At 52.8% G+C, this 56,945-nt stretch carries 60 protein-coding genes and 1 pseudogene (2 of these 61 running past the window's edge); 22 read left to right on the forward strand and 39 right to left on the reverse strand.

Annotated features, from left to right (window positions below; all coding sequences use genetic code 11):
• From U9M73_RS15975 to U9M73_RS15995, 5 genes are all read right to left on the reverse strand, one after another.
• Positions 1-498 carry the beginning of a GerAB/ArcD/ProY family transporter gene (locus tag U9M73_RS15975; RefSeq protein WP_260071042.1) on the reverse strand. It extends 579 nt beyond the left edge of the window, so only the first 498 of its 1,077 coding nucleotides appear in the window; the start codon lies at positions 496-498; the stop codon falls past the left edge of the window.
• 33 nt (positions 499-531) lie between these two features.
• The gene (locus U9M73_RS15980) at positions 532-759 is read right to left on the reverse strand and encodes a hypothetical protein (RefSeq protein WP_009223691.1); all 228 of its coding nucleotides are present in this window, start codon (positions 757-759) and stop codon (positions 532-534) included.
• A complete protein-coding gene (locus U9M73_RS15985; protein WP_260071043.1) occupies positions 752-1,957 on the reverse strand; it encodes a Ger(x)C family spore germination protein in 1,206 nt (401 codons plus the stop codon). The genes U9M73_RS15980 and U9M73_RS15985 overlap by 8 nt, the downstream gene beginning before the upstream one ends.
• A 6-nt stretch (positions 1,958-1,963) precedes the next feature.
• Entirely contained in the window at positions 1,964-3,487 is a 1,524-nt protein-coding gene (locus tag U9M73_RS15990) for a spore germination protein (RefSeq protein WP_260071044.1), read from the reverse strand.
• Between the two features lie 123 nt (positions 3,488-3,610).
• Positions 3,611-4,864, reverse strand: a complete 1,254-nt coding sequence (locus tag U9M73_RS15995; RefSeq protein ID WP_260071045.1) for a methyl-accepting chemotaxis protein — start codon at positions 4,862-4,864, stop codon at positions 3,611-3,613.
• A 552-nt stretch (positions 4,865-5,416) separates the two neighbouring features.
• Between U9M73_RS15995 and U9M73_RS16000 the strand changes: the two genes are divergently transcribed.
• Positions 5,417-6,316, forward strand: coding sequence for an IS1595 family transposase (locus U9M73_RS16000; RefSeq protein WP_323078028.1), 900 nt, complete (start codon positions 5,417-5,419; stop codon positions 6,314-6,316).
• A 562-nt stretch (positions 6,317-6,878) separates the two neighbouring features.
• Here the strand turns inward: U9M73_RS16000 and U9M73_RS16005 are convergent.
• Positions 6,879-7,694, reverse strand: coding sequence for a response regulator transcription factor (locus U9M73_RS16005; protein ID WP_232282228.1), 816 nt, complete (start codon positions 7,692-7,694; stop codon positions 6,879-6,881).
• Positions 7,676-8,065, reverse strand: a complete 390-nt coding sequence (locus U9M73_RS16010) for a Fur family transcriptional regulator (RefSeq protein WP_009223685.1) — start codon at positions 8,063-8,065, stop codon at positions 7,676-7,678. The genes U9M73_RS16005 and U9M73_RS16010 overlap by 19 nt, the downstream gene beginning before the upstream one ends.
• Positions 8,066-8,227: 162 nt before the next feature.
• On the opposite strand from U9M73_RS16010, the gene U9M73_RS16015 reads away from it, so the two are divergent.
• Positions 8,228-8,626 (forward strand): YczF family membrane protein, encoded by a 399-nt coding sequence (locus tag U9M73_RS16015; protein ID WP_009223684.1) that lies wholly within the window; start codon positions 8,228-8,230, stop codon positions 8,624-8,626.
• Here the strand turns inward: U9M73_RS16015 and U9M73_RS16020 are convergent.
• Genes U9M73_RS16020 through U9M73_RS16030 form a run of 3 tightly spaced genes read right to left on the reverse strand, consistent with a single transcriptional unit; the run spans position 8,543 to position 12,529 of the window.
• The gene (locus U9M73_RS16020) at positions 8,543-9,646 is read right to left on the reverse strand and encodes a GerAB/ArcD/ProY family transporter (protein ID WP_260070956.1); all 1,104 of its coding nucleotides are present in this window, start codon (positions 9,644-9,646) and stop codon (positions 8,543-8,545) included. The genes U9M73_RS16015 and U9M73_RS16020 overlap by 84 nt on opposite strands.
• Before the next feature lie 14 nt (positions 9,647-9,660).
• Positions 9,661-10,872 (reverse strand): Ger(x)C family spore germination protein, encoded by a 1,212-nt coding sequence (locus tag U9M73_RS16025; RefSeq protein WP_323078030.1) that lies wholly within the window; start codon positions 10,870-10,872, stop codon positions 9,661-9,663.
• Positions 10,862-12,529 carry a spore germination protein gene (locus tag U9M73_RS16030; RefSeq protein WP_009223681.1) on the reverse strand — a complete coding sequence of 556 codons (1,668 nt, stop codon included), beginning with the start codon at positions 12,527-12,529 and terminating at the stop codon, positions 10,862-10,864. The genes U9M73_RS16025 and U9M73_RS16030 overlap by 11 nt, the downstream gene beginning before the upstream one ends.
• Positions 12,530-12,717: 188 nt before the next feature.
• Here U9M73_RS16030 and U9M73_RS16035 point away from each other — a divergent pair, with 188 nt between their 5' ends.
• The 4 genes from U9M73_RS16035 to U9M73_RS16050 all read left to right on the forward strand — a co-directional run bounded on the left by U9M73_RS16035 (position 12,718) and on the right by U9M73_RS16050 (position 16,435).
• On the forward strand, positions 12,718-14,286 hold the full coding sequence (locus U9M73_RS16035) for an FAD-dependent oxidoreductase (protein ID WP_009223680.1): 1,569 nt from the start codon (positions 12,718-12,720) through the stop codon (positions 14,284-14,286).
• A gap of 240 nt (positions 14,287-14,526) precedes the next feature.
• Positions 14,527-14,853, forward strand: a complete 327-nt coding sequence (locus U9M73_RS16040) for a PadR family transcriptional regulator (protein WP_009223679.1) — start codon at positions 14,527-14,529, stop codon at positions 14,851-14,853.
• Entirely contained in the window at positions 14,850-15,488 is a 639-nt protein-coding gene (locus U9M73_RS16045) for an HAAS signaling domain-containing protein (RefSeq protein ID WP_323078033.1), read from the forward strand. The genes U9M73_RS16040 and U9M73_RS16045 overlap by 4 nt, the downstream gene beginning before the upstream one ends.
• Positions 15,485-16,435 carry a DUF4097 family beta strand repeat-containing protein gene (locus U9M73_RS16050; RefSeq protein WP_323078034.1) on the forward strand — a complete coding sequence of 317 codons (951 nt, stop codon included), beginning with the start codon at positions 15,485-15,487 and terminating at the stop codon, positions 16,433-16,435. Before U9M73_RS16045 ends, U9M73_RS16050 begins: the two co-directional genes overlap by 4 nt.
• 49 nt (positions 16,436-16,484) lie before the next feature.
• On the opposite strand, the gene U9M73_RS16055 is transcribed toward U9M73_RS16050, so the two are convergent.
• The 3 genes from U9M73_RS16055 to U9M73_RS16065 form a co-directional block, all read right to left on the reverse strand.
• Positions 16,485-17,240 carry an amino acid ABC transporter ATP-binding protein gene (locus U9M73_RS16055; RefSeq protein WP_323078035.1) on the reverse strand — a complete coding sequence of 252 codons (756 nt, stop codon included), beginning with the start codon at positions 17,238-17,240 and terminating at the stop codon, positions 16,485-16,487.
• 15 nt (positions 17,241-17,255) lie between these two features.
• Positions 17,256-17,924, reverse strand: coding sequence for an amino acid ABC transporter permease (locus tag U9M73_RS16060; protein WP_009223675.1), 669 nt, complete (start codon positions 17,922-17,924; stop codon positions 17,256-17,258).
• A gap of 63 nt (positions 17,925-17,987) precedes the next feature.
• Positions 17,988-18,842, reverse strand: coding sequence for an amino acid ABC transporter substrate-binding protein (locus U9M73_RS16065; protein WP_323078036.1), 855 nt, complete (start codon positions 18,840-18,842; stop codon positions 17,988-17,990).
• A 161-nt stretch (positions 18,843-19,003) separates the two neighbouring features.
• On the opposite strand from U9M73_RS16065, the gene U9M73_RS16070 reads away from it, so the two are divergent.
• The 7 genes from U9M73_RS16070 (at position 19,004) to U9M73_RS16100 (ending at position 23,181) form a co-directional block, all read left to right on the forward strand.
• The gene (locus tag U9M73_RS16070; RefSeq protein WP_323078037.1) at positions 19,004-19,201 is read left to right on the forward strand and encodes an RAxF-45 family protein; all 198 of its coding nucleotides are present in this window, start codon (positions 19,004-19,006) and stop codon (positions 19,199-19,201) included.
• Positions 19,202-19,347: 146 nt separating this feature from the next.
• A complete protein-coding gene (locus U9M73_RS16075) occupies positions 19,348-19,677 on the forward strand; it encodes a hypothetical protein (protein ID WP_323078039.1) in 330 nt (109 codons plus the stop codon).
• 15 nt (positions 19,678-19,692) lie between these two features.
• Positions 19,693-20,379: a DNA-3-methyladenine glycosylase family protein gene (locus U9M73_RS16080; protein WP_323078041.1), complete on the forward strand. Its 687-nt coding sequence runs from the start codon at positions 19,693-19,695 to the stop codon at positions 20,377-20,379.
• Between the two features lie 96 nt (positions 20,380-20,475).
• Positions 20,476-21,774 (forward strand): ArnT family glycosyltransferase, encoded by a 1,299-nt coding sequence (locus U9M73_RS16085; protein ID WP_009223671.1) that lies wholly within the window; start codon positions 20,476-20,478, stop codon positions 21,772-21,774.
• Positions 21,771-22,496, forward strand: coding sequence for a glycosyltransferase family 2 protein (locus U9M73_RS16090; protein ID WP_009223670.1), 726 nt, complete (start codon positions 21,771-21,773; stop codon positions 22,494-22,496). Before U9M73_RS16085 ends, U9M73_RS16090 begins: the two co-directional genes overlap by 4 nt.
• On the forward strand, positions 22,497-22,850 hold the full coding sequence (locus U9M73_RS16095; protein ID WP_009223669.1) for a DUF2304 domain-containing protein: 354 nt from the start codon (positions 22,497-22,499) through the stop codon (positions 22,848-22,850). It abuts the gene before it with no gap.
• Positions 22,834-23,181: an EamA family transporter gene (locus tag U9M73_RS16100; protein ID WP_036644188.1), complete on the forward strand. Its 348-nt coding sequence runs from the start codon at positions 22,834-22,836 to the stop codon at positions 23,179-23,181. The genes U9M73_RS16095 and U9M73_RS16100 overlap by 17 nt, the downstream gene beginning before the upstream one ends.
• Positions 23,182-23,197: 16 nt before the next feature.
• Here U9M73_RS16100 and U9M73_RS16105 read toward each other — a convergent pair whose 3' ends face one another.
• Positions 23,198-23,650: a V4R domain-containing protein gene (locus U9M73_RS16105; protein WP_036644186.1), complete on the reverse strand. Its 453-nt coding sequence runs from the start codon at positions 23,648-23,650 to the stop codon at positions 23,198-23,200.
• A 195-nt stretch (positions 23,651-23,845) separates the two neighbouring features.
• On the opposite strand from U9M73_RS16105, the gene U9M73_RS16110 reads away from it, so the two are divergent.
• Positions 23,846-24,556 carry a Crp/Fnr family transcriptional regulator gene (locus tag U9M73_RS16110; RefSeq protein ID WP_323078046.1) on the forward strand — a complete coding sequence of 237 codons (711 nt, stop codon included), beginning with the start codon at positions 23,846-23,848 and terminating at the stop codon, positions 24,554-24,556.
• Positions 24,557-24,910: 354 nt separating this feature from the next.
• Here U9M73_RS16110 and U9M73_RS16115 read toward each other — a convergent pair whose 3' ends face one another.
• From U9M73_RS16115 to cidR, 5 genes are all read right to left on the reverse strand, one after another.
• On the reverse strand, positions 24,911-26,806 hold the full coding sequence (locus tag U9M73_RS16115; protein ID WP_323078048.1) for an ABC transporter ATP-binding protein: 1,896 nt from the start codon (positions 26,804-26,806) through the stop codon (positions 24,911-24,913).
• The gene (locus U9M73_RS16120; RefSeq protein ID WP_009223664.1) at positions 26,803-28,530 is read right to left on the reverse strand and encodes an ABC transporter ATP-binding protein; all 1,728 of its coding nucleotides are present in this window, start codon (positions 28,528-28,530) and stop codon (positions 26,803-26,805) included. Before U9M73_RS16120 ends, U9M73_RS16115 begins: the two co-directional genes overlap by 4 nt.
• Positions 28,531-28,560: 30 nt before the next feature.
• On the reverse strand, positions 28,561-29,031 hold the full coding sequence (locus tag U9M73_RS16125; RefSeq protein ID WP_260070946.1) for a MarR family winged helix-turn-helix transcriptional regulator: 471 nt from the start codon (positions 29,029-29,031) through the stop codon (positions 28,561-28,563).
• Positions 29,032-29,210: 179 nt separating this feature from the next.
• Positions 29,211-30,047: a delta-lactam-biosynthetic de-N-acetylase gene (pdaA, locus tag U9M73_RS16130; RefSeq protein ID WP_009223662.1), complete on the reverse strand. Its 837-nt coding sequence runs from the start codon at positions 30,045-30,047 to the stop codon at positions 29,211-29,213.
• 76 nt (positions 30,048-30,123) lie between these two features.
• Positions 30,124-31,017 (reverse strand): cidABC operon transcriptional activator CidR, encoded by an 894-nt coding sequence (gene cidR, locus U9M73_RS16135; RefSeq protein WP_009223661.1) that lies wholly within the window; start codon positions 31,015-31,017, stop codon positions 30,124-30,126.
• A 140-nt stretch (positions 31,018-31,157) separates the two neighbouring features.
• Here cidR and U9M73_RS16140 point away from each other — a divergent pair, with 140 nt between their 5' ends.
• Together U9M73_RS16140 and U9M73_RS16145 are read left to right on the forward strand one after the other, a co-directional pair.
• Positions 31,158-31,529, forward strand: a complete 372-nt coding sequence (locus tag U9M73_RS16140; protein WP_036644313.1) for a CidA/LrgA family protein — start codon at positions 31,158-31,160, stop codon at positions 31,527-31,529.
• Positions 31,526-32,209, forward strand: coding sequence for a CidB/LrgB family autolysis modulator (locus tag U9M73_RS16145; RefSeq protein WP_009223659.1), 684 nt, complete (start codon positions 31,526-31,528; stop codon positions 32,207-32,209). The genes U9M73_RS16140 and U9M73_RS16145 overlap by 4 nt, the downstream gene beginning before the upstream one ends.
• 342 nt (positions 32,210-32,551) lie before the next feature.
• On the opposite strand, the gene U9M73_RS16150 is transcribed toward U9M73_RS16145, so the two are convergent.
• Positions 32,552-33,529: a Gfo/Idh/MocA family protein gene (locus U9M73_RS16150; protein WP_323078051.1), complete on the reverse strand. Its 978-nt coding sequence runs from the start codon at positions 33,527-33,529 to the stop codon at positions 32,552-32,554.
• A gap of 184 nt (positions 33,530-33,713) precedes the next feature.
• Here U9M73_RS16150 and U9M73_RS16155 point away from each other — a divergent pair, with 184 nt between their 5' ends.
• Positions 33,714-34,364 carry a nitroreductase family protein gene (locus tag U9M73_RS16155; protein WP_260070944.1) on the forward strand — a complete coding sequence of 217 codons (651 nt, stop codon included), beginning with the start codon at positions 33,714-33,716 and terminating at the stop codon, positions 34,362-34,364.
• Between the two features lie 272 nt (positions 34,365-34,636).
• Positions 34,637-36,013 (forward strand): NADP-specific glutamate dehydrogenase, encoded by a 1,377-nt coding sequence (gdhA, locus tag U9M73_RS16160; protein ID WP_036644179.1) that lies wholly within the window; start codon positions 34,637-34,639, stop codon positions 36,011-36,013.
• A gap of 72 nt (positions 36,014-36,085) precedes the next feature.
• Here the strand turns inward: gdhA and U9M73_RS16165 are convergent, their stop codons facing one another.
• The 11 genes from U9M73_RS16165 to U9M73_RS16215 all read right to left on the reverse strand — a co-directional run bounded on the left by U9M73_RS16165 (position 36,086) and on the right by U9M73_RS16215 (position 49,914).
• On the reverse strand, positions 36,086-37,264 hold the full coding sequence (locus U9M73_RS16165) for an NAD(P)/FAD-dependent oxidoreductase (RefSeq protein ID WP_009223654.1): 1,179 nt from the start codon (positions 37,262-37,264) through the stop codon (positions 36,086-36,088).
• A gap of 15 nt (positions 37,265-37,279) precedes the next feature.
• On the reverse strand, positions 37,280-37,720 hold the full coding sequence (locus U9M73_RS16170; protein WP_009223653.1) for a DUF1641 domain-containing protein: 441 nt from the start codon (positions 37,718-37,720) through the stop codon (positions 37,280-37,282).
• 219 nt (positions 37,721-37,939) lie between these two features.
• Positions 37,940-38,839, reverse strand: coding sequence for a glutamate biosynthesis transcriptional regulator GltC (gene gltC / locus U9M73_RS16175; RefSeq protein ID WP_009223652.1), 900 nt, complete (start codon positions 38,837-38,839; stop codon positions 37,940-37,942).
• A 756-nt stretch (positions 38,840-39,595) separates the two neighbouring features.
• On the reverse strand, positions 39,596-41,404 hold the full coding sequence (gene cydC / locus U9M73_RS16180) for a thiol reductant ABC exporter subunit CydC (RefSeq protein WP_323078054.1): 1,809 nt from the start codon (positions 41,402-41,404) through the stop codon (positions 39,596-39,598).
• The gene (cydD, locus tag U9M73_RS16185; protein ID WP_323078056.1) at positions 41,401-43,137 is read right to left on the reverse strand and encodes a thiol reductant ABC exporter subunit CydD; all 1,737 of its coding nucleotides are present in this window, start codon (positions 43,135-43,137) and stop codon (positions 41,401-41,403) included. Before cydD ends, cydC begins: the two co-directional genes overlap by 4 nt.
• Complete coding sequence (cydB, locus tag U9M73_RS16190; RefSeq protein WP_028539189.1) at positions 43,137-44,153, reverse strand: cytochrome d ubiquinol oxidase subunit II; 1,017 nt, start codon at positions 44,151-44,153, stop codon at positions 43,137-43,139. The genes cydD and cydB overlap by 1 nt, the downstream gene beginning before the upstream one ends.
• Positions 44,140-45,549: a cytochrome ubiquinol oxidase subunit I gene (locus U9M73_RS16195; RefSeq protein ID WP_407673943.1), complete on the reverse strand. Its 1,410-nt coding sequence runs from the start codon at positions 45,547-45,549 to the stop codon at positions 44,140-44,142. Before U9M73_RS16195 ends, cydB begins: the two co-directional genes overlap by 14 nt.
• Positions 45,550-45,731: 182 nt before the next feature.
• A complete protein-coding gene (locus tag U9M73_RS16200) occupies positions 45,732-45,866 on the reverse strand; it encodes a nitrous oxide-stimulated promoter family protein (RefSeq protein ID WP_323078058.1) in 135 nt (44 codons plus the stop codon).
• Positions 45,853-47,523 carry a hypothetical protein gene (locus tag U9M73_RS16205; protein ID WP_323078060.1) on the reverse strand — a complete coding sequence of 557 codons (1,671 nt, stop codon included), beginning with the start codon at positions 47,521-47,523 and terminating at the stop codon, positions 45,853-45,855. Before U9M73_RS16205 ends, U9M73_RS16200 begins: the two co-directional genes overlap by 14 nt.
• A gap of 3 nt (positions 47,524-47,526) precedes the next feature.
• On the reverse strand, positions 47,527-48,315 hold the full coding sequence (locus U9M73_RS16210) for an ABC transporter ATP-binding protein (protein WP_397376611.1): 789 nt from the start codon (positions 48,313-48,315) through the stop codon (positions 47,527-47,529).
• A gap of 135 nt (positions 48,316-48,450) precedes the next feature.
• Complete coding sequence (locus tag U9M73_RS16215) at positions 48,451-49,914, reverse strand: catalase (RefSeq protein WP_009223644.1); 1,464 nt, start codon at positions 49,912-49,914, stop codon at positions 48,451-48,453.
• 283 nt (positions 49,915-50,197) lie between these two features.
• Between U9M73_RS16215 and U9M73_RS16220 the strand changes: the two genes are divergently transcribed.
• Positions 50,198-51,031 carry an aldo/keto reductase gene (locus tag U9M73_RS16220; protein ID WP_009223643.1) on the forward strand — a complete coding sequence of 278 codons (834 nt, stop codon included), beginning with the start codon at positions 50,198-50,200 and terminating at the stop codon, positions 51,029-51,031.
• An 85-nt stretch (positions 51,032-51,116) separates the two neighbouring features.
• On the opposite strand, the pseudogene U9M73_RS16225 reads toward U9M73_RS16220, so the two are convergent.
• Positions 51,117-51,269 (reverse strand): annotated as a pseudogene (locus U9M73_RS16225) (Gfo/Idh/MocA family oxidoreductase); the annotation flags it as partial.
• 157 nt (positions 51,270-51,426) lie between these two features.
• Between U9M73_RS16225 and U9M73_RS16230 the strand changes: the two are divergent.
• Positions 51,427-51,555, forward strand: coding sequence for a DUF4023 family protein (locus U9M73_RS16230; protein WP_016314269.1), 129 nt, complete (start codon positions 51,427-51,429; stop codon positions 51,553-51,555).
• Between the two features lie 83 nt (positions 51,556-51,638).
• Here the strand turns inward: U9M73_RS16230 and U9M73_RS16235 are convergent, their stop codons facing one another.
• Positions 51,639-51,824, reverse strand: coding sequence for a hypothetical protein (locus tag U9M73_RS16235; protein ID WP_009223642.1), 186 nt, complete (start codon positions 51,822-51,824; stop codon positions 51,639-51,641).
• Positions 51,825-52,033: 209 nt separating this feature from the next.
• Here U9M73_RS16235 and U9M73_RS16240 point away from each other — a divergent pair, with 209 nt between their 5' ends.
• Complete coding sequence (locus tag U9M73_RS16240; protein WP_323078065.1) at positions 52,034-52,543, forward strand: hypothetical protein; 510 nt, start codon at positions 52,034-52,036, stop codon at positions 52,541-52,543.
• 92 nt (positions 52,544-52,635) lie between these two features.
• Here U9M73_RS16240 and U9M73_RS22225 read toward each other — a convergent pair whose 3' ends face one another.
• From U9M73_RS22225 to menA, 6 genes are all read right to left on the reverse strand, one after another.
• Entirely contained in the window at positions 52,636-52,761 is a 126-nt protein-coding gene (locus U9M73_RS22225) for an IS3 family transposase (protein ID WP_407673984.1), read from the reverse strand.
• Between the two features lie 148 nt (positions 52,762-52,909).
• Complete coding sequence (locus U9M73_RS16245; RefSeq protein WP_323079150.1) at positions 52,910-53,245, reverse strand: helix-turn-helix domain-containing protein; 336 nt, start codon at positions 53,243-53,245, stop codon at positions 52,910-52,912.
• 172 nt (positions 53,246-53,417) lie between these two features.
• Complete coding sequence (locus tag U9M73_RS16250; protein ID WP_016314271.1) at positions 53,418-54,092, reverse strand: hypothetical protein; 675 nt, start codon at positions 54,090-54,092, stop codon at positions 53,418-53,420.
• A 34-nt stretch (positions 54,093-54,126) separates the two neighbouring features.
• Positions 54,127-54,279, reverse strand: coding sequence for a DUF7689 domain-containing protein (locus tag U9M73_RS22265; protein ID WP_456094085.1), 153 nt, complete (start codon positions 54,277-54,279; stop codon positions 54,127-54,129).
• A gap of 79 nt (positions 54,280-54,358) precedes the next feature.
• Positions 54,359-55,441 carry a Gfo/Idh/MocA family protein gene (locus U9M73_RS16255; protein ID WP_323078068.1) on the reverse strand — a complete coding sequence of 361 codons (1,083 nt, stop codon included), beginning with the start codon at positions 55,439-55,441 and terminating at the stop codon, positions 54,359-54,361.
• A gap of 82 nt (positions 55,442-55,523) precedes the next feature.
• The gene (menA, locus tag U9M73_RS16260; RefSeq protein WP_260070939.1) at positions 55,524-56,471 is read right to left on the reverse strand and encodes a 1,4-dihydroxy-2-naphthoate polyprenyltransferase; all 948 of its coding nucleotides are present in this window, start codon (positions 56,469-56,471) and stop codon (positions 55,524-55,526) included.
• 283 nt (positions 56,472-56,754) lie between these two features.
• Between menA and U9M73_RS16265 the strand changes: the two genes are divergently transcribed.
• A protein-coding gene (locus tag U9M73_RS16265) for a hypothetical protein (protein ID WP_157273311.1) crosses the window boundary here: on the forward strand, positions 56,755-56,945 show its 5' portion. It continues 22 nt past the right edge of the window; 191 of the gene's 213 nt are visible here — the first part of the coding sequence; the start codon lies at positions 56,755-56,757; its stop codon lies off the right edge, out of view.

Below are 56,945 nucleotides of genomic sequence, written 5' to 3' on the forward strand. Positions count from 1 at the left end.
GTATGTGAAGTTTAGATCACGCATCAATACCAAAACACCAATAAACATGGAGGCGATAAAAATCGGTATGTAAATTTCGCTGAGTCCCAAAAAGGCCCGAATGCCTCCCTGACAGATGTAAACCGCCGTTGCGGTCACCATCAATCCGAGAATCGGGACCGGCGTCCGATTGAGCAGCACGGTATTGGTGAAATCCGAGATAATTCGGATGTCTCTTGCACATATAAACAGCAGAAACAAGAGGTAGATGACCAGCAGGGCCCTGCCGAAAACAGGAAACCTGCCGGCCATCGCCTGCAACAAATTGCGATCAGAGAATCGCTTCAGCGTCGTGGAGACCAACCACAACGACACAAGGCAAATCAGCCCGCTCATTATATAGCTGATGACGGCGTGCTGGTGAGCCGCTTGAGTCGCTAAAGTGTACGTATGCAGATACGATATCGATCCGATGTACAGGACCCCAAGCAGAGTGATTTGCCGTTTGGTAATTTTCATGACAGGCACACTCCTCCATGTTCGGTAGGGTTATCAATGATGATGATCAAACGGTACCAGCGGCTGTAACACCCGTCCCAGCCACTCTGTGGGATAGAAGACTTGGGAGGACCATGTCACATAGATCAGGATCCCGAAGGAAGCGGCCATCACCGAATAAAACGCCCAGCGGCTCAGCGCCCCTCCTTCCCGGAGTGCCTCCCGGTCCCGCCAGCAGTTGAAAGCAATCAACAACAACAATCCAATGTAGGAACTAGTCATTCTTGAGAAGCTCCTCCTTTATTCCCAGCGAGTCGATTAATTCGCCGCTATTCTCCAGATGAACCTTTGTCCGGACACGGACCTCGACTTCCGGCAGCAGGTCATGCCAGCGGTGTTTCATTTTGTTCCATTCGGCAGGGTACTTGCTGTTCAGGGCGGTGCTAAATCCATAAATATCCGATCGATGCTTTTGAAACGTTTCTTTAATGACCGACTGGATCTCCTGATCCAGAAACGTATTGGCATGCTTCTCCAGCGATAACATCATCGTGTGTTCGAAACTTTGCCGGGTCACATTTTCCAAGATCAACCCGGTCGCCTCGATCTCCAAGTCAAACGAGATGCTCCCATCCTCCAGATGAGGATGGATTTTCCTGTGGATTTGATTTAATACGATCGTCGCCGATTCTTGCGGATGATGTTCACCCATCACGACCGTGAATTTGGGATTCAGCGCCTGCCCCATCGCGATCAGCGCCATAGGCGCTTGCTTATCAGTTAAATAACCCGACAGCCTGTCGTCGTGAAATACGCCTAATCCATCCAGCCTGACCAGGCTTTGGCCATTCCCGACCTTCTCGGGAACACTGGGCGTCGTCACCATGACCGGAATTGCGAAATCTCTTCCTTCGGTTAGCAGCGCATTGGCCATGCTTTGGATAGAGATCGGGTCCTGCATGGCCGACTTGGCCAGCTCGCGGATCATTTCCGAAGGGGATTGCTCGATCGGGGCCTCAACGTCCAGCAATTTATATCCTGGCCCGCGGCTAAGCACAACGTAGGTCGTTAGCCGATTTTGCGGAAACCGAGCCAAGACGTCGATAGACCCGGCAATTCCCGATTTGGCGAACTCCTCTCCAATAATCGTCACCCTCCGGTGAGAGAAGTTGATCACCCGCGATAAACTGTCTTGCAACTTTTCATTCGCCTGGAATGGCGTTGGCGCCGTTTGGGAAACCATCAGGTAGGTTTTGCTGCCGGTCGTTCCGCCCCCGCCCCCTTGGGTGCCAGCACCCCCGAGCGAACTGGGCAAGGCGATTTGCGCGGTCGAACGAATTTGGCCTTCATCCAAATCCGTTGAAGTCGCCAGAACAAAGGCAACATCGTTCACTTCGACGCGATCCCAGCAGCCCGTCAGCAGGCAGGGAAGCAGGACGAACACGCTAATCGCCCGAACCCGGGCAAAGCTTGCTTTCACGAACGTTCACCATCCTTCATTGGAATCACTCCCCAATGGACGGGATTTTCCGATTCGACGAACGTTCCCTCGGGTTGCGTCCGAAGGCCGCTCCTTCATCTTCCAGATCGGCACCCTGCTGAAAATATCCTTCATATCTCTTGCCTCATACGGGGCTACCCCCTTCATGTAAGGCACGCCAAACGACTTTAACTGCGTTAGATGGACGACGATCCAAATCGCACCGATCACGATGCCAAATAATCCGAAGGCGCTGGCCAGCAGCATGATCGGAAAACGCAGCATCCGAACCGTCACCGCAAGACTAAAACGGGGAATCGTGAAGGAAGCGATCCCGGTCAGCGAGACGACGATAACCATCGGTGCGGACACGATGCCGGCCTGGACTGCAGCTTGCCCAATCACCAGCGCCCCCAGGATGCTGACCGCTTGCCCAACCGTTTTGGGCAGACGGATGCCGGCCTCCCGCAGCGCTTCAAAGGAGATTTCCATAATAAAGGCCTCCACCAACGCGGGGAAAGGAATCGCTTCCCGGGAAGCAGCGATGCTTAAGATTAAAGTCGAAGGCAGCATATCCTGATGGAAGGTCGTGACCGCGATATACAAGCTGGGCAGAAACAGGGCAAGAAACAAGAAAAAGATGCGAATCCAGCGAATCATATTGCTGATGAAAAAGCGTTCGTAATAATCCTCGCTGGCCTGCAGAAGCTGCCATAACGTCACAGGAGCAATCAGCACAAACGGCGTGCCGTCCACAAAAATGGCGATCCTCCCCTCCAGCAGCTGCGCAGCAACGGAGTCTGGCCGTTCGGAATATTGCATCTGCGGAAACGGCGAGGAAGGATTATCCTCAATCCATTCCTCGATGTATCCGGATTCCAGAATCCCATCGATATCGATGCTCTCGAGCCGGTCCTTTACATCAGCAATCAGCGATTCCTCGGCCACACCTTCGATATAGGCGATCGCGACGTCCGTCTTTGTCATCGAACCGATCACCATATCGATTAATTTCAGCTTTTCCGATTTGATTTTGAACCGGATTAAGGCGGTATTGATCCTTAGCGACTCCGTGAAGCCTTCACGCGGACCGCGGATCACCGCTTCCGTCTGCGGCTCCTGAACGCTCCGGCGCGAACCGCCCTTGACGCTGAACAGCAGCACCTCGTCCATGCCTTCAACAAAAATAGCAACGTTTGCCGTCAATACTCCGTTTATCACCGTCGGCCAGTCGGTAGCAGCCTGCGTTTGGCTTAACGAGATTCTCGTGAACGATAACGGATAGATGTCCCCGTTTGCGTGCGGGTGCTTGGCCAATCCCTCGATCAACGGACGCAGCATATGCTGCTGAACGTCCTCAACTTTAGCTATCCCTTCAATGTATACCAGCAAACCGCGGATATCCTCGGTGAGCTGAATCTCGCGGTAGATGACGTCGGAACAGTCCTGGAATACGTTTTTCACTTGCTTGATATTTTCCGCCAAATCTCGGCTGATTTTGTTCTCTTGTTTTCGTTCCTTGGTCTTCATGGGAACACTCCTTGCCGGTCCGCCGATTCATGGTGATATGATGTAGAATGTACCATTTTGGAAAATCTATGTAGACAAAAAAAGCCCTCCGGCGGCAAACCGGAGAGCAATGCAGTGGATGAATCAGGATTTCCGATCCATCTGGAACTTGTCCACTTTTACTTTTAATTGTTCAGCAATTTGAGCCAGTTGGGCGGCAGAGGAGGCAATTTCCTCAACGGAAGCAAGCTGTTCCTCCGCAGCGGCGGAAATCGTCTGGGTTTTGCTGGCGAGTTCCTCGGATATCTGACGATTCCCTTGAATGGTATCTTTTGCCACTTCCGTGCCGGTGGCCATCTCTTTGACACTCGCAACGAGGCCTTCCATCTTGTCCGCAGCGCTGCGAACCGCTTTGCGAATCCGCGAGAACGAGCGGCCGGAGGTATCAACGGCAAGAATCCCTTCGTGAACCCCCTGCTTGGCCTCCTCCATGGAGACGACCGCGCGTTCGACTTCCGCCTGCACGCTGCCGATCAGCTCCGCAATTTGCTTGGCCGATTGCTCGGACCCTTCCGCCAGCTTACGCACCTCCGAAGCAACTACGGCGAATCCCCGGCCTTCCTCACCGGCTCGCGCCGCTTCGATCGATGCGTTTAGCGCCAGCAAGTTCGTCTGCTGAGCAATACCTGTAATCACTTCGATAATACCACCGATATTGGCCGTATGCTCGCCTAACGTCTGGATGACTTCTCCCAGCTCATCAACGGTTTGCTGAATTCGTTCCATTTTCTCAACTACGCTCAGCACGGATGAGTTCCCTTCCTCTGCAGCTGCAGTCGTCTTCTCCATCGTCTCGGTAAGGTTAACGATTTGCTCCGACATTTGACTCGCCTGACGGGACATCTCTCCCATGCCTTGGGCTCCGCCTTCCAGTTCCGACAACTGCCGTTCGCTACCAGCTGCAATCTCCTGGAGGGCACCATTGACTTGCCCGATCGTGTCCACCGTTTGCTTCGCACCCGCTGACAGCCGTTCGGACGTGGTAACGACCTGGTTCGTCGTATCCCGAATGCTGGTGATGATCCCCCGAAGATGGTCTACCATCCGTTGATATTGGTTTGCCATGGCGCCGATCTCATCTGTCCGGTTCAAATAGTCCAAGCGCCGGGTCAAATCCCCTTCACTAATATGCTTGGCCGTTTCCGTCAAACGTTCCAGCGGGACGGCAATCATTCGAATCAATACGATAGCTGCCAAGACCGCCAGCACAACAGATATGCCCGTAATCAGGTACCAGGTTGGTTCAACCCCGCCGTTTACGACCAACGCTAGAATACAGGGAACCACCGCCAAAAGAATGGGGATCAATAATAGAGCTAACCTAACGCGTTTTTGCATTGACGACCTTCCTTCTCTTACATAATGAATAAGCTTTTATACTAGATTATACTCGTTGCTCCAAGTCTTGAATATAGATGCAAAAAAAGATCAATCCCCCCTGGTTGGTGGTACTCTCCTGCCCCGTATGGTCTTTCGCGCGCCTCTTTTGATGATTATCCCTTTCGTTCAGAAATAGGGAGGTTTAGGAAGGGGCTCTTCTAGCCTCCCCTTTGCACCATTATCCCTTTCAATCAGAATGGGGATCGAGAAAGGGGTCCTCTCGCTGCACCTCTTTGCATGATTATCCCTTTTGCTCAGAATTGGTGGAGCTAGGAAGAGGATCTTCTTGCTACCTCTTTGTACCATTATCCCTTTTGTTCAGAATAGAGGACTCTATGATCGGGATGAGACGAGGTTACCCGGTAGCTGATCATTCCTATTTTTACGAAAATAAGATGGCCCATCTGGAATTTTTTGCTTGCAAAAAGAACATGTGTTTGGTATAATGAAGAAAAAAGAACATATGTTCTCATTTATTGAGTTAGAGGATTTGAATTGGAGGAATCGGACATGGAATTAGGGATGAATACGGATCTTCAACCTATTAGCAGCCGTTTTCAAAGTGAGGCGGACTGCATTGAGGCAATCATCGCTATGAAGTGGCCAAACGGATTTATTTGCCCGCGCTGCGCTTATAGCAAGTGCACACGCCTGTCCTCCCGACGCCTTCCTTTGTTTGAGTGCGGACGATGCGGCTATCAGGCATCGCCTTTGGTCGGCACGATTTTTGAAAGAACCCATCTGCCCCTTGTGAAGTGGTTTCGAGCCCTCGAATTGTTCCTGCTTCCCGACGGCATCTCGGCGCTGCGGTTGAGTCAGGTCATTGAAGTTACCTACAAGACCGCTTGGCTCATGCTGCACAAAATCCGTCATACCCTCGGCGAATGCGATGCCCGGGAACTGCTCTCTGGAGACGTGAAAGTAAACTGCGATCAGTATGCGTATGATTCGTCGCGTTATCATCCGGCTGCTCAGCCATATGCCACCGCGGTTGTAGCCGGCTGCACGGTCACGGAATATGGCGAGCCGGAGCGGGTGAAGATCCAGCTGATATCGCATAAAAGAGGACAACGTGCCGACCGGCATGATCTCGCCGCGTTCATCCATGATCATATCGATGTCCATACCTCCACCGTTCAGTCGTTCCATTTGGCTTATCGGCTGTATTTGCCTTTGCGGAAAGAAGTAAGAGCGGCGTGGAACTCGCTTAAGCGCACGTATATTGCCTTGGGGCTAACACATTTGCAGGCGTATTTGAATGAATACACCGTCCGCCGCCATCTGCGCATGTCCCCTTCCGAGGAAGAAATGCGTCATAATATGCTACAGATGTGCGTATCCATTCCAGCGATCCCTTACCGCCAATTAATCACACGCCATCAGAAGCCATTCTATGCAGCAGCGGCTTAAAATTAAAGTGCTATCGAGATACTAGTGAGATAATAATGAGGTACTAATGAGATACTAGTGAGGTGCTAGCGAGGTGCTAATGTGTACTGTAGCTAATGTGGTGCTAAGGGTGCTAATGAGATACTTATGAGATACTTATGAGATACTAGTGAGTTACTAATGGCACTAATAGAAGTACTGACATGTCTACTTCCTTCTCTTTCTTCACTCCACCAGCTGACTCAACGGGATAATCATCAAAAGAGGGTGGCAAAGAGACTAGCTTCCTCCTGTCGAAACTATCAGCAACTATCGATTTTCTTGTAAAATCTTACTGCTACTTTCTTGCAATATCTTACTTCTACTTTCTTACAGCATCTTACTACCACTTTCTTGCAGCATCTTACTGCTCCTGCGCATGTTGCAACTTTATCTTTCTCCACTGCCTGATGCAACGGGATAATCGTCAAAAGAAGGCGGCGGAGAGACTAGCTCCCCCTATCTCCCTATTAACCAAGAGAAACGGGGACTAGAAAAACCGTCTGTCCGACGACAAACGGTTTTCTTCTGAATTGAGTGTGCTTTAATCCGCCAGCCGATAACCCACGCCGCGGACGGTGGTAATGTAGGTCGGACGCGAGGCATTGTCGCCGAGCTTCTTGCGCAGACTCTTGATATGCACGTCGACGACGTTGCTGCCGCCAAGAAATGTTGTTCCCCATACCTCCGACAGCAGCTCTTCTCGGGACAGCACTGTACCTTCATGTTCCAGCAGCTTGATCAGCAGTTCGAACTCCGTCTTGGTCAGCTCAATTTTGATGCCGCCCCGGTACACTGTCATTTTCTTGCGATCGATCCACAAATCCTTGAAGATCGCCGGGGACGTGCCGGTAAGCAGCCGCGACGACAACGGCCGCGGGCCGCTATTGCGAATAATCCGCTGGGCATGGTACACGATTTCGACCGGGCGGGCTGGCCAAACCAGAAGCTCTTGGTTCCTTAAGGCCGGGTCAAGGTATCCGAGCATCGACTCTCTAACGAGCAACAGCGAGGGGGTGCCGCCGGTTTCCTGTCCCACCAGCGAACGGATCACTGCTGTGTCTATGTTCTCTTGATAGGAGGTCAGATCAAAGATCAGCAGGTCGGCCGCCAAAGCGTTACGAATGCCTTGCTCCAAATGATGGAATACAAGGACATCAAAGCAGCTCTCCGACAACTCGCGCACCAGTTCATGAACCTCGCTCGGAAATGGACTAATCAAAATGACACGCTGTGTAACCGGGCACGCCACTCTGCCTAGTTCCAAGCCCTCTGGCTCGGCAACTTCAACGCCGGAAGGGCGGCGGAAGGGGACCGTATTACCCGAAATTCCGTTTTGCATCACTTCTTCTGCTGACAATTCGGACACACCCCCCCAAATACGACATGTGCATGATGAACATCATATCCCGTTTCCTCAGCCACCGTACGGTTCCATTCCTCCGGCACATGAGACATCACTTCATCCACGCGGCCGCAAACCTCGCACAAGATATGCTGATGATCGTCCAGCTTCGCATCATACCGGCTGGCTGCTTCGCCCAGCTTCAATTCGCGAATCAATTCCTTCTCGGTTAAATACCGCAGTGAGTTGTAAACCGTACCATATGCAAAATTATATCCTTGCTCAACCAGACGGTTCATGACTTCCGCGGCCGTCGGATGGTCCTTGGCGTTGCGAACGACATCATATACCGCTTGGCGTTGGGTCGTTAAATTTAAGGCTTTCATTTATCATCAATCCCTGTAGTTGTTTTTAGATTTAGTATAAGTCTTATTTTATGAAACGTCAATTCCTTTCCCCATGTCCTGTATGTTCCAACGCGCTTTTCCTAATACTATAGGATGAAAGCTAGACTACATTAACCATTTTACCGAGAGGAGCTGCACCTTATGTTGATTCGAAAATACCTGACTACTCTCCTCATAGCGGCTTTTTCAATGGGCTATATCATTTGGACGGACATACTGATTGGACTTCCATGGAATAACTTCTTAATCAACTGGAGCTACTCGCTAACCGATCCTGCCGAACGGATTTGTGCCTATATGCTGTTCCTGTTCCTGATCATCCCGGACATCTATCATTTCGTAAGCCGCAAACGGAATGGAGGCGGACAAACCTCAGGCCATGCGACTAGCTCGCAGCAAAACGAAGAGTCTTCGTCCACCTCGGCGAACAAAGACTCTTCTAACCCATCGGAGGATTTACGTTCCGGAATGCCGCCGGAACCGGAATCGGTAAATCAAGGCGGCTACAATCAGAGCGGCGGGCACAATAACATAAAATAATGGATCCATGATATAGAGGACATCGCCGCCTTTCTTGACGTGCTCACTATACGTTCGAGCGATCGTTATCGAAGTGAACAACACAATCAGGGCCAGCGGATAGAGGACCTTCCGATAGGGAATCTTGAACAAGTCGGAAGCTCCGATAACGGCCGCATAGAAATAGACAGCGATTTTGAAGAAGTCGCCAATGATCAACACCATCACCACTAAAATATCCAGACGTTGAATAAAGTCGGCAATGGAGGCTTTACCAACCATCGTTAGAAGCGGGAATATCGATCGCTCAGCAATGTCCACGCCAAGTATGGAGATCGTAATCACCACCGTCCCCGACAAAATCATCCCCGATAGCAGCACGGACATCAATCCTGCCCGGACCCCTGCTTTTACATTGTTCAAATACGGCAAAACCATGGTGAAACAAATAATCTCACCAAACGGGAACTGGTAATTTTGGCGATAAACGGACTCCAGCACCGGCCCAAACCCATCGCTTAGCACCGGAAGAATCCGGGTGAAATCTATAATTCCCGAGAACAGCAGCAGAAACAAAATGATGATCCCGATCACAAACACAACCCAAAGCAAGATAAACGCCGTGCGGGCCAGCACCTCAATGCCCTTGTGCAGTACATAAATGATCGTTAGCATCATCACCGTATTGATAATGAACAGCGGAGTCTCTTTCAACGTGGAGGCGAAAACCAATAACCCGCCGTCCATCAAATCGCGGCTAGCTTTGTTCATATAAAACAGTATATAGGCAAAACCGATTAGCCCGCCCAAGTATTTGCCTAGCAGCAATCGCATATATTGGGTGGGCAGTTTATCAGGAAAAGCGGTGTACAGAAAGGCATACCCCAGAAAGAGCAGACACCCGACCAACATGCCGCACAATACGGCGATCCAGGCATCCTCGCGGGCTGCCATGCCCAAATTCACAACCAGGGCCGTCCCGAGTTGAAACAAGACAAGCAGGGCGAAAAGTTGCATAGGACTTAGCTTCGTGTCTTCCAAGCGTATCCCGCCTCCTATTCTTTCTTTTTCAAATTATATTGGAAGGAACGATCTCTCATTTGGGAATTGCGGACGATCGAATCAATATGATATTCGACCGCGACCTTTGGAAAGATGTCGGACCATTGTCCCTTCAATTGCTTCCAGACCTTTGGATGCTGGAGCTCGAGCGTCCGTCCGAAGCATAAAACATCGCTGTTCAGGGATTGTGCCGTTTGAACGGCAGCCTTGATGTCCTTTAATATTTCCTGATTCACATCCTTTTCCAATGCATCCAGAGTTGCCAGGTCACGGAAATCGATGGGGCTGTCCATTTCCCGAACCGACAGCTGGGCCATCACCTTCACAACGAAGATAGGGTCCTCCCCATCCTTAAGAATCGCCCGAATCGAAGTTTTACTTCTGCGAACATCCAGCGTGATAGTCCCCTGGTCGTCCGGCGTGATCACAATCGAAGTGTTGTGCAGCTTATCTCTAAGCCAGATTAATCCCCGGCTTTCATTCTCATTAAGCCATCCCTTCAACTGATCTCCTTTAAACACCGCCAAATTGGACATGACCAGAAGCCCGAGGTTATCTGTTTCCTCCAGATTGTTTTTCTTTCGTACTTCTTGGACACTCCCTACAATATCAACGCCGTTGATTACTGGCCCCGAATTGGGCACGAGGACCTCGCGTATCAGATCATCAACCTCAACGGGATAATTGGCACCGTACTCTCGGGAGGTCATTTCGGCTTTTTGAGCAAGCGTATACGCGGTGATTTTCCCCATGGGGGACAGCCCGGCAATAACGTCGAGCGCTCGGATGCCTTTTTTCGCTATAAAAATTTTTGCGGTTAGGCGAATATCTGAATCCCGGTCGAGAAAATCGAGGATATCCGATATTCCCTGCCGGGCCAGCTCCTCCGAGATGACCACGATACGAACATGAGCGGTCGACATCAGCCGTGGTACCTGAAGAGAAGCCTTGCGAACGGCCTCCATAATGGATCGTCCTTCGGCGGTATAAACCGTCGTTGGGGTACCGCCTCTGCCGATTTTTCCGGAAATCTCGTCGGCGATAATCACTTGAAAGGACACCAGATAATCCTTATTTCCGGGGCCGCGATCGATACCAATCCCGGACACCACCGCCCGCCGGTTTAACTCTTCCGCATCCCAGCAACCGGACAGGGGCAGCATGACGCACAGGATCACAAGTAACCACATCGCTCTAATTCTCATTTTGGTCCTCCTGCTTCCTTGATTCCGTTTCTTGTCCGCCTTGCTGCGGGCCGCCCTGACTCGCCTCCTCTCCAGAATTCGCCGACCCGCTGGAGTTGTCGGGAGACATCGGTTTGATTTCCCCTATCTTCTTCATATCTTGCTGGCTTGAGGACATTAACGGTTCCCACCCGTGCATCCAAATCGGCAGCCGCAGGATCGCATCCTTCTGAGCCTGTGGTACAAACGGGCTGAACGGCGTCAGATACGGAACGCCAAACGACCGGATGCTGTTCATATGGGCGATCAGCATAATCAGCCCCAGCGTGATCCCGTAAAACCCAAAAAAGCCGGCCAGCACAAGAAAATAAAACCGGAACAGCCTGCCCGCAATAGATAGGTTATAGGAGGGCAATGCGAAGCTCGCGATCCCCGTCAGCGCTACGACAATAACCATGATCGGCGTGATGATCCCCGCCTCAACGACGGCCTGCCCCAGGATCAACGCACCTACGATCGACACCGTTTGCCCAATCGCCCGCGGCATCCGTACCCCTGCCTCACGTAAAATCTCAAAAACGACCTCCATGATGATGGCCTCTACGAAAGCCGGAAACGGCACTCCCTCGCGCTGAGCCATTAAGCTGACCAGCAGCAGTGTAGGAATCATCTCATAATGGAAGGTCGTCAAGGCAATATAAACCGCCGGACCTAGCAGCAAAATCACAAAGCATATGTAGCGGATGACACGCATCAGAATGCTGATGTCAAAGCGTTGAGCGTAATCCTCCGGCGATTGCATGAACTGGGCAAAGACAGTAGGCAGGATCAGCGTAAACGGCGTACCGTCGACGAGAATAACCACCCGTCCTTCAAGCAAGTTGCCTGCGGCGACATCCGGGCGTTCCGTATTATAAACCGTCGGAAACGCGGTAATGGTCTTATCCTGGATAAACTCCTCGATATAAGCGGATTCCAGGATGCCATCGATGCGAATTTGCTGGAGCCGCCGGCGAATCTCGGCTACTACATTCGGGTCGGCACTGCTTTTCATATACATCATCGCCACGTGGGTGTGGGTCACGGAGCCGATTTTCAACGACTCCAGCCATAGATCCGGTGACTTAATGCGCCGCCGGATCAAGGAGATGTTGGTCGCAATCGATTCCACGAAGCTGTCCTTGGGCCCGCGCACAACCAGCTGCGAGGAAGGCTCATTAACCGCTCTCCATTCCCCGCCCGCCGTGCCGGAAATGATTCCCTGATCACTACCGTCCACCAGCAGCACGGTGTCACCGGATAGAACGGCCAGCATGATGTCGTTCCATTCCTTCACTACCTTGGTCTCTCCCAAGGACAAGGCATCCTCGAGAATGTATTGGATGAGTCGGTCGGCGGGATAAACGTTAACTTTCTCGGGATCCAGCTCCATTAAAGGCTTGATCACGAAATTATTGATCGCTTGCTGGTCGCTGAGGGCGTTCAAATAGACGATCGCCGCCTTCGCGGGTGCCTGAACTGGACCGCCAAGCTTGAGATGACGGATGACAATATCCGGGCTGTTTCCGGATTCCTCCATGATGCGGTCCAGCATTTGCTGCAAATCCCCGGTAATTCGAGGTTGTCTGTTGCTTTTGTTCTGCTGGCCGGAGCGGCCGCGGGATAAGTGGCGCAGCATGATTAGCAACTCCTATTCTGTCTGCATCTCTTCTCTCCATTATTTGCTTTTCATTCCTTTTTCATGCGACAGAGATCGACAGGGCCTTCCGAGAATCTCAAGCGGTTTTTCTGTCCCTAAGCGGGAAATAATGTATCCGAAACGGCTCCCATTTTTAAGGAAAAACCATATGACAGGAGGAAGCCTCAATGGAGGACACCCCATTTATGTCCGGCGGACTTCCGCGATTCCCTGAATCGCTGTGGCGCAAAACAACTCCGTTGCCGGACTTTAGCAAGCTGACCGAGGACATCGATACCGACGTTGCCGTGGTTGGCGCCGGGATCACTGGAATCACCACTGCTTATTTGCTGGTGCAAGCCGGTGTAAAGGTCACCATCCTGGAGGCCGGTAAGGTCCTGGACGGCACAACCGGGTATACAACCGCAAAAATCACGGCGCAGCACGGCCTTATTTACGACAAGCTGATCAACCATTTTGGTGAGGAAGGCGCACGGCTGTATTTTGAAGCGAATGAGGAGGCGCTGCGTTGGATCGGCGAAACCGTGAAGGAGCGGAAGATAGAGTGTAAGTTCCGCCGGGAGGATGCTTATTTGTATGCGGATTCGGACGAGCAGCTCCACAAGCTGGAAGCGGAATGGCGGGCTTATGAACGCTTAGGTCTGCCTGGTGAATGGCGGGATACGATCGAGTTGCCGCTGCAAGCCAGAGGGGCCGTCGTGATGAAAAATCAGGCCCAATTCCATCCGCTTCAATACTTAAACGAATTGCTGGCGTATGTCACCTCCCATGGAGGTGTGGTGTATGAAAATACAACGCTGGAGGATGTCGCCGAACCGCAGTCGGATGGACGGCTTCGCCTGACCACGGAAAACGGCCATCACATCGTTTGCCGCCATGCGGTATCGGCCTCCCATTATCCGTTCTTTGACGGAAAAGGCTGGTACTTCACCCGGCTGCATGCCGAGCGTTCCTATGTCGTGGCCATCGAACCGGAGAAAGCCTACCCTGGCGGCATGTACATTAATTGCGGCTCCCCTACGCGCTCGCTCCGATCCGCAGAGCTGAACGGGAAGCAGGTGGTTCTGGTCGGCGGCGAGTCGCATAAGACTGGCAAAAACGACTGCACGATTCAGTCCTACGAAACCCTGGAGAAATTCGGACGGCAGACGCTCGGGATCAAGTCGATCCCCTTCCGCTGGTCGGCGCAGGATCTGGTGACTCTCGATGGCGTCCCCTACATCGGGCGGATTACATCAAACCATCCGAATATCTACGTCGCCACCGGCTTCTACAAATGGGGAATGACCACCAGCACGCTGTCCGCAATGCTAATCCGCGACCTCATTCTGGAGAAGGAGAACCGCTATGCCGAGCTGTTTACGCCTTCTCGGTTCAAGGCCGACCCCTCGATCAAGCATTTCATCACCCAAAATGCGGACGTAGCCAAAGAGTTCGTCACCGGCAAAATCGAACTCGTCCACCTGAAGCCAGAGGATCTCGTTCCGGGCCAAGGCGGCGTCGTCAAGCACCATGGTAAGCGTGCCGGAGCCTACCGCGACCAAGACGGCCTGCTCTATCTGGTGGATACGACCTGCACCCATATGGGCTGCGAGGTCAAATGGAATGAGGCGGAACGATCCTGGGACTGCCCTTGCCACGGCTCCAGGTTCGATTACAAAGGCGAAGTGATCGAAGGGCCGGCAACAGAGGCGCTCCCTCGCCTTCACCGCCAACCTGAGCAAGCCAAAAGCTGAGTTCCCCCGACACTCCGCAATCTGACTTTGGGGAATAGCACAAATCAAAGCGCATCTGTTCGTCCTATTCCTTTGAAAACAAAGGGCAAAAAGGAACAGATGCCTTTTTTCATTCACTACCTTGCTTTAATCAGTACTGTGTGATATTATACTTTTCGGCGATACTAATCAATGTTCAGTACTGATGAAATTTCAACACGTAACGTACACCCAATTTAGAAGAAACGAGGCGAAGCAGGTTTGGATATCAGCATCCAATTTAAGAAAGGCGCCTTGGAGTTATGCGTGCTGGTATTGATCCAAGGCCGCGACCGGTACGGTTACGAGCTCGCCCAATCGGTATCCAAGCATATCGAGGTAGCCGAAGGGGCCTTGTACCCCCTGCTGCGCAGACTGGTCAATGAAGGTTATTGCACCACCTACCTTAAGGAATCCACAGGCGGTCCCCCGCGCAAATACTACAAACTAACTCCCGAGGGCGAAGCGTACACCCAGAAACTGGTCGTCGAGTGGAAGCAGTTCGTACACAATGTTTCAACCTTAATTGAGAAAGGAAGCCGTTTATGAATAAAAGCGAGTTTTTGGCGAATCTTCGGGCGCATTTATCGGTTCTCCCGCCGGAGGAACAAAACGAATTGCTGGAGGATTATGAGGCCCACTTCGCTTTTGGTTTGGAAAGCGGACGGACGGAGCAAGAGATCGTGCTGGAGCTGGGAGACCCGGCGGAGCTGGCCAAAGAGGCCATTGGCAACCGCTACGTGCCCCAGGAGCATGTGTACTGGTTTGGCGGAGCAGAGCCCGCTGCCACACCGGGCGCAGCAGTCAGCACCACGCCGCCGACAGGAGTTTATGATAACGAAGCCGGTGTTCGGCGCCGCAGCGTTTTTGCCAGCGTAATGGTTTACATCGGACTGGTCTTTATCAATCTCATCGTTGTTCCGCTGCTGATCTCCTGCTGGGCTGTCGTCGTCAGCTTAGCTGCGAGTTCTGCAGCCGGAATTCTAAGTCCCTTGCTCCTTGGTCTGGAGTATCTGTGGCATGGGGAGATTTTTACAGCAAAGATATTTGCATCAGTCGCTTACGTCGGGTTGGGCATGCTGCTCGCCGTTGTCACACGATACGCTTATAAAGGCATGCTCTGGCTCAGCATCGCTTACCTGCGTTGGAATGTTCGGATCGCGAAAGGGGATCACCAAGCATGAATACGAAGAAATGGTCACTCATAGGGTTGTTGCTGATTTTGATCGGGTTGGCCGGCATGGCTTACCAGCATTTCGAATTTGGGGATGAACTGCCGTCCCACCAGCAGAAGTGGACGTTTGATCAGGGCGGCTTACAGACACTGCTCATTGACAGTGATTATGACGTCGAGCTGGAGTTTATCGACAGCCTTGACGGGACGAACTACGTGGAAATCAACGGGAATATGAATCAGAAGACAATCGATGCGGTGAAAGCTGCTCAAATCTCAGAGGGGACACTAAAGCTGGATCTAAAAGATAAGTTCGACTGGACCTTCTTCTCGATCAACTTCCAGTCCACCAAGCAGCGAATTACCGTGGCGCTGGGCGACAAGGGCGAATTGAATCGGATCGGCTTCAAGTCGGACTCCAGCAACGGGACGTTCCGCGGTCTTCGCGCCGATGATATCGATCTGTCGATCGACTCAGGGAATCTCCGTGTGGAGAACATCAAGGCGAATGGGATTCGTCTGGCCTCCTCTTCGGGTAACGTTACAGCCGAAAACATCCAAGGAAATGCGGAAATTCAATTAGACTCGGGGAATATTCGTGTCGATCAGTTTGAAGGTACGCTGACCGCGAAGTCGAGCTCCGGCAACATCACCGCCAACCAGGTAAAAGGGACCGTCAAAGCTACGTCCAACTCCGGGGACATCCGGTTTAATCGATTTACAGGCGATGGCAGCTTTAAGTCCAATTCGGGGAATATTACGTTGTCGGAGCAACGCTCAGACAATTTGGACATCTCCGTAGGCTCAGGCAATGCAACACTGTCCGCCGATGCCGAGTTCAAAGGCTATTATGACCTGCAATCCGGCTCCGGCAACACTACCGCGCCGGATTCACCGCGGCAGACGCAGGACCTGATTAAGGTCCGGGCGAATTCCGGTAATATTCGAATCCGCTAGAAACACAAAAGAGAGGCCAGAGTTCATATCAAACTCCGGCCTCTCTTCTTTATTCGATTTCCCGCTGCGTAATTCGGTTCAGGAAAGAACGGGCTCGATCGCTGGACGGATGATTCAGCACTTGGTCCGGCGTCCCCGATTCGATAATGTTCCCCTCGTCCATCAGTACGACCCGGTCGGCGACCTCGGCGGCGAACTTCATCTCATGGGTAACGACGGCCATCGTCCGCCCCTCAAGGGCCAGCTCCTTCATGACCTTCAGCACCTCGCCAACCAGCTCGGGATCTAGCGCCGAGGTGGGCTCGTCAAAGAGCAGCACGTCCGGGCTCATGGCCATCGCCCGCGCAATCCCCACCCGCTGCTGTTGCCCGCCTGACAGCTGATGCGGATAGAAATCCGCTCGGTCACCGAGCCCTACCTTATTCAGCAGCTCCAAGGCAACCCGGCGGGCTTCCTCTTTGCTCTTTTTCAGCACCTGAACCTGGGCTTCCATCACGTTCTGGAGCGCCGTCATATGCGGGAACAAATAATACGCTTGGAACACCATGCCGGTCTTCTTGCGCAGCGCCAGCACTTCGCTTGTCTTCGGTTTCCGGCCAGCGCCGAATTCCAGCTGAACGTCGCTGATTCGAAGCGTTCCTCGCGTTGGAGTTTCCAGCAGGTTCAGGCAACGCAGCAAGGTTGTCTTCCCCGATCCGGAAGGCCCGATGATGACCAGCACCTTGCCCTGCTCGACCTCGAGATTAACTCCCTTGAGAACTTCCTGGGTACCAAACGACTTGTGTAAATCGCGAATTTCAATCATGAATGGTTGGCCTCCTTACCGGGCGGTGAAGCGGCCCAGCCGCTTCTCCAGTCGATTTTGCAGCGCCGATAGGATGGTGCTGAATATTAAATAGATCAAGCCCGCTTCCGAGTAAACAACCAGCGGTTCATAGGTCGTTGACGTGATTTGTTGGGCGGTACGGAACATCTCAGTGTACGTCACGGTAGCGGCCAACGACGTATCCTTAACCAAGCTGATAAAGGAGTTGGCCAGCGGCGGCACCGAAACCCGTGCAGCTTGCGGCAGGATGATCCGCCGCAGCGCCTGCAGCCGGGTCATCCCCAGCGAATAAGCCGCTTCCCATTGGCCTTCGTGAATCGACAGGATCGCGGCCCGTACAATTTCCGAGCCGTACGCGCCGACGCTAAGCGTAAAGCCGATGACCGCTGCCGGAAACGGATCTAGAACAATCCCGATGGAGGGAAGACCGTAAAAGATGATGAATAACTGCAACAGCAGCGGCGTCCCGCGGATGATCCAAACATAGAATCTGGCGAGCAGCCGCAGCGGTCCGAAACTCGATAACCGCGCAAGCGCGGTCAGGACGGCTACCAGCAGCCCCAGCGCAAACGTGATTAACGTTAGCGGAACCGTAAAGGCTACCCCTGCTTTTAGCAGGGGAAAAAAAGAGTCTACGATAATATTCCAAATGCGTTCATCCATCGTTTAAGCATCCTTTTCCGAAGGAAGCGGCCCTCACGGGCCGCCTCCAATTGTTTAAATAGCTTATTTCGAAACGTCTTCTCCGAAGTATTTCTCCGAGATTTTCAAGTAGGTTCCATCGGATTTCATCGCGGCCAGTGCCTCGTTCACCGCTTGCACCAGCTCCTCGTTGCCCTTGTTAAACAAGGCTGCGCTCTCCGACGCTTCCGGCATTTCGTCAACCACTTTCAGCTTCACGTCCGGTCTTTGCTTCTTCAGATCCAGGAAGGACAAGCCGTCGTTGACCGTCGCGTCGATCCGTTTGGATAGCAACAGGTCGATCGCTTGGTTAAAGCCTTCCGTTGCAACGATTTCCGCTCCGTTCTCTCTGGCGATATCCGTCAGGTTACTCGTCAGCGATTGTCCGGCCTTCTTCCCTTTCAAATCGGCGAAGGTTTTGATGTCCTCGTTGTCTTCCGGCACGATCAGCACGGCACGGGAAACGATGTACGGGTCGGAAAAGTCGTATTTTTCCTTGCGGTCATCACGAATTGTTACTTCGTTGAATACCGCGTCAAACCGTTTTGCATCCAGTCCGGCAAAAATACCGTCCCACGGTGTCTCGATAAATTCAGCTTCCACGCCCAGACGTTTGGCAACCTCTTCTGCGATCTCTACGTCGAAGCCGGTCAGCTTGCCGTCCTTGTCATGGAAGGTGAAAGGCGCATAAGTTCCCTCCGTACCGATCCGCAGCTTACCGCTGGCTTTCACGGCTTCCAGCAAATTTTGCTCCGCCGGCTGCTCGTTGGCCGCATTACCTGCGCTGCCTTGGTTCGCACCTGCGTTGTCTGCCGCTTGATTTTTCGTATTGTTATTACCGCAAGCTGCAACCAGCACGGTCAGCACCAGTGTCAACAGCAGTAAACTCCATTTTTTCATTGAATCCATCCCCCGTCTATCCATGTTTTTAATTTAAATTCCCTATAAAAACACTAGGTTTAATTGAATATTACACACTTCGCCATGAATCGTCAAATGCTTTTTGTTGCCTGATTGTTGCCCTTAGTATGTCCAACTGATTGAACCTTGATTTCCTATAAATGAACGAATATAATGTTCGTAACTATTTTGTGAAGGAGGTGGGTAGAGTGGATCGCAAATTTGCGTGGAATCGAGTGGGCCAACTGCCGGTGGCAATGTTTGGCATTATTCATGCAGCAGCCAACAACGGGAGAAGTCTGTCCATTTTTGGAAACTCGATATCCAAACCAAATTGCGAAATGCCGCTCCTACCTTAACCTCACTTACGCGTGAGCTTTAAAGGCAGCAGGATTTCCTGCTGCCTTCTTTTTTGTAGGATCGGCATGGGATTAAAGGAGAACGAAACCATGATGATCCAAGGCCAAAATATACAGAAGTATTACGGCGCGGGCAAGACCACCTGATGAAGCTTTTGGCCGGCATCGAGCGTCCGGACCAGGGACTGCTGTCGATTCCAAAAGGCGCCCGAATCGGCAGTCTAGCGCAAATTCCTGACTATAACCGGGAAGAAACGGTTTACGACGTCCTGCTGGGCACCTTCGCCGACGTGCGGAGTCTGAAAACGGAGATGCGTCACTTGGAAGCGGAAATGGCGGAAGCTGAGGATTCCAACGCGCTGGATTCGCTGCTTCAGCAATATGTCCGGCTGCAGGAGCGGCGTGACGCCCTGCAGCTCCGCGCCGACGAGCTCCTCCAGCAGTATGTCACCCTGCTGGAGGAGCATCCAAACTAAAGGAGGTTTGTCCCCATGAACCATGGGAAACCGGTATTTGAGCTCCACCCCGATGACCCCCGGGTCAAGGCGCTGGCCAGCGCCGATCCCCGGATGGGCCGGCTGATCGCCCTGATTGGAAGCCTTGCGACCAAACCGCAAGGCCCTTTGTTCACCGAGCTGGCTCGCTCAATCATCAGCCAGCAAATCTCGGTCAAGGCCGCCTCCACCATTCGCGGCCGTGTCATCGAGTTGGCCGGGGAACTGTCCCCGGCCGCCCTCTTGGCCCAAAGCGACGCCGACCTGCGCGCCGCCGGGCTGTCCGCTTCCAAAGTCGCTTACCTCAAAGATTTAAGCGACAAAGTCCAATCCGGTCAGCTTGACCTGGACCGGCTGCAGGAGCTTGATGATGAGGAAGTCATCAAGCAGCTGGTTTCCGTGAAAGGCATCGGCCGTTGGTCGGCCGAGATGTTCCTCATCTTTGCCTTGGGCCGGGATCATGTCGTTTCCTATGGGGATGCCGGTCTGCAGCGGGCGGCAAAATGGGTGTATGACATGGAAGAGCGCCCGGACCGCAAATATTTGCAGCAAGCAGCCGCGCAGTGGCCATCCTACGGCTCCATCGCCTCGCTTTATTTATGGGAAGCCATCAACCGGGGACATGTGGATTCGGGAGAAACCTTCAGCGAGCAGCTGACCAGTTTCGGCATTCAGACAGATTAAGCTTGTCGAAGGAATATTTTGGATATATTATAATATGGAAGGTGATATTTTCTAGTTTTTAGAGATAAATTATAAAAAAAGTGGGGTTGAATCACTGTGTTCTCGTTATCGGAAGTCCGTCGACCGGTCAAGTGGTATTTGTTCGGTCTGATCGCATTTGTGGGCATTGTATCGAGTCTTATCGTCCTGATCTACAACGATTATTTCCTCTTGGGCGACCCGGTTCACCCGAACAATGATGACGTGAAGTATATTCAATCCGCACGCCTTCTCCTGAATGAAGGCGTACTTGCCTATAATACCAAGGAGGCACCTTCCGCCTTCATCATGCCCGGGCTGCCGCTGATGCTGTCCGGGTTTATGGCGGTTTTCGGCCAGGAACAGGGCGGCATCGTCGCCTTTCGCCTGTTCCAGTGCCTTCTGCAAGCGTTGTGCATTTATCTTATCTTTTGGATCGGTCGACGCACTTTCAACACCCGGGCGGCGCTGATCGCCTGCACCGTGTCCGCTTTCTACCCGCCCGATTACTTTTCCTCCGGAGTCATTCTTTCAGAAACGACTTTTCGCACGTTGCTTCTGCTTCTCGTCTGTTGCACCATCCTGGCCATGGACCGAGGCGGATCCGCTTTATACGTCCTCATCGGCGTCCTGACGGCTGCGGCAGCTTACTTAAAGCCACATGCTTCCTTGTACCCCGCCGTTTTTCTGATCATTTGGCTGCGCATGAAGCTTCCTTGGCGGACGATGTTGAAATACACCCTTCTCATAGGGGTTACTTATGCTCTGCTGTTGACCCCTTGGTGGATCCGCAACTGGGTCACGTTTCATGAGTTTATCCTGTTCACCAATTCTGGCGGAAGTCCGTTCTTGCTCGGCACGCGCATCCGTTGGCAACTGCCGCCGGCTGGCTTCTTTGAGGCTTATCCTCAATACGATCCGCAAACGATATTCCAAGGCGCCGATTCCGCGGCGATCCGCAAGGGGCTGGATATCCTCCGGTACGGATTTACGCATGAGCCGATGAAATATTTGTATTGGTATACGTTGGGAAGATGGGTGGAGCTGTATTTCCATCCGTTTTATTCGCGCTCGTTTTGGCCGATCAGCCGCCCGGTAATGGACATTATCCAAGTCGTGATGATGTACGTCAATATGGCCGGCATTTTATGGGCCGTAACGAAGAACCGTCTGAAGCTGGACCGCCTGCTCCCTCTCTTGTTGGCGCTGGCTTATTTCACGGTGATTTATATTCCGTTCGTAGCGTTTAACCGATACGGTTATCCCAATATGACGCTGCTGATCCTGTTCGGGTCTTATCTGATTGGCGACCTGGTCGCCCGAGTTCTGCGCCGCTCCCATCACCGGTCCGCGCGAAAGGGGGCCTGTGACTCATGATGCCAAAACCACCGCGTATACTGATCATCATACCGGCTTATAACGAGGAAGCCAGCATCGGCTCGGTCATTCGGGATATCCGTAAGCACGCGCCGGAGGCTGATATCCTCGTCATTAACGACGGTTCCTCCGACCGGACGGAGAACTGTGCCCGGGAAGCCGGAGCCAAGGTGCTGACGCTGCCTTACAATGTCGGGATCGGCGGGGGAATGCAGACCGGTTATCTCTACGCCAAACAAAAAGGCTATGACATTGCCATACAAATGGACGCCGACGGCCAGCATCCGGCAGAAGAATTGCATAAGCTGATCGCCGGAATCGCAGACCAGGATCTTGTAATCGGCTCCCGGTTCCTAGGGACCGCTTCCTTCCGGTCGTCCACGGCGAGACGGGCAGGAATCGTCTTCTTCTCCAAGCTCGTCTCTTGGGTTACCGGCGAACGCTTCACCGACACGACCAGCGGCTTTCGCGCCGCCAGCCGTAAGGTCATCGAGCTGTACGCCCGGTATTATCCAACCGATTATCCCGAAGTGGAATCGATCGTGTATTTGAAGCGCCATGGCTGCCGGATCGTCGAAATCCCGGTGCAAATGCGCGCCCGCACCACCGGAAGATCGTCGATTACCCCTTGGCGTTCGGTTTACTATATGGTGAAGGTGACATTATCCGTGCTCATGAGCGCATTGCGGCGCCCGCTTCACCAGAAGGCGGTGACAGAATAAATGTCGATTTACATTTTATCCGTGTTAGTTGCCGCGGTGTTCCTCTTATTCGTCCTGGAATTGGTCCGCCGCCAAAAACTAAGAGAACAATACTCCCTGCTCTGGATTTTGTTCAGTGTCGTTCTGCTGATCTGCTCCACGCATATCGGGCTCATCGAATGGATCGCTGATCAGCTGGGCGTCAAGTATGCACCTGCAGTATTGTTTCTGTTTGGTCTGCTCTTCTGCTTCGCATTAATTCTGCACCTGACGATCGTCATTACTCGCCTAACCGCCCAGGTGCTGCGCTTAACCCAAGAAATCGTCATCCTTAAAGAACGGGAGGCGGTCCGTGAAAATGGACAAAACCATTAGTTACCTGCTGCTATTCGGCAATATCCTGCTTCTTGTGACAGGACAAGTTCTGTTTAAAATCGGCCTGGCCCGCACCGGCGGGCTTCACTGGAGCAAGCTGGCGTCCTCACCCGCAGTGATCGGCGGCATCGCTTTGTATGGGATAGCTACCCTGCTATGGTTTGCCGTGTTGTCCCGCCTCCCGCTGAGCGTCGCTTATCCGCTCCAAGCGCTGGCGTACGTCCTGGCGCTTCTTCCGGCCTATTTCCTGTTCCACGAAACGATCACTTGGAACAAGCTGCTTGGCGTGATCGTCATTTTACTCGGCGTTTTTTTGTTGGCGAAATCATAGACACAAGTAGAATCAATTAATTATAGATTCGGACTTCATACTCACAGTGTTCGTCGCCACTTACATTACATTTTGTTTCTCGTACGCTCACTTTTCGACCGAGCAGCTTTCCTAGCGCCCCTTCCAGAATGGCGCCCTCCAGATCGCACACCTTCTTCTCCTCCATCACCGGCAAGCCCTTGCAAAAACAATCCTCTATCGCAATCCGCAGCAATCGCTCACTTTGCTCCACAACCTGTGGCAATCCGATCTGCAGCTCAGTAAATAAATGGAGCAGCTCGTCCAACGTGGTGACGGGCAAGCTTTCGCCGATTTTACGGCCGATGGAGGCGGTGGTTCCTTTCCCCTCCAGAGGCAGCCCCTGCCGCATCCCAATCAGGCGAATCGCCCGGAACAACTCCAGCGGCACCTGATCCCCCAGCTCAGTACGGTCGATTTGTCGCAATTCATCAAACGTGAATTCTTTCATCTGTCTTCCTCTCCTAACCATAGAACTGAACTCTATCCGTTGATAGGTTTAATTTCCCATATTCAGGTCCGGAAAACCTTGATCTTCATCAAGAATTCGACAGATATATTGTGATAATAATCACTAGTCAAACACCTAGCAACGGTTAAGTTAGAAGTAGATGAATACATCTTTCCAAGAAAGGAGAGATCACAGATGAAGTCCTGTGCTTGCCACATTCGAGATACAGCCACAGCTCCTTCCTGTCTGGCACGTGTTCCGGTTTTTGCGCAGCTGCGCCAAACGGAGGTAGAGCTGCTCCATTCCGTCATGCGTACCTCGCAGTTCCATAAAGGCGAGATCATTTTCCGCGAAGGAGATCGTTCCGATTCGCTGTTTGTGGTGAACCGCGGAATCATTAAGCTGACGAAGCTGGAGGATAACGGCAAAGAGCATCTCATCCGGCTGCTGTTTCCAGGGGACTTCTTCGGCCAGTTTTCTCTGTTACAGGAAAAACCCCATTACGCTAGTGCCATCGCGGCGGACACGACCGGCATCTGCCGGATTCACCGCAGCGATTTTCTTGATATTTTGCGGCGCGATCCCGATACGGCGGCCCGGTTTATGACCGCGCTTAGCGCCCAACTGGAGGAGGCCGACGCCTGGGCAGCCGTACTGACCTTGCTTGAGGCCGATCGGCGTCTCGCCAAGATGCTCTTATACTTCCGCCGCAAAGCTGCGCCAAACTCCCGGGAATTCACCTTGCCCGTGTCCAAAAAAGACCTCGCCTCCCTCATCGGCGCCACACCAGAGACGCTCAGCCGCAAGCTGCGTCAGCTTAGCGACGAGGGCGTGTTAACCGTAACGCGTCGGCAGTTGCTCATCCGCGATGAAGCAGCACTGTGCCACCTGGCCGGCGAGGGCTAGGCGGCGATAGGAACAGCCCTGGTCTGGCCCTGGCTGCAAGCCAGGGTGAGCTTTTGATTGTCTGTCCTGACGCTTTGCACGATTATCCCTTTTGACCAGCTCTTTTACACCATTATCCCGTTTGCTCAGTTTTCAGATTATAACGGCTGGAGAGGCTAGTATCCCGTTGACTCAGATTACAGAAGCAGAGAAGAGCGTCTCCGCACAATACCTCACCATCTGAAGGAAAGGGATAATCGTGTAAAGGGCTCCCTCAGAGATACCTCCCCGCCCCCTATCAAAAGAAAAACGCCCCTGACAAACAGGGGCGTACCTACAATGGTAAGTCTATACGAACGCGGGCGCTTCCGCCGCTTACACGGCCTCTGGCTCGAAGCTGCCTTTGGTGAATTGGCTGTTGTACAGGTCGGCGTAGAAGCCGCCCAGCGCCAGCAATTCGTCGTGTGTGCCTTTCTCGATCACGGTGCCGTGGTTCATCACGAGGATGAGATCGGCGTCGCGGATCGTGGAAAGCCGATGGGCGATGACGAAGCTTGTTCTGCCTTTCATCAGCTCTTTCATCGCTTTTTGGATTTGCACCTCGGTCCGGGTATCGACGCTGCTTGTGGCTTCGTCGAGAATGAGGATCGCCGGATCAGCCAGGATGGCCCGGGCGATCGTCAAGAGCTGCTTCTGCCCTTGCGAAATGTTCGATGCTTCCTCGTTCAGCACGGTATTGTAACCGCCGGGCAGCGTGCGGATAAAGTGGTCGGCGTACGCCGTTTTGGCGGCGCGAACCACTTCCTCATCGGTGGCTCCTTCCCGGCCGTAGGCGATATTGTCGCGGATCGTGCCATTAAACAGCCACGTATCCTGCAGGACCATGCCGAACAGGCTGCGCAGGTCACCGCGTCTCATCTCGGCGATATTTACTCCGTCCACGGTGATCGAACCGCCATTGACTTCGTAGAAACGCATCAACAGGTTGATCAGCGTCGTTTTGCCGGCGCCGGTTGGCCCGACGATGGCGATCTTTTGTCCCTGTTTCACGTCGATGTTCATGTCTTCGATGAGCAATTGTTCCGGATCGTAACCGAACTGAACGTGATTGAACGCCACGTCGCCGCGAGGCTTCTCCAAAACCACCGGGTTCGCCACTTCCGGCACCTGCTCTTCTTCATCCAGGATTTCAAACACCCGTTCCGCCGAAGCGACGGTCGATTGAATGATGTTAGCGATGTTCGCCGTTTGTGTAATCGGCATCGTGAATTGACGGGCGTACTGGATAAACGCCTGCACGTCACCGATTTCAATCGATCTCTTGGTCACAAGGATCCCGCCGACCACCGACACCAGCACATATCCGATGTTGCCAATAAAGCTCATGATCGGCATGATCACGCCGGAGATAAATTGTGCCTTCCAACCGGCTTCATACAGCCGTTCGTTAATGGTGTCGAACTGCTCCAGCGATTTCGTTTCGCGGCCAAACGCCTTAATCACCTTGTGGCCGGTGTACATTTCTTCTACATGGCCGTTCAGCTGGCCAAGTTCTTTTTGCTGGCGAACAAACTGCTTCTGCGAGCGCTTGGCAATCGAGGTGATTGCCACAATGCTTAGCGGCAGCGTCAGCACCGCAATCAAGGTCATCAGCGGGCTGATCGACAGCATCATCACGATGACACCGATGATCGTCAGGATCGAGGTAATCAGCTGTGTTAAGCTTTGCTGCAACGTACCGGCAATGTTGTCTACGTCATTGGTGACCCGGCTGAGAATTTCCCCGTGCGTCCGGGCGTCAAAGTATTTTAGCGGCAGCTTGTTGAGCTTGGCATTCACGTCCTTCCGCAGGTCATACACCGTCTTCTGGGCCACGCCAGCCATCAAATACTGCTGGAAATAGCTAAACAACGCACTCAGCACATACAGTCCGATCAAAACCATGATGATGTGCCATATATATTGAAAGTCGATCTCCGCGCCGGGAACCCCTTGAACCTTCGCGACGATTCCTTCAAACAGCTTGGTCGTCGCCTTCCCCATCACCTTCGGGCTAAAGATGCTGAACAGGGTGCTCAGGATGGCCATCACGAATACGGCCACTAATTGATATTTATGCGGTCTTAAGTACCGGATCAACCGTCTTAGGGTTCCTTTGAAATCCTTCGCTTTCTCCACCGGCATCCCCATGCCGGGGCCGCCAGGACCCGGACCATGCCCGGGACGAGGACCGCCGAATCCGCGTTTACCAGATGATTGCTCCCGACTCATGCGATCTCCTCCTCCGAAAGCTGCGAATACACGATTTCTTTATAGACATCGCAAGTTTGCATCAATTCTTGGTGCGTGCCGATGCCCGCGATTTGACTTTCGTTCATGACGATGATTTGGTCAGCGTCAAGCACAGTGCTCACCCGCTGCGCGACGATAATGACTGTGGCATCCTTCGTCTCTTCCTTCAAAGCAGCCCTCAGCTTCGCATCGGTCTTGAAGTCCAGCGCTGAGAAGCTGTCGTCAAAAATATAAATCTCCGCCGGACGAACCAAAGCGCGCGCAATCGACAGCCGTTGCTTTTGTCCGCCGGACACGTTAGTGCCGCCTTGAGCGATCGGGGATTCAAAACCTTGCTCCATCTTGGAAATAAAGTCGGTCGCCTGGGCAATATCCGCGGCGCGCCGCACTTCTTCGTCGCTTGCATCCTCTTTGCCATAACGGATGTTTTCGCTGATCGTTCCGGTGAACAACACCGCTTTTTGCGGGACAAACCCGATTTTGCTGCGCAGCTCCTCCTGGGTCATATCGCGGACATCCACACCGTCCACCCGGACACTTCCCTTCTGCACATCGTAAAACCGCGGGATCAAGCTGATCAACGTTGATTTCCCGGAGCCCGTCCCGCCGATGATCGCCGTGACCTGACCCGGCTTGGCGGTAAACGTAATATCCTGCACCGCCGGTTGCTCCGCGCCTGGATAGCTGAAGGTCACGTTTTGGAATTCGACCAGCCCTTGGGCTTCTGTCGCCGATTTGCCCTTCGCGGAATCCTTGATCACCGGAACCATATCCAGCACTTCATTGATCCGGATGGCCGAAGCCGACGCCCGCGGAATCATCACGAACATCATCGATACCATCACCAGCGAGAACATGATTTGCATCGCGTATTGCAGAAACGCCATCAAATCGCCGACTTGCATATGCTCGGAGTTGATCCGCAGCCCGCCAAACCAGATGATCGCTACGGAAGACAGGTTCATGACCAGCATCATGACCGGCATCATAAAAGCCATGATTTTGTTGACCTTGATCGACGTATCGGTCAAATCAAGGTTCGCCGCGTCGAACCGTTTGCTCTCATAGTCCGTCCGATTAAACGAACGGATGACGCGAATCCCGGTCAGGCTTTCGCGCATGACGAGATTCAGCTTATCGATTTTTTTCTGGATCGCTTTAAATAAAGGCAGCCCTTTCCGTGCGATCAGGAAGATCGCTCCGGCCAAGACCGGCAGAATCACCACCAGCACCAGCGACAGCGTGGCGTCCTTCGAGACGGCCATAATAATGCCGCCCAGACACATCATCGGCGCCATGACCATCATCCGCAGCATCATAATCAGCACTTGCTGAACTTGGGTAATATCGTTGGTCGTACGGGTGATCAGTGAGGCGGTACCGATGCGATCAAACTCCTCCAGTGAAAAGTTCGACACATGCTTGAACACCTTGCCCCGGAGCAGCTTCCCGAACCCCGTTGACGCTTTAGCGGAATAGTAGCTGGCGGCGATGGAACAGGCCATTCCTCCAAGCGCAACCAGCAGCATCAGACCGCCGATTTTCCAAATATACGGTGTGTCTCCATTCACGACCCCATTATCAACGATGTCGGACATCAGCGTCGGCAAATACAGCTCGGATAAGGTCTGAAAGAAGACAAATACAAGCACCGCCACCACAAGCCAGCGGTATGGTTTCAAATTGCGGAAAAGCTTGATCAATTTCCATCATCTCCACATGTTCGATTCGTATCATTGCTCTTGGCTTCTATTCGGATTGGCCCTCATTTCCATATACGTGTAAACCTGCTCCAACAGTTCAATTAACTGCTGGCTCTTCTCCTCGCCTAGGTACTCAACCAATCCCTGGATTTGGGCCGACCTTTTCTTGGCAATCTCCTTGACCTGTGCGATTCCTTGCTCCGTCAGTTTGACGCGAACCGCCCGGCGATCCTCCTTGTCGTTATAACGCAATACCATCCCGCGCTCTTCCAAGCTGCGAACCAGCGGCGTGACCGTCGGGGAAGCGACCTCTAGCATCGCGCTCAGCTCCGAGACCGTTACTCCGCGCTCATCCTTCTCCATGCCATGCAAAATATAAAACATCAATCGGACTTCGCTTGGTTTAAACTCCGATGGTGTTAGTTTGCTAAGATCCATTCTCCGAAAGCGGTGAAACGTCTTCAGCAGTCGATGCGCCTGCGAGTTGTCACCGGTGAACAAATCAATCCCTCCCGTCGATTTATTTTCATAACTTAATAATTAGGTATACTATTAATTCGCAAGCCTAATTATAATAACCTGCCGAAGTGAAGTCAAGCGCCGTCAAATTTCAGACATAGATACAAAAAAAGACCGCACAACCGGACGAAACGCCCGATTGTTACGGTCTAAAATGGGAATCAGAGTGAAGGACGCGATTGCCCCGGTTTCAGCTCATACAGACTCTTGAACTCGTAGCCTTGCCGGCGGGCTTCATCGATGATGGCTCCCAGAGCCGCTGCATTGTCCTTGGAGACGGAGTGCAGGAGGATCACGGCGCCGGGATGCAACTGCGATACCACCTTCTGGTAAGCATAATCCGCTCCGCGTTGATCGTTCACATCCCAGTCCTTATAGGCCACGGACCAGAAAACATTCGTATACCCCAACTCCTTCGTTACACGAAGCGTCCGATCGCTGAATATCCCGCGAGGCGGGCGCAAGAAGTCCATCTTAGCCTGCCCGGTGACCTGTGCCGTGGCTTGTTTTACCTTCTCCAGTTCTTCCCGAATTTGGGCGTCGGAGATCGTCGTCATATCCGGGTGGCTCCAGGAGTGGTTGCCGATCAGATGACCTTCGGCGACCATGCGCTTTAGCAGCTCCGGCTGATCCTTGATGTAGTGGCCAGTGACAAAAAATATCGCCGGCACCTTCTTCGCTTTCAACGTATCCAGGATCAGGGCGGTATAACCGTTCTCGTATCCGTTGTCAAACGTCAGGAATAGTTCTTTGCGCGAGGGATCTCCGAAGAAAATCGCGCCGTGCTTATCGATGATATCTTTGAACCCTTCCTCATTAATGGAGGGGAGCTGACCGCCGACGCTTTTTTTGAATCCGAAATGATGAGCGACGTCCGCTTGAGCATCCGCAACAGGGACCCCTGTCCCGAACAGCAAACCGACCAGCAATGAACAGATTAAAGCAAACTTCACAGCTGTCTCTCCTTCATGCTTTTCAAGGTAATCGAAATTCGACATGCGCCCTTACTATCTGTCAAATTCCCGGGAAATATGCACCTTTTCAAGCAACAGCTCACCACATACTCATTCAAATTTATTCCGGATGGGGCGTCAGGACTTCCTGTGCAAACCGGATCCATTCGCGGGTGGCAAAAGACAAATACCGATCGTCACGCCAAATGATGCCAAGCTTCCACGGAATCACCGGGTTGACGAGCGGGATAATCCGCACGCCCTCGTCGTCGATTTCGCGGCAAATCGTTTCCGGCAGTAAAGTGATGCCGAGGCCGACGGCCACCATTTCACTGATCAGATCCCATTGGGAGCTCTCGTAGATGATATGCGGATGAAACCCGACCTTCGCACACGCCCCGATAATGCGGTCATGCAGCGTAAAGTCCTCACGGAACAACACGAACCCGTCCGGGGCCAGCTCGGCCAATTCCACGCATTCCCGTTCTGCCAGCCGGTGCGAGGGATGGACGACCAAATTCAGCTTCTCCTCAACGAACGGAAAATAGCTCAGCTCCGCCTCCACCGTCGGCAGTACGGCCACGCCCACATCCAGTGATCCCTTGGCAACGTCTTGCTCTACTTTTTTGGCGCCGTCCTCAAATAATTGGATCGTAATGTCGGGATAACGTTGATGAAACTCCCCAATCACCCTCGGAAAAAAGCTCGCCCCCACCATCGGCGGCAGCCCGATCCGAAGATGTCCCTTCTTTAAATTTCGTAAGTCGTCAAGCTCTGCCATCAGATTCTGGAAGGAGGTCACGATCTGTTGGGCTTGCGTAGCGATAATCCGTCCCGCATCGGTCAGCTCGATCTTTTTGCCAACGCGGTCAAACAGCACCACCCCAAGCTCCTCCTCCAACGCCTTGATCGTTTTGCTGATGGTAGGTTGCGTGATATACAGCGCCTCAGCCGCCTTCGTGAAGCTGCGCAGCCGTGCGACTTCGATTAAAACCTGCATTTGTCGGATATCCAACCGCCTGCTCCCCTTTAACTCGATTTTCTATAACAAATTGGAATGGTATTTATTCTGTATATTCATTTTACTCATGAAAATAATCGATGTAAAATTTCATTACTAACCAAAACAAGAAGGGAGCCGCTGAAATGAACAAGATGAAAGAGATCGGCATCGGGATTGTTCAAGTCGCCATCCTGTTCTTCGCCGCGATGGCCTTGAATAAGGTCGCGGAGCTGCTCCATTTACCGATACCGGGTTCCATTATTGGCATTGCCGTGCTGTTTATCTTGTTAAAAACAGGCGTCGTCAAGCTGAAATGGATTGAACGGGGCGCCAATTGGCTGCTGGCCGAGCTGCTGCTGTTCTTCGTTCCTGCTGCCGTCGGCGTCATGCAATACATTCCTTTGCTCGAAAGTGAAGGCGTACGGATCTTGATTGTGGTCATCCTGAGCACCGTCATCGTTATGGTTTGCTCCGGGCTTGTGGCCACACGCATCGAAAAACGAAAGGAGGGCCGAACCTCATGATCATTGGCGCACTATGTTTAGCTTCTACCCTCATTATCTATGCTTTATCTAAACGGCTGTATCGGATACGGCCAAGAGTGTATCTGTCCCCGTTGCTGATTACCCCGTTGATTCTGGTGATCGGCTTACTCTGGGCGCAGATTCCTTATGAAACTTATCATACCGGCGGAAAATGGCTGAGCAGCCTGCTGCAGCCAGCGACGATCGCGTTTGCCGTTCCGCTGTACAAATACTACAACGTCCTGAAAAAACACGCTGTAGAAATTCTCATTAGCGTACTTAGCGGCTCGGTAGTCGCGATGTTCTCTTCGGCTTTTCTGGCGGAATGGCTGCATCTGGACGCCCAATTGATTAACAGCTTGATTCCACGTTCAATTACGACACCTATCGCGATGAATGTATCGCAGGTGATCGGCGGCGTGCCGAATATTACCGCGGTCTTTGTTATTTTGACCGGCTTGCTTGGTGCCATGCTGGGACCGCTCGTGATGAGACTGTTCCGCATTGAAGGCGAGGTTGCCCGAGGCGTATTGTTCGGCACCAGTGCCCATGGCACCGGAACGTCCAAGGCGTTTGAGCTCAGCACTTTGACCGGGACGATCTCCAGCATCTCCATGATCCTGGCCGCCCTGTTTACATTAGGGGTCGCTCCGATGCTGATCGCTGTGTTGCACTTCTAGCCCTACGGCACTTTCAGCCAATCAGGGTACTTCGTTTAGGTTCCTCCAAATTTCATATATTGATGCTTGAAGCCTCGCCGAAGCGGGGCTCTTTTTTTGTCGCTTAAAATCAAAGAACCCCCTTGCCTTACGCCCTTCAGACTGCGGCAATGCGGACAATTTTCTTTGACGCACACCTTTTCCTTCAAGGCCTGAAGATTCCGAATAACGAAGCCTTTGCGGCTGACCTGGACGATGCCTTCCTTGCGGAGGCTGGTCAATTTTGGGCTAGATTTCCCTTCATTCCCTCATCTCTCCTTTCCTCTAGACAGAATCAGGATAAGATGGAGAAAAAATTTTTCCTTACTCCCCAATGCAAACCGGATTCCCCGTCCGGGCCGACTCCAGGGCGGCACAGGTGATCTGCTGCGTTTTCACAGCATCGGCATAATCGGACAAGATCCGCGACGTATCGCCGGTACGCAGGGCATGGATAAACGCCTCCGTTTCAGCTAAGTAGGGGTTGTCCTTCCCCGTGTAGGCCGTCTTGGTCCCCGGCAGATCGATCTCCAGCCGTTCCGGGCTCCAAGACAAAATACCGGCATCGGTATACAATTTCAGCCCTACCTCAGATACGCCGCCGGGCAAGATACAGGTATTGGAGATGGTAGCAACCGCCCCGCTTTGCAGCTTCATCGTGACGGTACCAACATCCGGGACGGTGACGTTATCGAAGCGTTCCTGCACCATGCGATTACCGTAGGCGGCATACACCTCGCGGACCTCGCCGGCGGTATAGCGAAGCAGGTCTACAATATGGGTCGTCTGTTCCACGAACTGTCCGCCGGAACCCTCTTGGCTACGCCACCAGGCCACTTGCGGCATATCGCCCATCCAAGTGCCTAAAGCCATCCCAATCTTCCGGCCTTCCAGCGATTCCTTCAGCTGACGGATCGATTCTTTATAACGAAAATGATAGCCTACCGCATGAACTAACGGCTTTTGCTCCAACCGCGAGAGGATTCGTTGCGGCGTCTCCAAGTCCGCAGCCAGCGGCTTCTCCACGAAAAAGGGAATGCCCCGCTCGATCAGCTCGGTTTCAATCTCCCCGTGCGCCATTGGCGGGATACAGAGGTAAACAGCATCCAGCTTCAACGAGTCCAGCATATCCGTTAGGTTCCCGAAGCCAATCGCCCCTGGGTAGCGGTCCGCCAGGGCCTGTGCTTTTGCGGCCGTCGTTCCGGTAACCCCTGTCACGCGAACGCCGTCCAGACCTGCCAAAATGTCCCCATGCACCTTGCTAAACCAACCTGTTCCAACGATTCCGATCTGCAATGCCATATGTACCCCTCCCTGTATGATCAAACTGTAATCGACCAACTACCTCTTTAAGATACTGTTTATCTTAAGGAACCACAAGTTTTGGGACTCTGCCTTCTCACTTCATTAACTGTACTTGATATTATTACAGTTGCGATTTATACTAGTCACAGGAAAAACAAGAAAATGAAAGGATGGAGAGAAAATGAGCACGTTAAATCAAGTGGACGCAAAAGATTTTTATACCGTACTCAAAGAAAGACATTCTGTTCGGGTTTACGACCCATCTGTAAAAATCCCACGCGAGGAACTGAAAGAGATCATCGAGCTTTCTTTGTCCGCTCCATCCTCGTCCAATCTGCAGCCATGGCGTTTCTTGATCATCGACGAGCCTGAGCTGAAGCAAAAGCTGCTCCCGATCGCCAACAATCAGCAGCAGGTTGTGGATTCCTCGGCTGTCATTGCGGTATTGGGCGATCTTCGTTCGTATGAACGGGCCGAAGAGATTTATTCCGAGTCTGTGCGGCTGGGTGCAATGACGGAGGAGGTCAAAAATAATTTTGTCGAGCGTCTGCAAAAAGGCTATGGCGGCATGGGACCGGAACGTTTGCATCAAGTCAATCTGTTGGACGCTGGACTGGTGTCGATGCAACTGATGCTGATCGCCAAAGCTAAAGGCTACGACACGGTACCTATGGGCGGATACAATGCGGAGCAATTTGCCGAAGCATTTGACGTACCGGAAACGTTGAAACCGATCTTGCTGATCGCGATTGGTAAAGCGGCAAAACCAGCTCATGCAACGGCGCGTTTGTCGGTAGACCAAGTAACTTATTGGAACTCTTTCCAGAAGTAATTTCCTTAAAAATCAGAACGACCGGAACCGCATGGAGGGATCCTGTGGAGCCGGTCTTTTTTGTCTGAACCGCCCATTCCCCGGACATAATACTCCTGTTCCGCCTTGCCACAAAGCCGTTCTTCCGCTCCAGTTCATCTCATTCGATCATCAAGTTGATCTCAAATTAGCTTTGTTAATAGCTGACATCAATATTACAATAGAGGTCATAATTATCGTGAAATGGTGAACGTACTCATCCGATTACGCACATCAGAAAGGTGGAGTGGATCATGGCTTTAACACAGCAACGCGAAGCAGGCCTGGAGGCGGCTCGCAAATATGTAGATCAGGTATACGAGACCGTTCAAAAACGGAATCCAGGGGAATCGGAATTCCATCAGGCCGTCAAGGAAATCCTTGACTCACTGGTTCCTGTATTCGCCAAACATCCGAAATATCAAGAGCATGGGATTCTCGAACGCATCGTCGAGCCGGAACGAATGATCACTTTCCGCGTCCCTTGGGTGGATGACCAAGGCAAAGTGCAAGTGAACCGCGGCTTCCGGGTTCAATTTAACAGTGCGATTGGTCCTTATAAAGGCGGACTTCGTTTTCACCCGTCTGTCAATGCCAGCATCATCAAATTCCTTGGGTTTGAACAAATTTTCAAGAACTCGTTGACCGGCCAGCCAATCGGCGGCGGCAAAGGCGGATCTGACTTCGATCCGAAAGGCAAATCCGATCTCGAAGTGATGCGCTTTACCCAAAGCTTCATGACGGAGCTGTCCAAATACATCGGTCCAGACACCGACGTGCCTGCAGGCGATATTGGCGTTGGCGCTCGGGAAATCGGCTACATGTTCGGTCAATACAAACGGCTGTATGGCAATGAAACCGGCGTATTGACGGGGAAAGGCTTGAACTACGGCGGCAGCTTGACGCGGACTGAAGCTACCGGCTACGGGCTGGTTTACTTCACCAGCGAAATGCTGGCGAGTCGGGGCGATAGCTTCGCCGGGAAAACCGTCGTCGTCTCCGGTTCCGGGAACGTATCGATCTACGCGATTGAGAAGGCACAACAGCTTGGCGCGAAGGTCGTAGCTTGCAGTGACTCGAACGGATATGTCTACGACAAGAACGGCATTAATCTTGCAACAGTGAAGCGTTTGAAAGAAGTAGAACGCAAGCGGATCAAGGAATACGTGAACGAGCATCCTACTGCTGAATATGTAGAAGGCTGCCAAAATATTTGGAGCATCCCTTGCGACATCGCCTTGCCTTGCGCAACGCAAAACGAAATCAACGAAGCTTCGGCGAAACTGCTGGTGGCCAACGGCGTCAAATATGTAGCTGAAGGAGCCAACATGCCGTCCACGCTGGAAGCTATCGAAGTTTATCTGAACAATGACGTATACTTCGGACCAGCTAAGGCTGCAAATGCCGGCGGGGTTGCCGTTTCCGCTCTGGAAATGGCACAAAACAGCGCAAGACTCGCCTGGTCGTTTGAGGAAGTGGATGCTAAGCTGAAGGACATTATGCGCAACATCTACCAAAGCAGCGTAAACGCGGCTAAAGAATACGGTTATGACGACAACCTGGTTGTCGGCTCCAACATTGCCGGCTTCCTGAAAGTCGCTGACGCAATGATCGCTCACGGGGTTGTATAAAGAGCATAACGTAAAAAAAAGAGTCGCCCAGAGGATTCATCCTCTTGGGCGACGCTTTGTATTTAAGGAGCTTTAGTAAGCCAATGCATCCAGCGCTTTGATGTGGGACAGATAGCGGATGTTACTTGCTTCCTTCATCAACGTAGCTGGCAACCCGCGCAACTGGGTATTGCTTGCCCCGATGGTCGCTACAGCGTCTTTGCGTCCGAGCGAAGCCAGCGTACCGGAGTTGATCGGGCTGAATGCGTTCATCGTCTTGCCGTTGAGATACGCAAACAGATTGTAACCGATCAGCTCGCCCATTTGCCAAGCGATTTGCGCTGTCGGCGGGTAAGGACGACCGTCCGGACCCATAAATACGGCGCTGTCACCCGCAACGAATACGTCCGGATGGGAGACGGACTGCAGGAATTCATTCACCGAAGCACGGCCGCGGTTCACTTCCAGTCCCGATTCGCCAACCAGCGGATTGCCTTGCACGCCGCCCGTCCAAACGAAGGTGTTGGCCACGATCTTTTGCCCATCCTTGAGATCGATCGTGTTGCCTTCCACATTGGTCACCGGCAAGCCGGTCAAGAACTTCACGCCGCGTTTCTCGAGGCTGGCTGTGGCGCGCTCGATCAACTCGTCCGGCAGCACCGGCAAGATCTTAGGTCCAGCTTCCACGAGCATGAGCTTGATCTCGCTTTGAGGTACGCCGTATTTCTTCGTCAGTTCCGGCAGCTTATCCGCGATTTCGCCAACCAGCTCGACGCCAGTCAATCCGCCGCCGCCGATCACGATCGTAGCATCGGCTTCGTTGCCGCTTGCCGCATATTCGCGAATACGCGATTCGATATGCGCATAAATCCGTTTGGCATCGTCCGCCGATTTCAGCACCATGCTGTGCTTCTCCAAGCCCGGGATGCCGAAATACGCAGTAATGCTGCCCAGACCAACCACAAGGGCGTCATAAGACAACACAGTACCGTCGGAGAGCTTAACTTCTTTTTTGTCGACAGAAAAACTCTCAACCTTAGCGATACGCAAATCGATGTCTTTGCCTTTAAACAGCTTATCGAGCGGCAAGGACACCGCGCGTTCGGAAATGCTGCCTGCGGCAAGGCGATGCAGCTCCGTAATGATTTGATGCGTCGGATATTGGTTCACCACCGTGATCCGCGCCTGCGATTTATCCATAAACTTACGGGCCGACAATGCGCTGAGTACGCCGCCATAGCCGGCGCCCAAAATTAAAATATGTTTTGACATAATCGTATTCCTCCGTTAGTTTTGTTGGCGGTCCCGTTCACCGGACACTTGAAGATACGCGTTAACGAACCGGAGCAGCTTTTGCGTTTGCGGGTCCTTCAGCATCTTCATCAACCCAAACACGCCAATGACTTCTTGGCTGTCCTCGGCACGATCCTTCGCTTCGATGACGTTAGCCGCCAAATGCTTCACCTTGCCAACAACTGGCCCGGCAATTTCCGAAATTGCGCCTACCGTGTCATTCTTCAGAATTTCATCCGTCGCCACCGCTTTGGCAAAATCATACGTTTTCGTCAAAACTCCAACGAGCTCATTTAATTTGGGAAGCTGCTCAACCAGAGCGGTCAGCGATTGCTGCACCTCCGGCTTCAAGAGCTGCTCCAGGAGCTCCTGCTGCCCACTTGCGGTACCAGCTACGGATTGCTCCGTTTTTGTTTCTGTAACTGTCTCTGACATATTCGATTCTCCTTTGCGATAATCTGAGGATTCGCTAGCCGAACTTCTGTTCAAGCATAGTGTTCCTCCTTTGGATGCCTATAACCCATTTTAAGTTAGTGAAAATTTGCACATCTTAAACCTGAACAATCCGAATAAATTGTAACACATTTTCAAGAAAAAAGGACCGTGCAAGTGACAAAATTCACGGCCCTTATCGATATCATTTTTCGATGAATCCTAATTTCCGCATGACAACGGCAGGTTCTCTTTCAAAAAATCATAAAACAGCTTTTCCGTCGGCGCGAGCTCGCGATTCGCCGGAATGATCACCCCAACGTCCCGGGTGACCTGAGGCTCCATCATCGGCAGCGACACGATCGTGGAAGGAATATGCTCGCCGAGCGCAATCTCCGGAAGCAACGTCAACCCCAGCCCGGCGGACACCAGCCCCTTAATCGCGTCCAGATCATCCCCTTCAAACGACACCTTTGGTTGAAATCCGATTTTGTCGCAGGCGTCCACCACGATTTCCCGCAGAACAAAGCCTTTCGGGAATAATACGAATACATCCTCCCGCAGTTCGTCCAGCCCCACGGATTCACGGTCAGCCAAGCGATGTCCGGCAGGCAACAGCACCTTGAACTTTTCGCGGAATAACATTTCCCCTGTGACTTGGGGTTCCCCTTGGGGCACCGGACCAATCATGGCCAGATTCATCAAGCCGCCGCCGACCCAGTCCAGCAGCTCCCGATACGACCCATGCTGCAGTTGAAAATGCACCTCCGGATACCGGCGCCGAAACGCCGACACCACCGTCGGCACCAGGTTGGCCGCCAGACTGCTCGGGAAACCGATGCGGACCGTCCCGCGCTCCGGATCCAGATACTCGTTAATTTCCTGTCGCGCCTGCTCAAGGACCTTCATCATTTGCTCCATATGCTGCAGGAACTGCCGGCCGATGGGTGTCAGCTTCACCTTCCGGCCTTCATGGACAAACAGATCGACGCCCAGCTCTGCCTCCAGCTTAAAGATTTGCCGACTGACCGCCGACTGCGACACATGCAGCGCATACGACGCTTCCGTCACATGCTCCAGCTTGGCCGCCTCAATAAAGTATTGGATTTGTCTGAGCTCCATCCCCTCACCCCGTTAGCTGCATTTTTCAGGCTATACCCGATTGGGATTGACCAAACCCAAACTCTTATAGCTTACACCTCATGTAAATATATTAAGAACCATTATATCGGCTCCCTTGTGAAAACGGAAGCAGAAAAGGCTATTTATTGAGTAATATAACTAGTCCCTTCCTATAGTGGTTATAGTGGTGCCCGAAACGGGGGCTGATGAGACAAGCGGGGCGACAGACGGGCAAAGTGAAGTTGCAGTTACGCAAAGTGAGGCGCTGACAGTAAAGCGAAGCCGCTGATGAGCAAGGTAGGGCCGCATGAGCTGCAGACGAATAAAGTGCGGTGACAAACAACCTAAGTAAAGGCACCAAAACGACCCATGCGAGACACCACGACGCCCCAAGCCAGACTACAAAAACTCCCCAAACACCTCAGACGTTCCAACCAAGGATGCAGGCGACTGAAGTGAAGCGCAAACGCCCTCTAAACGACCCTCCAAATGTAAAAGTACAGTTCATTTCACCCATTTCGACCGAAAAAAGGCGAATGGGATGTAAAAGTGCAGTTCATTTCAACGATTTCGTGGTTCCAGGGCAAAATTAGCCGAAATCAACTGCACTTTTGCAGCTCAAAGGGCTCATCGGCCGGAATTTGGCGGAAATCAAATGTACTTTTGCAGTTCGGACATCTTGCTATACTTTTCTTAAATCTAAAAAACGGCGATGCCGGTTTCCCTTGCATCGCCGCCTTATTTTTAGTATGTGTCTTACTCCTCCGGACAATCCAGCCGGTACAAATTGCGGTACCGCGGTTCACGGGCTAGCAGCTCCGCATGGCTGCCGCGCATCACGATCCGTCCGTGCTCCATGAACACGATCTCGTCCATCTTTTCGGCACCAACAAGGTGGTGCGTCACCCAGATGAGCGACTTGCCCTGCGTCGAGCGAAAGATCGTCGCCAGCAGCTCGCGTTCCGTGCGCGGATCGAGGCCGACGGTTGGCTCATCGAGGATGAGCACAGGCGTATCCTGCAGGAGGATCCGCGCCAGGGCGACGCGCTGCCGTTCGCCGCCGGAGAACCGCTGGCCGGTCTCACGCATCGGCGTGTCCAGCCCCTGCGGCAGCGCCGCAATCAACGGGCCGAGCTGCGCCGCCTGCGCGGCCCGCGCGATCTCCTCGTCCGTAGCCGTAGGCCGGCCGAGCCGGATGTTGTTCGCCACCGTGGTGTCGAACAAGTGGGGGCTTTGATTCAGCACGGAGATGACTTCCGGCATCCGCTCGCCGTAGGCGGCGGCTGGGATGCCGTTAATTTCGACCGTGCCTGCGCTTGGGGCAAGCGCCCCCTGGATCAGCTTCAGCAGCGTCGACTTGCCGGCGCCGCTGCGGCCGATCACCATCACCCGCTTGCCCTGCGGGATGTCCAGCGAGACGCCGTCCACGGAATCGGCGTCTTCCGCGGCGTAGGCGAAGCGGACGCCGCGCAGCCGCACCTCGGCGGTGCGGGAAACTCCGCCCGCCGCAGCCAGCCCAGCGCCGCCGCCCCCGGTCACGCCGGGGCGGATCGGCCCACCCGCTGCGCCTGGACGCGGGCCACCCGCCGCCGCTGGGCTCGCGCTGGCGCTGTCGCCGCCCGAGATCCGGGCGAGCCGGTCCAGCGACACGCGGTATTGCGGCGTGCGCTCCACCGCTTCGGACACCGGCAAGAACGCGTCCGACAGCGGGAACACGATCAGCACAAACGCCGCAATCAGTGTGGCATCGATCCGACCGGCCGCCGCTTCGCCGCCGGCCCAATACACCATCGATACGACGACGAGGCCCACGACGAAGTGGCCGATAAAGCTGCGCCAGCGGGCCCAAGCCCGCAGCTTGCGGTCCTTGCGCGCCACCGCGACCTCATCCTCCGCATAGGAAGCAAGGAACTCCGCCGAACGGCCGCTGATCACCCAATCGCCGATCCCCATGACGGCATCGGTCAGCTTCTGGTACAGCCCGTTCCGTTCTTGCTTGACCTCCTCGTTCGTCCGCTTCGCCAACCGCAGCGAAATGTACGGAAGCACGACGACGAGCACAAGGATATACGCAGCTAACAGCAGTGAAAACGTCACGTCGAACACGCCCATGGCCACGATCACGGCCGCATAGAGGATCAACGCCACTACGCTCGGAAAGACGGTGCGGATATACACGTTCTGCAGCTGCTCAATATCATCGGCAAGGGCGCCAAGAATATCGCCCGTCCGGAATCGGGAGCGGATGAACAAAGCCTGCGGTTCCAGCACGCGATAGAGCCGCACGCGCATTTTCGCCAAAATCCGCAGCACTGTGTCATGTCCAACCAACCGTTCGACATAATGAATCACCGCCCGCCCGATCCCAAACGTGCGAACGCCAACGATCGGTACATACACAAGCAAGATATTATAGGGCTGCAACGCCGATTTCGAGATCAAGAAACCGGAAGTGAACATCAACATCCCGGCGGAAACCAGCGTTAACACGCCCAGAATCAGATATAACGCAAACCGGCCGCTATACAACCGAAAATAAGGCCGAACCCAGGACTCCTGCTTCATTTGATCTCCTCCCGCTGCGCCGCCGCTAACCGATAATAAGCTCCGCGCTTGGCCATCAGCTCGGCATGCGTCCCTGCCTCAGCCACTCGGCCCTGCTCCATGACAACGATCCGATCCATTTCGCGCATCCAGTGCAGCCGATGGGTCGCCAAAATCACCAGCTTCCCTTCAAACAGAGGCAGCATCGTGTTCTTCAGCTCATATTCCGTCTCGATGTCCAAATGCGCCGTCGGTTCATCGAGCAAAATCACCGGCCGCTTACTAAGCAAAGCCCGGGCCAGCGCCACACGCTGCTCCTGACCACCGCTCAATGGACGACCACCGCCGCCAATCCGCTCGTTTAGCCCGCCCGGCAAGCTGCGCACGAGCCCGTCCAGACCGGCTGCCTTCACCGCGCGCTCCACCTCTTCCCGCGTGGCTTCCGGCGCATTAAAGCGGATATTTTCCTCCAAGCTCCCACTGAAAATATACGGTTTCTGCGGGATGTAGGTGATTTGCTCCCGCCAGCCCTGCGCCGTCAAATCCCCCAGTTCGGTGCCGTTCAGCACCAACCGGCCCGAAGTTGGCCGCAGAAAACCGCCAAGCACATCGATCAATGTCGATTTGCCGGCCCCGCTTTCGCCGATGATGCCGATTTTGCCCATGCCGCCCAGCGTCAAGTTCACTTCAGCCAAGGAAGGCCTAGCTTCCTCCTCGTGAACGACGCCAACCCCGCGCAGGCTTAACGTGCTTTCCGGCGTCCACGTCCAGTTCATACCGGCCGGAACCGGTGCCGCCTTCGCCGCCTCCTCATCCGCAGTGGCGATGATCTCGTTCATCGCTTCGCCTGCCGCCTTCCCGTCCTGGGTGGCATGGAAGTCAGCGCCAACCATCCGAACGGGCAGGAAGTACTCCGGCGCCAGAATCAGCACGGTCAAGGCCGGCAACAGCACCATCTCGCCATTCACCAATCGAAGCCCCAAGCTGACCGCCACCGAAGCAACGGATAACATCGTAAAGAAGTCCAAAGCAAACGAGGACAGGAAGGCAACCCGCAACGTCTTCATCGTCGCTGACCGGTAAGCATCGCTGACCCGTTCGATCGACGTGACATGCGATTTGCTGCGTCCCAAGAACTTGAGCGTCTCCAGCCCGCGCAGCGAATCCACGAAGTGGTTCGACAACGTCCGGTACGATTTCAACTGCCGCTCAGTCTGCTTGCGCGCCGCCAGCCCGATCAGGATCATAAAGGCGATCAGAATCGGCATCGTAATCGTCAGGATGATCCCGGATGCCAGGTCGAGCCTATACACATAAGCCAAAATCAAGATCGGGGTGATTCCCGTGGCCAGCATGCGCGGCAGGAACAATTCCAGGTAATTGCGATACTTGGTCACCCCTTCAAGCACCAACGTCACCAAATTCCCGGTTCCCGCGGTCCCGGCAAAACGCGGCCCCAGCTGAAACAACTTCTCCAGCACCCGCTCCCGCAAGCTTCGTCCCGTCTCTTCGGCAAAAGCATACGCTATTTTCTGCTGCATCATGCCGCAGCCCTGACGGACGATAAAAGCAAGCAGGAACAAGCCGGCCCCGCCGGCTTGTTCCTGCAGCTTGGCCCCGGCAAACAGGGCGGAGATCACCTCCGCCAACCATTTGGCCTGCCAGATGATTGCAAAGCTCTGAACGAGGGTCAGCAAGGCCATGATCATCATGACCTGCTTGATCCCCGCGATTTTCATTAATCCGCGTCCCATTAATATTCTAAATGCTCCTTCTCGTGTACGCGTTTATGGAATACGAAATAGCTCCATATTTGATAGCCTAACACGAATGGCAATAAGCTGCATGCGACGATCGTCATGACTTTCAGCGAGTAGTGGCCGGAAGAAGCGGTATCGATCGTTAAGGAGAACGCATCGCTAATCGAGCTGACCATCACCCGTGGGAATAGCCCCACAAATACCGCAGCAATCGACAAAGCGATCATCGCACCGGTCATGCCAAACGCCCAGCCGTCTTTTTGCTTACGAATAAACCAGCCTGCCAGGACAAAAGCAACGACGCCCAGTACAGCCACCAGGCTGATCAGCAAGCCGCGCACTTCAAATACGTCGGTTTCGAAGTACGTCAGCACGCCAAAGATCACGAACAGGGCGGCCAGCGGAATAAGCAGCTTGTGAGCCAGCTTACGGGCACGTTCTTGCAAGCTGCCGGTCGTCCGCAAGGAGGCAAACAGCAGCCCGTGAACGAGGCACAGCATCACAACCGTGATCCCGCCGATCAACGTGTACAGGTTCACCATATCAAACAGTCCGGCCTTCATTTCCATGTCTTCGCCAATCGGCAAGCCCTTCAGCAGGCCGGAGAACACAACGCCCAGCAGGAACGGAGGCAACAGGCTGCCGAGGAAGATCGCCCAGTCCCAGGTGCCTTTCCATTTGCCGCTGTCCACCTTGCCGCGAAACTCAAAGGCAACGCCCCGCGCAATCAAGGCGAGAAGCAAAACGACAAGCGGTGTATAGTAGCCGCTGAACAACGTGGCGTACCAGTTCGGAAAAGCGGCGAACATCGCGCCACCGGCGGTCAGCAGCCAAACTTCGTTCGCATCCCAGAACGGGCCAATCGAGTTGATCAGAACCCGGCGTTCCATATCATTCTTGGCCAAAAACTTGGTGCTCATTCCCACCCCGAAGTCGAAGCCTTCCAAGAAGAAGAACCCCACAAACAACACCGCGACAAGGACAAACCAAAGCTCATTAAGAGACATGATATCCCTCCTTACCAAATGGATCCCCGACCTGATCACGGCTGGTGATGGCGATCTCATTGGGTCCTTTCTTGATCACTTTCACGAACAAGTAAGCCATCACCGCGCCAAGCGCCCCATAAATGAGCGTGAAGGCAATCAGGGAGAACAGAATTTGTCCGCCGGTGACGCTTGGCGATACGCTATCCGCGGTCTGCATCAAGCCAAATACCGTCCATGGCTGACGCCCGATCTCCGTCATAATCCAGCCGGAGGTGTTCGCAATAAACGGCAGCGAAATCGACCACAACATGACACGGTAGAACCAGTTGTTTTTGGGGTTCTCAAGCTTTTTGCGCCATGCCAAATACGTTCCGTACATCCCAAGCACGATCATCAAACAGCCGGCGAGAATCATGATCCGGAAGCTCCAGAAGGTCGTCCGTACCGGAGGAATGTAGTCGCCAGGACCATAAGTTTGTTCATATTCGGCCTGCAGCTCGTGCATGCCTTTAACCTCACCGGAGAACTTACTGTAAGACAGGAAGCTCAGCAGGTAAGGAATTTTGATCTCAAAATTGTTCTTCCCATCGTCCGAATCAATATGGGCATACAGCGTCCAAGGCGCAGGGTCACCCGACTTGCCCCACAGCCCTTCGGAAGCCGCCATTTTCATCGGCTGCGTCTTCACCAGGTACTGCGCTTGTTGGTGACCAAACAACGCCGTGGCGAACGAAGCGATCAAGGCCACGATAATGCCGATCGTAAACGATTTTTTGAAGAACGCCACATCTTGACGTTTCATCAATTTATAAGCGCTGACCCCAGCGATCAAGAAAGCTCCTGTGGCAAAAGCGCCCAACACGGTATGCGGGAATTCCACCCACAATTGCCCGTTGCTGATCAAAGCGAAGAAGTCGTTCATTTCTGCGCGGCCGTTGTTGATCCCGAAACCAACCGGACGTTGCATAAACGAGTTCGCGGCCAAAATCCAGAACGCCGAGACGGTCGTCCCTAAAGCAACTAGCCAAATACACAACAGGTGCACTTTTTTGGACAAACGATCCCAACCGAAGATCCACAGCCCAATAAATGTTGATTCCATAAAGAAGGCAAACAGCGCCTCCACCGCCAGCGGCGCACCAAATACGTCGCCAACAAAGCGAGAGTAATCCGACCAGTTCATCCCGAACTGGAATTCTTGGAGAATCCCCGTCACGACCCCTACCGCAAAGTTGATAAGGAACAGTTTCCCCCAAAACTTGGCCATCCGTTTGTATTCTTCTTTGCCCTTCACGACGTACATCGTTTCCATGATGGCGATCAGCACCACCAGGCCGATGGACAAGGGTACGAAGAAGAAATGGAAAATCGTTGTCACCGCAAACTGAAGGCGAGCAAGCACAATCGGATCCAGCATTTCTTTTCCCCTACTTTCAAATAATTATTATCTAATGTGAATTCTATCACTGATCCATGAAAACGAACGGGGAAAAAGTAATAATTTTGTGACAGAAATCACATGAGAAATGTCACAATTCCGAACATGGCCTGAAACCCGCATCAGATCAACGTTTTTTGAGGGTCGTACAATTTATGACATTACTGTGAATGGCCCTTCTTCACGCCATCGAGGAGGTGCATCAGGGTTAACACCGGGTGCCGCCACAGCATCCGCGGTCCGGCAAAAGCCATCACCCGGCGAATCCGCGGCCCGTTGTTCTTAGTCATTGCCATCCGGTCTTGCCACCTTCTTCGTTCCCTGCGTCCGAAAAGCCAGTCTCCATCCCAGCCATGTCCCTGCGATCATCAGCAGCCCGTAGGCCACAACCCCAAACGGAAGCGACGTTGCAAGCCAATGCAGCAAGCCAAATCCGCCGAGCAGCAGCATCAACCCCATGAAAACAAAGGATTGGTTTTGCTGCCCCGCCGCTTCAAAGGGTTCAGAGAAAGGTAGTCCCTTGCGCATGCATAGGAAACAAAGAATCGCGTAAGCAAACATCGCGAGTCCTGCCACAATCAAGTCAGGGATAATGGACGCTCCGAACAGCACGGCAAAAATCGCCGCCTCCACCACATACAAAGGCAGCATAAGCCGAACCAAGCTCGCCAGCAAGGCCCCTTTGTAAATAGACGCTTCGCTGGTGATCGGGGCGGTCCGGTAGATCCAAGCCGCTTTATATCGGGAGGAGTAACGCAGCATCATGATGAGCGTTGGCAGCATAATCCCGCTAAAATAAATGAACAAATACGAACGGGAACCGGAGATCCCTTCCAAGCCCTGATCGAGTCCGTTCGAGAATAAGAAGATGAAAGGAAACACGATAGAGAAGCCCAGGGAAGGGTACACCTTCAGCTTAAACTCACGCTCCGTTCCCAGCATCGACCAGGTGAAACGGAAAAAGGCGCTCTCCTGCGGCGTGGAGCATAGCCTATCGGAGATTCGGCGCAGCATCTTCCCCGACCGCTGCCCGCTCTTCGCGCTGGGTTCTGCCAGCTTCTGCAGGTTCCGCTCCAACGCCGGCATCAGCTTCAGGTACAGCAGGAACGCGGCCAGCGGAACAACGACGGACAGCACCGCCAGACCGGCATACGTCATACCTTCTCCCGGGTGAAGCAGCGTTTGGAAGGAAGCGCCCACCCATACCGGCGGCACCAGGTACTGCCACCACGCCGGCTTGAAGACGATATCCATCTCCGTGAAGTCGAACAGCCGGACCAACACCTGATAACCTACCGCAATCGTGATTGTCATCCCGATTTGCACGTAATTGATCATATCCTTCAGCTTCTCACCGTCAAAAAACCGCAGCACGACCAAATACAACAGCGCGGTTAACACCACGATCAACAGATCCATCAGGATCAGCTCCAGCAGCATCAGAGCAAAGAACCCGATCCCTTGCCGGAATAATCCGACCGCCAGCGGAATCACCGCAATGGCTCCGGTCAAAAAGAACAAATAAATAAAAATATGTACCGTCTTCGCCATCGTGAGCGTGCGGCGGTTGATCGGCTTCGTCGCCAAAATGCTCCGATCCCGAATATCCAGCAGCACCGAGGAGAAATCGGAGATCATCGAAGTCATGACCATAAACATCATAATGCCGAACAAGATGCTCATCTGAAACAGCAGATTGTCCCCCATCAGCACGAACATCGAGCTAAATCCGCCAAACAGGACGTACAACCACAGCGAGCGCAGAAACTGGTTGCTCTCCGCGGTATCCTGTTTCCGCTTCTGATTTGAACTTTTGGCCAGCGTAGGCTTCCTTCTCGCATCCATCGCCAGCTTTACCTGAACGATTCGGCGCATCACCGAATAATCCACGCCCATCTTCTCGAATGCACCACGGAACCGGTCCAACACTAGCAAGCTCTTCATTTCTTCCATCCGCTACACCTCTTGCACGATCGATACAAGCCGGCTGGCAATATCCTGATGCTCATTAAATCCGGTCAACTGGTTGAAGATCTGTTCCAGCGAACCTTCATGGTTCTGGGCCTTTAACTCGTCAAAGCTGCCGTCGGCCACAATGCGTCCTCCGTCCAGCAGGACGATCCGGCTGCTGATCTTCTCGACCACGTCCATGATATGAGAGGAGTAAAAAATCGCCTTGCCTTGCGACGCCAAGAGAGCAAGCACTTCTTTAACGACCATGACACTGTTGGCGTCAAGCCCGCTCAGCGGCTCGTCCAGGAACAGCACGTCCGGATTATGCAGCAGGCTGGAAATCAGCAGCACCTTTTGCTTCATGCCCTTAGAGAACGTCGAAATTCGGGAGTTAAAAACGTCACCGAGGCCAAATTCCGTCATCATTCGCCGGGATTTCATCTCTGCGTCATCGGCGGATAAGCCGTACAGCTCGCCAATGAAGGTCAAGTATTCACATGCCGTCAACGTATCGTAAAGCTCGGCGATTTCCGGGACGTATCCGATACGCTTCTTGTAGCTAACGTCGCCGTCACCGGGATTTTGGCCAAATACCCGGACCTCGCCTTGATACCCTTCGACCAGGCCTAGCATAATCTTGACGGTCGTGCTCTTGCCCGCCCCGTTGGGCCCGATGTAACCGATAATCTGACCCGGATACACCTCCAAATCCACGCCGTTCAGAACGTGATGTCCCCCATAGCTCATGCGCAAATCCGTCAGCTTAATCACTGGATCCTTTGTTGTCATCATCGATTCAACTCCTTTCTACTGCTCTCATTTTACCATACATTTCCTCACGCCCGCGGCTGAAATCTTCACACAAAAAGGCACCTCCCGATCCCAAAAGGTACGGAAGATGCCTTCTTTATATAAAAGGGATATCGATTATCCCTGAGCATTGGATGGAATAAAGCCACTGATATCTACGCCAAGACCTTGCGCCAGGCGCATGCCGTATTCTTTGTCAGCTCGGAAGAAGTTGCACACCGCGCGCAGCTGAACTTGCTCCGGTGTCTGCTTCAAATCGTTCACCAGGTTGGAGATCAAATGATCCTTCTCCTCAGCCGTAAAGCTCCGGTACAGCTCGCCTGCTTGCGTAAAATCATCTGTTTTGGCGATTCTCTCGCGGCCGATATTTCCGCTGACTGGCACTACGCTGTCACGATAGGCCGGATCTTCCTTCGGGCTGGAGTCGAAGCTGTTCGGCTCGTAATTGATTGGAGACGGATCCTGCTTCACGTTCATGAAGCCGTCCCGCTGATGGTTGCGGACCGGGGCATACGGGCAGTTGATCGGGATTTGCAAATAGTTAGCACCAAGCCGGTAACGCTGGGTATCCGGGTAAGAGAACAACCGGCCTTGCAGCAGCTTATCCTCGGACGGTTCGATGCCAGGTACGAGCACGCTTGGCGAGAACGCCGACTGCTCAACTTCCGCGAAGAAGTTCTGCGGATTACGGTTCAGCGTCATCGTGCCGATTTTGATCAAGGGATAGCTGTCTTCCGGCCATACCTTCGTGGGATCCAGCGGATCGAAGCCCCAACGATCCAGATCCTCCACTGGCATGAGCTGTACATTCAACTCCCACTGCGGGAATTCCCCGCGCGCAATATGGTCGTACAGGTCGCGAGTCGCATGATTGAAATCTCGACCTTGTACTTCTTGAGCTTCCGCCGCCGAGAGGTTCTTTACCCCCTGCTTCGTTTTCCAGGTGTATTTGACGTACGTGATCTTGCCTTCGGCATTGATCCACTTAAATGCATGCACGCCAAAGCCGTCCATCTGGCGGTAATTCGCCGGCGTCCCATAGTCCGAGAACACCCAGGTCATCATATGCGTCGATTCGGTGGACAGAGTCATGAAATCCCAATACCGTGCCGGGTCTTGGATGTTCGTGTCCGGAGCTGGCTTCAGCGAGTGCACCATGTCCGGAAATTTAATCGCGTCGCGGATAAAGAAGACCGGAAGATGGTTACCCACCAAATCGTAGTTGCCTTCCTCCGTATAAAACTTCACCGCAAATCCCCGCGGGTCACGCGCCGTTTCCGGAGAGCCTTGCCCGTGAATGACCGTAGAGAAACGGACGAACACCGGAGTTTCGCGTCCTACCTCCTGCAGGAAATGAGCTTTCGTGAACTCCTTCATGCTGCGCTCGGTAACAAATACCCCATGGGCGCCTGCCCCCCGGGCATGCACGACGCGTTCCGGAATCCGTTCGCGGTCGAAATGGCCCAGCTTCTCCAGCAGATGGTAATCCTCCAACAGTGTAGGGCCGCGCTGCCCTACCGTCCGAGAATTTTGATTATCGCCTACCGGAGCTCCCGTATTCGTTGTCAGCCGGTTATCCATGAAATCATCCCTTTCGATTTATTATTACACTAAGACTTATTCTAAAAACTATAATAAATAGTACCATGCCCCCCCTCTAAACTGCATGAAGGTTCCATGAGGGGTTGATGAAGATTGTTCAGCTGCCTTCTTTTTACCCTCCATTATTGAGAATATGGGAGGACCTGCGTGAGTATGTTAATTCTGTGACATCTGTCGTCTGAAGTCATTTGAAAAATGTACCAATTGATGCTATACTCTCCCTGAAATTAGGAAACATTCACCAAAGAAGGAGCGACGCGTCATGGAATTCATCACTTTAAATAATGGTTTACAGATGCCGCAGCTAGGGTTCGGAGTTTGGCAGGTGCCTGATGAGGAGGCTACGGCCGCAGTCGCCAAGGCGCTGGAGGTAGGTTACACCTCCATCGACACGGCGATGATCTACCGCAACGAGGTGGGGGTCGGCAAGGCGATTAAGCAGTCCGGTATCCCTCGTGAGAAGCTGTTCATCACCACGAAAGTATGGAACAGCGACCAGGGTTACGACAGTACGCTCCGAGCTTATGACGAAAGTCTGGCTAGACTTGGTCTCGATTATGTCGATTTGTACTTGATTCACTGGCCGATGCCAAAAGTCGACCGGTACGTGGAAACCTACAAGGCGTTGGAGAAGCTGTACCGCGATGGACGCGTTAAAGCGATTGGCGTATGCAATTTCGAAATCGAGCATTTGGAGCGTCTGCTGAATGAAACGGAAATTAAGCCGGTGTTGAACCAGGTGGAATGCCATCCGCACCTGACTCAGACCGAATTGAAAGCGTTCTGCGCCAAGCATGATATTTACATCGAAGCCTGGAGCCCGCTGGAGCAAGGCGGTGAGGTGCTGACCGATGCGGTGGTGAAGTCCATCGCCGAAGCCCATGGTAAGACGCCGGCACAGGTTGTCCTCCGCTGGCATCTGCAGAACAATACGATCGTGATCCCGAAATCGGTCACCCCGTCTCGGATTGAGGAGAACTTTAACGTGTTCGACTTCCAGCTGTCGGACGCTGAAATGGAGCAGATTAGCGGCTTGAACCTCAATCGCCGCAAAGGCTCGCATCCGAACGACATGTACGTTGGTAAGCCGGAATAAGGCTTCTGTCCAAATACAAAAACGCGGGTTGCCTGAGCGCTCTCAAGCAAACCCGCGTTTTATTTTTCAAATCTATAACTCGACCGTACATAAACGCTTCTGCCAGCAGGACCCCGGCTTTGTCCGCGGCCGCTGCCATTTCCTCCGCCTTGGCGGCCGTCAACGCCAGCGGCTTCTCGCACAATACATGTTTGCCCGCTTCAGCGGCACGAATCGCCCATTCCTTATGCAAGTGGTTCCGTGGTTGTCCCCTTCATTGTACATGTCCGAAGAAGGCAAGTATAGAGCATCCCGACCTGATGAAAAAGGCATGAACGGGGTATAGTAATCCAGAAGAGTCGGATCTATGTGGATCTGCAACCTACCCTATTTCAAGCAAGGAGACGATCAACCTCATGGAAAATCTGCACGAATTCGTCGAGAAGGTTCACGATCAACAGGAGAAGCAAGCCAAAAACAAAAAGCGCGGGCACGGCAACCCGGCCGGCCAGCTTCCAACCAAGCAGCACGGCACGCAAAAATAACATCAAAGTATCTTAGCTACTTCAAGATGGCATCGCCGAAAAAAGCCGCTCACAATCCTGTGCAGCGGCTTTCGGCTTTCGGCTTATCCCTCGTACTTATCATGGCCGGAAATGTATTCGTTCAGCGTCTCTCCGCCTTCAGTGCTATGGTTCTTGATCGTCGCCAAGCGTCCGTTCTGCGCTTCTCCGCCGTTACCGGTCGTTTGATTCTGCCCGTTGCTGCTGCCGTTTCCGGTGCCCGGCTTGCGATGCTGCTTGTTATTTCCCATGTTGTTCTAACCTCCTCAGTAGGATCTGATGGATGGAAAGGCCGCCCTGCCTGTTCCTTCGGTTAGCGTTTCTTCCCCGGGCTGTTTTTATTCCAAGGCAGGGGAACTGGACTAAAGTCCAGCTCTTGTCTCCCCCAGAGACTGAAGTCTTCTTTCGGCTTTTGTAGTATGCTGATCACAGATAAGTACATAAACAAAGGAGTTTGCGTATGAATTGGAATAAAAAATCATGGATTGGGCCCGTGCTCATCCTGCTAGGCCTCTATCTCTTCTTCTTCCGCAAGGAAGCGATCAGCGCGGGAACGCTGTTCGGCATCTTCTGGCCGACCTTATTTGTCCTTCCGCTCGGTCTGTTCTTCCACTGGTTGTATTTCTCGGTCGTTGGGCGCAAGGCAACCGGGCTGCTCATCCCCGGGGGAATTCTCTTCACCGTCGGGCTCGTCTGTCAACTTTCAACATTATTTGACAGCTGGCAGTACCTGTGGCCCGGCTTCATTCTGGCTCCGGCCGTAGGGTTGTTCGAGTTTTACTGGTTCGGGAACCGCAATAAATACCTGCTGATCCCGATCAACATTTTGACCGTGCTTTCGTTATTGTTCTTCGCCGTCTTCTCGCTGGGCGCGTTGTACAACCGCCTGATCTTCGGCCAACCGTTATTAGCGATTGCCTTGATCGCTATCGGTGCAGGGCTGATGATTGCGCCGAAGCGACGGTCTTAACGCCCCCCCTTCATGCAAAAAAAGCAGAGTGAATCTTCAGGGACTGGGGACTATCCCCGTTTGTGAGACAGGGATCAAAACACCTTTCAAGATTAAACAGCCAGTTGTCGGAAATGAATCGGTGACTGGTTGTTTCCTACACATTTGTGGTTTACCGGACACTTCATCCGGAGCAAAGCAGCGATTTTTCGGTATCCATAGCGATATTTATGCCGGATTCAGAGTTCGCGAATTTTCACTACCATGTGGTTCTCGAGTTTATTTTCTCCCTTGCCTTCAAGCGATAGTAAGTGGCGCGAGGGATTCCGATCCAGGCGCAAGCTTGTTGCACACTCACTTCTCCTCGAATCGACTCAATCCACTCTATTACAATCTTTGACGATGCCCCCTCTCCATCTCGTTGTACTTTTTTAGCAGCTCTAGTTGTTGTTTCAAAAACCGGTTCTCCGCCTTAACCTTCCCTAATTCCGAGGTATGTTCGGGTCCTTTGCCATAGCTGTATTGTTTACCTACTGGCTGCTCTAAACGGTTCTGCTCGCCATTGCGATACCATCTCATCCAAGTTTCCGCTTGTGTCTTATTTCGGATATTTAATTGCTCCATAATTTCCTTCACCGGTGTACCAGACATTTTCATTTCAATTGCCTTCATTTTAACTTCTAGGGGGATAACTAACTCTTGTTCCCAATGAAAAAAAAACACCTCCAAGGTTGTCTCCATATCTTACGACATGGGCGAATTTTCTTGAAGGTGTTTTTATTTGTCCCACACTATGGGGTCAGTCCCTGACTTTCCATCCGAGCGATTTAGTCAAATTACAGCCCCAATAAGTTCTACTTGAAAGGATCACTTACAACCTCAAGTTGGACTATTATTATTTTTTGCTTAAAACATACTCTTTAAGGTCATCAAATTTATCCTTGTTTTCTTTTGCCCATTGTACTATGTCAGTCATTTTCAAGGACTTCGTTTGACTATCCGGAACCAAAGACTGAACTGCTGGGAAAAGTTCAGTTTTACCTGCCTCAAGTTGGTCAATAATAAATGGCACAGCAGGAAGACCCAGTTTTTTTAGAGAAGTAATTTTCTCATCTTCAGTTAATTCAGAATTAGCGATTTTTTCAACTTCTTCAGGAAGTGTCTTAAGTTTTGCCTTCCATTTCTCCGAGAACTTGTCTCCAGTATCCCAAGCTGTACTTTCCTCTTCTTTGAGGTTTACTTTTGTGATTTCTTCGATAGCAACTGAAAAAATGTAATCAAAAAGACCGCTTCCTTCACTTTCATCGATTTTCTTTTCTAAAATTGGAACAGCATCTGTTCCGAGATTTACAATATTTGCATACTCTTCGCTGTTCTTGATGTAATCATAGGGATTACTACTCATGGCTAATTCAGTTTTATTAGTGACTTCCGTTTGTAACTGTTCGGCCAAGCTGTTAAGGTTTTGGTTAATTTGCTTCTCAACGGATGCATTAGCACGTACCGCGTATAAAGAAGAAGTAACAGCAAAACCGAGGGCGAACATTCCAATAAGTAACTTTTTGTTCACTTCGATCACCTCACTATATATTATATACTATTCATTACTTGTATACTTGCAACGCAGATCCGTATATGGAAGATGTGTAAGGGTCCCATCCTAAAGATTGGAGTCTCTCCAATTGGCCCCATTTTGCGTTAGAATAGTTAGTTCCTTCCGCTTTGGAAAAATGAGTCCTGTAGCGGACTTTCACCACCTAGTTATCGCCCATGCCGGGCGCACATGAAAAAAAGCAGAGTGAATCGTCAATGGATTCACCCTGCTTTTTGTTGTTTTTAGATGGCCCAAGGCTGACGCTCGGTCCGCACCGTCTGCCCAGATTGGACTGCCTGCTCCATCATCAAGGACAGGTATTGGTCCTGAGCTGCCTCCGCCAAGCTGTAGAACGAAGGGCCTCCATGTACGTATTGCCCCATCTTCTCCAAGCTGGTGGCGATGGCGATCTCTTCGTCCGTCAGCCGTCCCGGCCGGAACGGGTTTACGTAAACCCATTCGGAGCCGGCCAGCACGCCCTCGTGGTAATACCCCAAAAGGCTGCCGTTCTGGCCGGCATCCACCCGCCGCAGCTGCAGCTCCACCGGGGTGCGGTAATCACGGAGATAGCGGAGCTCGGTGCCGTCGATTTCACCCCGGACGCCGCGCACCAGCACGCGATGACGCCGGATCGGCGAGAAATATTGATCGTAGGTAAAATCGAACAATGCCGTTCGCTCGCCGAACCGCAACAGCGCGATCGTCTGGGACGAGGTGACGATCCGTTCCTCCACTGGCCAGCCTCCGCGGCCGGGGCCTTGAACCAGCGGGGACTGAATCTGCTCCCCTCGGATTTCCGCATCCTCGAATCCCACCCCGAGCAGTTGCCGGATCAGGCTGATGCCGTGGTAGCCGTGCCCCTCCGATACCTGCACGTGCGACACCTCGCCCAGCAGGCCAGACCGCACGACGGCAAGGCGAGCCGCATGCATCGGCTGGAACAGGAACTGCTCGGCCACTTGAATTTTCGCTGCGGATCCCACGCTTGCATAGAGTTGGTGCAGCCCGGCCAGATCGGCCGCCGGCGGCGTCTCCGTCAGAACGGGAATGCCCGCTGCGGCGAGCCGGACCAGATACTCCGGTGTGACCGTACGCGGCAACGACAACACCACAAAGTCGAAGTCCCGCCGCTCCAGGAACGCCTCCCAATGCGACGTGACCGGGACGCCCCAAGTCCGGGCGACTTCCCGGCCTTTTGCTTCGTCCCGCATATAAATGTTGCTAACTCCAAAACGCTTCGGCAGCGCGCGGGCAATGCGCAAATAAAATTCAGCCCGCCAACCGCCGCCGACCATTCCAATCCGCAGCTTGCCCCTATTGTCCATCGTGTCTTTGCTTCCTCCTCAAGTCTGCCAACCCACGCGTCAGGCCCGGATCACATGGATGCCTCGCCGCGGGGTCCCATCGTCAGAAGGGCAGAACGGCGGCGACAACCAACGCGAGAATACGCGCCATATTGGTTAGCAGGAAATTTTGCACCGACAAGCCAAACGTCAATTGCTTGGTTGGCTGCGCGGTAAACGTTCGGATATTTTTTGACACTGGCACCACTGTGAGGAGCACGAGCAGCAGAATAATCGGATGAACCCCCAGGATCGCCAGTACGATGACATCTACATAGGCCGCATAATAGAGCAACTTAAACAACATCAGCGCCGGCCCTTTTCCAATGTAGATCGGTAAGGTGTAGCGTTTGTTGTCGATATCCTCTTCCATATCGCAAATATTGTTGGCCAGCATGATGTTGGCAATGCCAAGAATCGCCGGTATGGAGATGAGAAATACCAGCAGCGTCTCCAGCAAATGAACTTGGAGAACTACCGTACCGCCCTGCAGTGTCAGTGAAGCCAAGCGGTCGCCCGCGTGGATGTAAGCCGATACAAATATAATAACAAATCCCATGAACAGTCCGGAAAAAATTTCGCCCAGCGGCATCCGAGAAATCGGAATCGGCCCAAAAGAATACAAGATGCCGACCGCAAACGACAACGCGCCAAGCAACAGCAGCAGCCACCCGGTCTGAAGGAAGAGCAGCACTCCCGCGGTCACCGCGATCATGAACAACAAAATAATCAGTGCTAGCACCGCGGCCGGATTCATGCCGTATTTTACGATGGCATTGTGTTTTTCGTAGCCGTAGCCGTGCTTGCGGTTCGCTTTTTTGTAATCCACATAGTTGTTGATCGCCGTCGTGGTCATGTCGAAGCTGAGCAAGGAAATCAGCATGAGCACAAAATGCCAAGGCTCAAACACATGGAACCGATAGACAGCATAGACCGTGCCGAACAGAAGCGGAATCATACTTGCGGCCTTCGTCTGGATTTCCACCAGCTTGAGAAATTTGGTGATCGCCATTCTCCATCATCCTCTTTTTATCTCGTTAAAAAGAAGATATCTTACTTTTGAAATAATGGCTGTTGGATATGTCCTTGACAAAGGGCATTAGGCTAGAATTCGCAAGCCGATGTATTCGATTCGTTTGCCATGACCTGACGGCTTAAGCTAAAATGCAAGTAAGTTGTACCAAAACCGTAGAAGAGGGGTTCGCGTATTGTCCATGTTCTCCACAGAAGACCTGATTGGATCTTTGATCTTTCTCCTTATCCTCACTGTGATCGCCGTTTGGAATTTGCGGAAAATGAGTTCCGGAGCGTACGATCTCAAGGCGCTGCGCAAACGCGGCCTGGTGTGGACCGAGGTGGCGGTCGCCTTGTTCCTGCTGCAGCTGCTGCTGCGCAAGGGAGACAACCGCTTTCTATTGGTCCTTGGCATGGTGGTCTTGTTTGCGGCAAGCCAGTGGCTCGGAGCTATCTATTTGGAGCGGAAAGA

The sequence above is a fragment of the Paenibacillus phoenicis genome, from assembly GCF_034718895.1.
GTDB classification, from domain to species: Bacteria; Bacillota; Bacilli; order Paenibacillales; family Paenibacillaceae; genus Fontibacillus; species Fontibacillus phoenicis.

Coding starts and splice junctions, on each gene's coding strand:
- U9M73_RS15980 (WP_009223691.1), bottom strand. CDS start 759: ATGACTAGTTCCTACATTGGATTGTTGTTGTTGATTGCTTTCAACTGC.
- U9M73_RS15990 (WP_260071044.1), bottom strand. CDS start 3,487: ATGAAGACCAAGGAACGAAAACAAGAGAACAAAATCAGCCGAGATTTG.
- U9M73_RS15995 (WP_260071045.1), bottom strand. CDS start 4,864: ATGCAAAAACGCGTTAGGTTAGCTCTATTATTGATCCCCATTCTTTTG.
- U9M73_RS16000 (WP_323078028.1), top strand. CDS start 5,417: ATGGAATTAGGGATGAATACGGATCTTCAACCTATTAGCAGCCGTTTT.
- U9M73_RS16010 (WP_009223685.1), bottom strand. CDS start 8,065: ATGAAAGCCTTAAATTTAACGACCCAACGCCAAGCGGTATATGATGTC.
- U9M73_RS16015 (WP_009223684.1), top strand. CDS start 8,228: ATGTTGATTCGAAAATACCTGACTACTCTCCTCATAGCGGCTTTTTCA.
- U9M73_RS16025 (WP_323078030.1), bottom strand. CDS start 10,872: ATGAGAATTAGAGCGATGTGGTTACTTGTGATCCTGTGCGTCATGCTG.
- U9M73_RS16030 (WP_009223681.1), bottom strand. CDS start 12,529: ATGCTGCGCCACTTATCCCGCGGCCGCTCCGGCCAGCAGAACAAAAGC.
- U9M73_RS16035 (WP_009223680.1), top strand. CDS start 12,718: ATGGAGGACACCCCATTTATGTCCGGCGGACTTCCGCGATTCCCTGAA.
- U9M73_RS16045 (WP_323078033.1), top strand. CDS start 14,850: ATGAATAAAAGCGAGTTTTTGGCGAATCTTCGGGCGCATTTATCGGTT.
- U9M73_RS16050 (WP_323078034.1), top strand. CDS start 15,485: ATGAATACGAAGAAATGGTCACTCATAGGGTTGTTGCTGATTTTGATC.
- U9M73_RS16055 (WP_323078035.1), bottom strand. CDS start 17,240: ATGATTGAAATTCGCGATTTACACAAGTCGTTTGGTACCCAGGAAGTT.
- U9M73_RS16060 (WP_009223675.1), bottom strand. CDS start 17,924: ATGGATGAACGCATTTGGAATATTATCGTAGACTCTTTTTTTCCCCTG.
- U9M73_RS16065 (WP_323078036.1), bottom strand. CDS start 18,842: ATGAAAAAATGGAGTTTACTGCTGTTGACACTGGTGCTGACCGTGCTG.
- U9M73_RS16070 (WP_323078037.1), top strand. CDS start 19,004: ATGAACGAATATAATGTTCGTAACTATTTTGTGAAGGAGGTGGGTAGA.
- U9M73_RS16075 (WP_323078039.1), top strand. CDS start 19,348: ATGAAGCTTTTGGCCGGCATCGAGCGTCCGGACCAGGGACTGCTGTCG.
- U9M73_RS16080 (WP_323078041.1), top strand. CDS start 19,693: ATGAACCATGGGAAACCGGTATTTGAGCTCCACCCCGATGACCCCCGG.
- U9M73_RS16090 (WP_009223670.1), top strand. CDS start 21,771: ATGATGCCAAAACCACCGCGTATACTGATCATCATACCGGCTTATAAC.
- U9M73_RS16095 (WP_009223669.1), top strand. CDS start 22,497: ATGTCGATTTACATTTTATCCGTGTTAGTTGCCGCGGTGTTCCTCTTA.
- U9M73_RS16100 (WP_036644188.1), top strand. CDS start 22,834: ATGGACAAAACCATTAGTTACCTGCTGCTATTCGGCAATATCCTGCTT.
- U9M73_RS16105 (WP_036644186.1), bottom strand. CDS start 23,650: ATGAAAGAATTCACGTTTGATGAATTGCGACAAATCGACCGTACTGAG.
- U9M73_RS16110 (WP_323078046.1), top strand. CDS start 23,846: ATGAAGTCCTGTGCTTGCCACATTCGAGATACAGCCACAGCTCCTTCC.
- U9M73_RS16115 (WP_323078048.1), bottom strand. CDS start 26,806: ATGAGTCGGGAGCAATCATCTGGTAAACGCGGATTCGGCGGTCCTCGT.
- pdaA (WP_009223662.1), bottom strand. CDS start 30,047: ATGTCGAATTTCGATTACCTTGAAAAGCATGAAGGAGAGACAGCTGTG.
- U9M73_RS16140 (WP_036644313.1), top strand. CDS start 31,158: ATGAAAGAGATCGGCATCGGGATTGTTCAAGTCGCCATCCTGTTCTTC.
- U9M73_RS16145 (WP_009223659.1), top strand. CDS start 31,526: ATGATCATTGGCGCACTATGTTTAGCTTCTACCCTCATTATCTATGCT.
- U9M73_RS16150 (WP_323078051.1), bottom strand. CDS start 33,529: ATGGCATTGCAGATCGGAATCGTTGGAACAGGTTGGTTTAGCAAGGTG.
- U9M73_RS16155 (WP_260070944.1), top strand. CDS start 33,714: ATGAGCACGTTAAATCAAGTGGACGCAAAAGATTTTTATACCGTACTC.
- gdhA (WP_036644179.1), top strand. CDS start 34,637: ATGGCTTTAACACAGCAACGCGAAGCAGGCCTGGAGGCGGCTCGCAAA.
- U9M73_RS16165 (WP_009223654.1), bottom strand. CDS start 37,264: ATGTCAAAACATATTTTAATTTTGGGCGCCGGCTATGGCGGCGTACTC.
- U9M73_RS16170 (WP_009223653.1), bottom strand. CDS start 37,720: ATGTCAGAGACAGTTACAGAAACAAAAACGGAGCAATCCGTAGCTGGT.
- gltC (WP_009223652.1), bottom strand. CDS start 38,839: ATGGAGCTCAGACAAATCCAATACTTTATTGAGGCGGCCAAGCTGGAG.
- cydC (WP_323078054.1), bottom strand. CDS start 41,404: ATGAAGCAGGAGTCCTGGGTTCGGCCTTATTTTCGGTTGTATAGCGGC.
- cydD (WP_323078056.1), bottom strand. CDS start 43,137: ATGGGACGCGGATTAATGAAAATCGCGGGGATCAAGCAGGTCATGATG.
- U9M73_RS16195 (WP_407673943.1), bottom strand. CDS start 45,549: ATGCTGGATCCGATTGTGCTTGCTCGCCTTCAGTTTGCGGTGACAACG.
- U9M73_RS16200 (WP_323078058.1), bottom strand. CDS start 45,866: ATGGCAATGACTAAGAACAACGGGCCGCGGATTCGCCGGGTGATGGCT.
- U9M73_RS16205 (WP_323078060.1), bottom strand. CDS start 47,523: ATGGAAGAAATGAAGAGCTTGCTAGTGTTGGACCGGTTCCGTGGTGCA.
- U9M73_RS16210 (WP_397376611.1), bottom strand. CDS start 48,315: ATGATGACAACAAAGGATCCAGTGATTAAGCTGACGGATTTGCGCATG.
- U9M73_RS16215 (WP_009223644.1), bottom strand. CDS start 49,914: ATGGATAACCGGCTGACAACGAATACGGGAGCTCCGGTAGGCGATAAT.
- U9M73_RS16220 (WP_009223643.1), top strand. CDS start 50,198: ATGGAATTCATCACTTTAAATAATGGTTTACAGATGCCGCAGCTAGGG.
- U9M73_RS16230 (WP_016314269.1), top strand. CDS start 51,427: ATGGAAAATCTGCACGAATTCGTCGAGAAGGTTCACGATCAACAGGAG.
- U9M73_RS16235 (WP_009223642.1), bottom strand. CDS start 51,824: ATGGGAAATAACAAGCAGCATCGCAAGCCGGGCACCGGAAACGGCAGC.
- U9M73_RS16240 (WP_323078065.1), top strand. CDS start 52,034: ATGAATTGGAATAAAAAATCATGGATTGGGCCCGTGCTCATCCTGCTA.
- U9M73_RS16255 (WP_323078068.1), bottom strand. CDS start 55,441: ATGGACAATAGGGGCAAGCTGCGGATTGGAATGGTCGGCGGCGGTTGG.
- menA (WP_260070939.1), bottom strand. CDS start 56,471: ATGGCGATCACCAAATTTCTCAAGCTGGTGGAAATCCAGACGAAGGCC.